We start from the raw sequence: 55,961 nt of genomic DNA, 5'->3' as shown, positions 1-55,961 counted from the left end.
GGGCGCGGATGTGACCGTTCTGGATCGCTCTCTCACGCGTCTGAAATATCTCGATGACGTCTTTGGTGGCACCTTCAAGAACCAATACTCCACTGCAGGTGCGACGGCTGAATTGGCGGCTGAGGCTGACATGATCATCGGCGCGGTTCTGATCCCGGGCGCGGCTGCACCTAAGCTGATCTCGCGCGAACAGTTGAAAACACTGAAGCCTGGTGCTGTTCTGGTTGACGTGGCGATTGACCAAGGCGGTTGCTTTGAAACATCCAAAGCCACCACCCATGAAGACCCCATCTATGAGGTCGACAACGTGATGCATTACTGCGTGGCCAACATGCCAGGCGCCGTTGCACGCACATCCACAATTGCCCTTGGCAACGCGACCCTTCCTTTCATGCTGGCACTGGCCAACAAAGGCTGGAAGCAAGCTTGTAAAGACGATGGTCACCTGCTGAACGGTCTGAACGTACACGCCGGTAAACTGACATACGCAGCCGTTGGCGAAGCCCTCGGCATGGACAGCATCACACCAGAAGCTGCTCTCGAAATCTGATCTCTCTCCTGAAGATCAACACCTAGGCCGGGGGAAACTCCGGCCTTTTTTTGCGCAAAATATCGACGGAAAGCAGCCCCTGCCCCGTATCACTAAAAACAGTGATAAGGCACCTACATGAAGAACCGATTTTCAGTATTTTTCCCATGGCTTCTTTGGGTCATTTTGGCGATCCCCGCGTTGTCAATGCTTTCAGAGGCGATCTCAGGAACTTCGTCAGATCGCTTTGAAAACCTGTTGCATCCCACGGGTGAATTTGCGGCACGCTTTATGATCATCTCATTGCTGGCCACCCCATTATGCATGCTCTTGCGCGGTTGGCGCGGCCCGGCATGGCTGAAACGGAACCGACGTTATTTTGGTGTGGCGGCTTTCGGGTATGCGGCATTACACCTAGGGTTTTACGTCATCGATAAAGCTGCCCTTGCACCCATGTTGGCGGACCTAGCAACGCCACCCTTCTGGTTTGGCTGGCTTGCTTTCGCAATTTTTGTTCCCTTGGCGGTGACATCATCGGATTACTTTGTGCGTCGCCTTGGTCCTAACTGGAAAGAACTTCAGCGTTGGAACTGGGTCGCTGCGGTCTTGATCGTTTTTCACTGGCTAACAATGGACAACGGAAAAAGCCTCGGCCCAGTGCTTGTGCATTTTACGCCCCTCGCGCTTCTAACAGGGTATCGCCTTTGGTACTGGTACTTACGTCCACGTCCTCAAACCACACCATAAAAACAGAACGGGCCCGTCATTGCTGACGAGCCCAAACCTGTATGCGGAGGGTTACCGGAGTAATTTACCTGCGCCCCCCGTCTGCACGATATACTTACTTCTTAACAAGAGAATCACGGATCTCAAGCAAAACATCGATCTCAGACGGACCAGCGGGGGTTTCCGCCGCAATTTCTTCTTCTTTTTTCGCCGCAGCGTCTTTTACCTTGTTCAGGTAACGCACCATCATGAAGACAACCCACGCGATGATCAGGAAGTTGATAACCGCCATCACAAAGGCGCCCCATGCAAAAGCAGCTGCACCCGCTTCGCGTGCCGCTTCAAGTGATGCATAAACCGTGCCGTCACCACCTAGGATGATAAATTTGTTGGTGAAATCCACACCACCCGTAAACAGACCAATGATCGGATTGATCAGATCAGCAACCAGTGATTTCACAATTGCGGTGAAGGCCGCACCGATGATCAGACCAACCGCCATGTCCATGACGTTGCCTTTTGCGATAAAGTCTTTGAATTCCTGTAGCATTTCTTGTTCCCTTACTATCAAGCCCCAGTGAGTGTTCGCTTGCGCAGATGTATAGTGCACCTGCCGCACAGAGCCAAACCTGTTCACGGGGGAAATCGTACCTACATTTCCCCAGACAATCCAGGCAGGATTTCTGCCCCTAAAAACAGATAAAGGAAATACGATGTCTGATCTTTCACAATTCCCAATTACCAAACGCTGGCCTGCTGAAAACCCTGATGCGATCCAGCTCTACTCATACCCGACACCCAATGGCGTAAAGATCTCAATTGCGCTGGAAGAAATGGGCCTGGCATATGAACCACATCTGGTTACACTGTCTGACAGTGATGTAAAAAGTGACGAATTCCTGTCCCTGAATCCGAACAACAAAATCCCCGCAATCATCGATCCCAACGGGCCGGACGGCAAGCCAATCGGCTTATTTGAAAGCGGCGCTATTCTGATTTACTTGGCTGAGAAAACCGGCAAGCTGATGCCCGAAGGTCCCGCAAAATACGAAGTTTTGAAATGGCTTATGTTCCAGATGGGTGGCCTTGGCCCCATGTTGGGTCAGCTTGGTTATTTCTACAAATTCGCTGGCGCCGAAATCGAAGACCCCCGTCCCCGTGAACGTTATATCGGTGAAGCTAAGCGTCTGCTGGCCGTATTGGACAAGCAGATGGAAGGCCGTGACTGGATCGCCGGGGATTATTCTATCGCAGACATAGCAATTGTACCTTGGCTGCGGGCCTTGGATTTCTATGGCGCAAAAGAAGTGTTGGAATTTGACAAGCACACCAACATCCAGGCCTGGCTAAATCGCTTTCTTGAACGACCCGCCGTACAAACAGGTTTGAGAAGTCCAAATACAAACTAACTTTTAGACAGGTTTATTAACCACTTATGCAGATTTACGCCGGGTCACAGTGTTTTCGCGCAATTGTGACTCGGCTGAATTGGTTTGGGTGTATATAGCGGAAATGTGGTTTTCAAATTAGTGATTTGTTAACTAATTAACCTCTTTCCCAGTGTTTTGTTTTTCTCGAAATAACCCTGAGAAGACAGAAATGCCCATTACTGAATTAATCGTCAACGGCACGTTCAGCGCAGGTTCTTCCGGCTGGTCTGGCACTGATATAGAAATCAATCCTCACTCCTCCTATATTCCAGGTTCGTCCACGGATCTCGCGGCGGAAATCGATGGGAACCGTTTTCAGACAACTGTACTGCAGCAAAGCTTTACGGTCCCTCACGCCGATGCCACCCAGCTGACATTCGACGCAGCCCTGCGAACTGCAGAGAACAATGTTGGCGGTGATGGATTTCGGGTTGAGATCCTAGACAGCAACGGCATCGTAATTGCGACCCAAGATTTTTTTCCCACCACACATACGCTAAACGCACAAACAATGTCCGTCAGTTTTCCTGCTGGTGGCACATATACTCTGCGCTTCACTGAACTTGGCGACAACGACAGCCTTGGGGCGATCGTTGATAATGTTTCGCTTCTGGTCTGTTTTGTGAATGGCACGCAAATTGTCACACAAAGCGGCGAAAAACCTGTGGAAGAACTGGAAGAGAGCGATATGATTCTGACGCGCGACAGCGGGTTTCAGCCTTTGCGCTGGATAGGATCACGCCGTGTAACAATCTTTGAGCAAAAAAAGGACCCGAAACTGCGTCCTGTCGTTTTTCAGGCTGGCAGCCTTGGCATCAATGCGCCCCATACAGATTTGCGTGTATCCCGTCAGCATCGGATGCTGATCTCGGACTGGCGTTCACAATTGATGTTCAACGAAGGTGAAATCCTGACCGCTGCCGTGCATTTGGTCAATGGGAACAATATTTTTCATCAACCCGCCGGTGACGAAGTCATTTATTATCATTTCATGCTGGATCAACACGAAGTGGTCATGGCCAATGGATCTTGGGCAGAAAGCTTTCTGCCGACTGAAACGTCTCTGCGTGGCCTGTCAAAACCGGCCCGGGAAGAAATGAATACGCTTTTCCCGGACCTTCTGACAAATGCAGCATCAGGCCCCACCGCCGCACGAACGGTGGCAGAAGGCCGCCTTGCACGTGTTCTGGGCTGATCAGCCAGGCAGTTGGCCCGTAAGGACATATTGCAGGATCTGCGCCACCTGTCGCGGCTCTTCGCAAACGGCCAGCGCTGCCGCATCAACTTCTTTCAGGGCATGTTGGTGATCTGCACCGTGCAGTACAATCAGGCTTTTCCCCAAGGCCGCAGCATAACCCGCATCAAATGCCGCATTCCATTGTTTGTATTTCTCGCCAAAGCGCACAACCACAACATCCGCATCTTCAATACCTTTACGGGTGCGGATCGCGTTCACTTTTGCACCCAGGTTATCGTGCCAGAATTTCTTGTCTTCCGCCCCCAAGATCGTAACGCCGCAATCATCTGATGCATCGTGATCTGTCACAGGTGCTGCGAACTGCACATCCAGCCCCGCGGCGCCTTTGATAATTTCCTCACGCCAGTCGGTGTGAATTTCGCCGGAAAGATAAACCTTCAGTGTCATATAATGTCTCCTGTGTCTTTTCCTGCAGAATAGGGCATTCACCACGCTGCGCCACAAAAAAGGCCCGCCAAAAGGCAGGCCCTTATTCATTTGTCATCACAGATTAACCGCGAAGTGTGCCGCCGGTGGCTTTACCTACCTTGGCCACGATCTTTTCAGATACGGCTTCGATATCTTTTTCCGTCAGGGTTTTATCCCCTGGTTGCAGACGCACAGTGATCGCAATGGATTTCTTGTCCTCACCCAAAGACCCGCCAATGAATTCATCAAAGACACGCACGTTTTCGATCAGTGCTTTGTCAGCACCACCTGCGGCATTTACGATATTCAGAGCTTCTACATCGGTATCCACCACAAATGCGAAATCACGTTCAACCGCCTGTAGATCAGAGATCTTTAGTGCATCGCGAGTTGCTGTTTTCTTCTTCGCATACGGGGCCGCTTCCAACAGCACTGTAAACGCAACTGCAGGGCCTTTGACGCCCATTTTCGCAAGTGTCTTGGGGTGGATTTCACCGAAAGTCGCGAGAACTTTTTTCGGACCAAGACAGATTTTACCGTGACGGCCAGGATGCCACCAGCTTTGCGCGTCACGCATGATCTGCGCCTTCGCAGGTGCACCGATGGCCGCCAGCACCGCCTCAGCATCAGCCTTGGCGTCATAAACATCCACCGCACGGCGTTCGCCATGCACATCTTTAGGGCCAGTGTGGCCGATCAGAATGCCCGCGGCCTGAATATGCTGTTCCTCAGGTTCGCCACCGTGAAAAGCAGGACCAACTTCAAACAACGCCATATCCGCAAAGCCACGCGCCTGGTTGCGGGCGGCGGCTTGCAAGAGCCCTGGCAGCAGATCCGGACGCATGTGACTCATTTCAGATGAGATCGGATTGTCGAGCTTCGTGGCATTTGCCCCGCCCTCAAACAATTCCGCAGATGCCTGATCGATAAAGCTGTAAGTCACACATTCATTGTACCCCAGCGTCGCGATTGTGCGTCGCGCCATGCCTTCACGTTTCTGCATCGGCGTCAGAATTGGCTTTGGCACACCCACTGTTTCACGCAGCAAAGGCTTGCCTTCCAATTTGGTCAAAGACGCAACACGGGCCACTTCTTCCACCAGATCAGCAGCCCCCTGCACATCCGGGCGCCAGCCCGGTACATGGGCCATGTCGCCTTCCATAACAAACCCCAGATCGGTCAATGTCTGGCGTTGTGTGTCCGGCGCAATTTCCATACCCACAAGGCTTTGCACACGATCTGTGTCCAGCTTATAGGCACGCGACACATCGGGCACTTCACCCGCTGTGATCACGTCAGAAGCTTCGCCACCGCACAGATCAATGATCATCTGTGTGGCCAATTCCATTGCCGGTGCGTTGAAGTTCGGGTCGATCCCGCGTTCGTTCCGGTAACGTGCGTCAGAATTAATCTTCAGCGCACGCCCGGTTTTCGCGATCTGGATCGTATCCCAGAATGCGGCCTCAAGGATTACATTTGTGGTATCCTCAGTGCACCCAGTGTGCAGCCCGCCCATGATGCCCGCGATGCTTTCAACGCCAGAATCATCGGAAATCACCACCATACCTTCGCGCATCGTGTATTCTTTTTCATCCAGCGCGACCAAGGTCTCGCCACCTTTTGCGCGATGAATACGCAGGTCACCCTGCACCTTGTCTGCATCAAACACATGCAGCGGACGGTTCTGATCATAGGTGAAGAAGTTCGTCACATCCACAAGGGCCGAAATCGGGCGCAGGCCGATGGCTTTCAACTGTTGTTGCAGCCACGCCGGGGATGGGCCGTTTTTCACGCCTTTGATCAAACGCCCCATGAACACAGGGCATCCATCAGCAGTATCTGCATCAATCTTAATATCGAACGGCGCTTTGAACGTTCCTTCAATCTTTGCTTCAGGCGCGGGCTTCAGCACACCAAGGCCACGGGCTGCCAGATCTCGCGCAATGCCACGCACGCCCAACGCATCCGGACGGTTCGGCGTGATTGCGATGTCGATCATCACATCAACCTTGGCCGGATCATTTTCCGCCAGCCAATCCACAAAACGATCACCAACCTCGCCTGAGGGCAGTTCAATAATGCCATCATGTTCGTCAGACAGTTCCATTTCACGTTCAGAGGCCATCATGCCGTGGCTTTCAATGCCGCGGATCTTGCCGATCTGAATGGTGGTGTCGATGCCGGGCACGTAAACACCCGGTTTCGCGACAACAACGGTGATGCCCGCGCGTGCGTTTGGCGCACCACAGATAATCTGCTTCATGCCTTCATCAGTCTTCACCTGACACACATTCAGACGATCCGCATCCGGATGCTTTTCTGCGGTTTCCACATAGCCCAAGGTAAAATCCGCCAGACGGTCCACAGGGTTTGCCACCTCTTCCACCTCAAGACCCAGATCGGTCAGAGCGTAAAGGATTTCATCAACAGAAGCCTCGGTATCGAGGTGCGTTTTCAGCCAGGACAGAGTGAATTTCACGGGTCTCGTCTTTCATTATCTCGCGGTCGCAATGTGCTTATAACATTGCCCGCCTGCGGAAAAGGGGGGATCGCGGTGTCAGAGACGCTCGCGCAGGTCTTCGACAACTTCGAACACTTCAAACACCAATAGCATTTCGGGGTCAAAGCCGCCGGACTTGCTGAAATGTTTCTGCTGCATCATGCGCCAGTCATCCAGCGGCAGATCGCTTTCCTGACGTGCCTGTTCTTCGGTCACGTCGCAAAAACGAATATTGTTCACAGTCATGGTGCGCGTGATCAGGGTTGGCGTGCCATCCCAGAGGGTTGCGATGTCGCAACGGCCGGGCTTGGGCAGCGCTTCGGGTTCGGTGGCAAATTCGCGTAAAGCTTCGCAATTCGCGGTTTTCTTGCCCGCGCGCACCAGTTTCAGCAGCTTTTCGCACTGCGCTTGGTTCCCGCCAAAACGGTAAGAGCCCGCACCTGGATAGGTCTTTTGAAGGTCTTCGAAGTCGTCGTTGTCGGTTACGGATTTATCTTCTTGCGTCATAACTCGATCCCTAACTTTTCAGCTGCAACTTGTTTCGTATATGCGATAGCCAAATCTTTAATCATGCCCAATGTCATTCCTCCGACTTGAGCAATTCCAACTTTTGTTCTTTCCCACACCGCCTCATTACGGATGACATCAAGGTAATCATGCCCCCCAGCAGTCAGCCGATAAGTCGAGTTTCCAACCCCAACAACCAATCCCGCGTCAGATAAGAGTAACACATGGTATTGCTTCCGCCGTTCGTCTTCAGGCATACCCAACCATTCGGGAACTAAGATCAGCCAGTCCTTTTGTTCTTCAAACTCGAAAAGCAAATCACGCAAAAAGTCATCGTCGCGCTTCATCCGCTCACGCCACCATGCAGGTTTGGTTGCACCATTGGGTTAAACCCATAGTGACGCAGCCAGCGCAGATCTGAATCAAAGAAAGCGCGCAGATCGGGAATGCCGTATTTCAGCATGGCAAGGCGGTCGATCCCCATACCAAAGGCAAAGCCCTGGTATTCCTCAGGATCCACACCACCGGCTTTCAGAACTTTCGGATGCATCATGCCGGACCCCAGAACTTCCATCCAGCCGTCACCTTCGCCAATGCGCAGCTGCCCATCGACCCAGGAACACTGAATGTCGACCTCGGCAGAAGGCTCGGTAAACGGGAAATGTGACGCACGGAAACGGGTTTTGATGCCCTCAATCCCAAAGAAGGCCGCAAAGAATTCTTCCAGCACCCATTTCAGGTTCGCCATGGAAATGTCTTTGCCAATCGCCATGCCCTCAATCTGGTGGAACATCGGCGTGTGGGTCTGGTCGTAATCAGAACGGTACACACGGCCCGGCGCAATCACGCGGATCGGGGCACCGGTTTTTTCCATCGCACGGATCTGCACAGGCGACGTATGCGTGCGCAACACATGTGGCGCGCGTTCGTCATCTTCATCGCGGTGCATATAAAACGTGTCAAATTCCTGACGCGCCGGGTGATGCGGCGGGATGTTCAGGGCGTCAAAGTTATACCAGTCGTTTTCGATCTGCGGGCCTTCCGCCACAGAGAAACCAAGATCGGCAAAGATCGCAGAGATTTCTTCGGTCACCTGGCTGATCGGGTGAACTGTACCTTTGCCACGGGTGCGGCCCGGCAGGGTCACATCAAGCCATTCTTCCGCCAGACGCGCATCAAGGGCAGCATCGGCCAAGGCGTCTTTCTTTGCAGCAAGGGCAGAATTGATCTCATCTTTCAGCGCGTTCAGCTTTGGGCCGGCCACCTGGCGTTCGTCCGGGGTCATCTTGCCCAACTCACGCATTTTCAGGCTGACTTCGCCCTTTTTGCCCACCGCCTGCAGGCGCAGTTCTTCCAGGCCAGCCTCATCAGAGGCGGCGGAAATAGCGGTCAGGTATTTGTCTCTCAGATCATCCATCGGGCGGCTCCTGCAATTCGTTGCAGTCCTGCTATCATATGAAGGATGAAATGCAAGGGAACGCGACGGATTATCATATTGCATCCGCCCCCCCGACCAGGCCAGATACGCAAAAAGAAGGAAGCCCGCGATGCCCACCGACAAAGCCCCGACCAAAACCCCGGCTATTCTGCAAGGTGGGTTTCGCATTCTGTTTCTGCTTGCCGCTCTCTGGGCCGCTTATGTGATGATGGCCTGGATCGGGTTCTGGGCCGCGGGCACCGAATTGCCATCCGGTGCCATGCTGCCCCAGGACTGGCATGTGCATTCCCTGCTCTATGGGTTTGCACCCGCTGTTCTGGGCGGGTTCCTATTAACCGCGATCCCGAACTGGACCGGAACAAAGATGATCACCGGCACACCCTTGGCGCTGATCGCCACACTCTGGGCGTTGGGACGGGTTGCGATCTGGCTGTCAGGCAGCCTGCCCCTGATCATTGTCATCCTGCTGGATGTGTCTTTCCTGCTGGCGCTATTAATCATTTCGGCGCGCATTTTAATAAAGTCTGGCAATAAAAAGAACATGCCCGTATTGGCGATCATCCTGTTGTTCCTGATGGGGCAGGTGTTTTTTGATGTGATTTCACTGGCAGGCGGCTATGCCTCTGTCACTCCCGGCGCAAAACTTTCCATGAGCGCGATCATCCTACTGATCAGCCTGATTGGTGGGCGCATTGTTCCCGCATTCACCCGCAACTGGTTGGTCAAAAAAGGCGCGGATGATCTGCCCGTGATGTTCAGCAGATTTGACAAAGTCGTAGTGGGCCTGTCTGGCGTGACATTGCTCAGCTGGGTCATGACACAAGCCAACTTGATCACCGGACTTCTGATGTTAATCACGGGTGCATTGCATCTTATCCGCCAAGGTCGCTGGCAGGGTCAGCAAACCGGATCCGCGCTGATTGTGATGATGCTGCACCTTGCCTATCTGTTTATTCCGCTTGGCTTTATTCTGCTTGGCCTGTCCATGACGTTCCCTATGTCTGTCCCCGCAATGGCGGGTCAACATGCTTGGCTAAGTGGTGCTATGGGCGGCATGATGCTGGCTGTCATGACACGCGCCAGCCTTGGTCATTCAGGTCGGGAATTGCGCACAACTTGGCGCGAGATCTTCATCTACAGTATGATCCTGATCGCATCTTCAATTCGTGTCATTGCGGCTTTTCCGTCTCCCGATTTTCTGCTGCATATCGCCGCCACAGCTTGGATTCTGGCCTTCACCGGGTTTGCCATACTATATTCCCCTGTGCTGTTCACAAAATCCAAGAGTTAAGGCAAAGCGGGTTCAGGCCAAATCCAAGACCAGTGCCTCCGAACCACGGATCACCTGTAGGGCGGTTGCACCATACTCTTGCGGTTTTTCACTAAGTTCAGGGAAAATTTCAAGCAATTCATTAAGCGTGTCGTGCTCCAAAAGATCCAGTGCCTGCCTTCCCGGGAAAAAGCTTTCGGTCCGGACACCTTCAGACGTTATGATCTGATGTTGATCAAACATGATATGCACATATGTCACGCAAGCGCGGGGTGTCTGGTGGATTGTTTTGCCATTCACAAGCGCGATGGCTGGAACCAATACTTCTTCTCGCCCGAAATACAGTTGCGCCTGCCAACCTGTCAGCCGGACTCTGTGCTGAGGAGAAATTGAAAGATCGCGTCTGGCGCCCAATGTTCCTTTGCAAATAGTAACAGGCGCTAGGTTATGGAACCCTTTCACACGCCTTTTTGCGGCCCAGGCAACCAATTGAACACCATTGTCAGCGGTGATCACCGGATCTCCGACGGAGATATCCTCAACGTTGCGCAACCCTGCCGGGGTTTCAATCTGTGTTCCCGCTGAGAAACAAACCTGGCCGCGGGTATGGGGCGCCTGGGTGGCATTTCCATTCTCATCGATCTGAACAGAGGTACTGCCGACGTTGGTCGCAAGCGTCGTAGACGTCGTGCCGCTGGCATGGCCGTTCGTCGCAGTGATCGTGCCGCCACTCCCCAGCGTGTAAAAATTCAGAACATCGTTCGGGGACGCCGAAGTATCTGTCAGCGCAATACCTTCAAAGTTCCGGTTCCCGTTGCTGGTTGGTGCGGTTATCCGAAAGTTCAGAGCATTGCCGTCAAAAACATAAACCGTTCTGCCACCGCCCGCCGGGAAGGTTTCGACAGCAGGATCAGTAAGCGAAAACTGAAGCCCTTGTCCCCCACCCTGCTGATACAGTGAAAGGCGAAAATCAGCCGGATTTTCCCCGGGATTCAGGGTGACTTCGACGAACTCCTGCGTCGAAGAACTATTCGCATAATTGTTCGAATAATGCAGCTCACTGATATAGGCCACGCACTTAATCCTGCACTCATTACTTTGCTCTCAACCTGCGCGGCGCATTTTTTGCGCTCTGTCAGCAGATTGCTAAGCAATGAATCAACTTACAGGTGATAAGTCAAACGAAAAGCCCCGCGAAAAATCGCAGGGCTTTGAATTTTTGAACTATTTTCGCGCTTACGCAGCGAGAGCAGCCTGTACTTTTTCAACGATTGTGCCGAAAGCTTCTGGTTCGTTGACCGCGAGGTCAGCCAGAACTTTACGGTCAACTTCGATGCCAGCCAGTGTCATGCCGTTGATGAAACGGGAATATGTCAGGCTTTCGTCGTGTGAACGCACAGCAGCGTTGATACGCTGGATCCACAGCGCGCGGAAGTTCCGTTTCCGGTTCTTACGGTCGCGTGTTGCGTATTGGTTCGCTTTATCAACAGCTTGGGTTGCGGTACGGAACAAACGGCTCCGTGCACCATAGTAACCTTTGGCTGCTTTGACGATTTTCTTGTGACGGGCGTGAGTGACGGTGCCACCTTTAACTCGGGACATATCAGATTCTCCTTAGCGAGCGTATGGCATCATGGACTTGATGATTTTCTCATCAGGTGCCGACAACGTTGTGGTGCCGCGTGCGTTACGCAGGAATTTGTTGGTGCGTTTGATCATGCCGTGCTGTTTACCAGCCTGGGCAGCGACAACGCGACCTTTTGCCGTCACTTTGAACCGCTTTTTGCAGCTCGATTTTGTCTTCATCTTTGGCATTTCCGTCTCCTCTTAGGGCGGTGGTTAAGCGCGACTCGGCATGCCATCCAAGGCCGGTCACACAGTAGAAAGGGCCGTATAGGTGCAAATCAGGGATTCCGCAAGCCTGAAAAACAGGGAAATTCCCCAGATTTTGCGCCACCGTAATCTTATGGCTGCGCACTGTAAATCAGGCTTTGTTCACAAGGCGCAACCCGCAGAATATTTGTGGTGCCCGGAATGTTAAACGGCACGCCTGCGGTGACAACAATCTGGTCTTGCGTGGTGGCGATACCACTGTCCACAGCCGCCTGCGCCGCAGACAGAACCGCCATTTTAAACCGGTCCACTCCAGCGGTCATCATACAGTTCGTTCCCCAAGAAAGACACAACCGGCGCGCCGTTTTTTCCAAAGGCGTCAGGGCAATGATTGGAACACTCGGACGCTCACGTGCCACCAAGAGGGCCGTCGTGCCCGATTGGGTAAAGCAGCAAATTGCTTTAATCTCAGTTGTTTCAGCAATCTCACGCGCCGCCACAACGATCCCATCCGCGACGGACGTGCGTTCGACTTTGCGTGACGCATCAATCACCTTGCGATAGGTCGGGTCATTCTCAACCTCAATCGCCACATTGTTCATAGTGGTCACGGCCTCGACCGGGTAACTGCCCGCGGCAGATTCCGCTGACAGCATGATCGCATCCGTGCCTTCATAAATCGCGGTTGCCACGTCGGACACTTCTGCACGGGTCGGCACAGGGCTTTCGATCATGCTTTCCAGCATTTGGGTCGCTACGATCACCGGTTTCGCCGCCGCACGACAGGCCCGGATCAGACGTTTCTGGATCGGCGGCACCGCATGCACCGGCAGTTCAACCCCCAAATCGCCACGGGCCACCATGATTCCATCAGACACCGCCAAGATGTCATCAAAGGCTGTCACAGCCGCAGGTTTCTCGATCTTGGACAGAACCGCCGCCCGGCCTTTGGCCAAATCACGTGCTTCCTGCACGTCTTCGGGACGTTGCACAAAAGACAACGCCAGCCAGTCCACACCAAGTTCGCAGACATATTCCAGATCAGATCTGTCTTTGTCTGAAAGTGCGGCCAGCGGCAGAACCACATCCGGCACATTTACGCCCTTCCGATTAGAGATCTCTCCCCCAACGGCAACGGTACAATTCGCAAAATCATCCCCACAATCATCAACGGTCAGACGGATCTTGCCGTCATTCACCAGAAGGGAAGAACCGGGCGTTAGCGCCTGGAAAATCTCAGGATGTGGCAGGCGCACGCGGGTGGCATCGCCATCCGCCTCATCCAGATCAAAACGGAACTTCGCACCTTCTTCCAGCTCATAGAAATCCTCAGCGAACACACCACAACGCAGCTTCGGCCCCTGAAGATCCGCCAGGATAGCAATCGGACGGCCACAGTCTTTTTCCACCTGACGGATTATCGCGTGGCGTTCTCCGATTTCATCCTGGGTGCCGTGACTCATGTTCAGGCGAAACACATCTGCGCCCGCTTCAAACAGCGCGCGGATCATTTCATAATCATTTGACGCAGGCCCAAGGGTCGCCACGATTTTCACATTGCGCATCCGTTTCATAACCTGCTCCTTAAACATGGGCGTTCACCGCCTTTTGATATCGCTAACGGCGTTATAAAACCAAACACGCCCTGGCTGCAACTGGCGCATCCGCGACAGATTGCTTAGAAGGTGCCTAACCCAAAGCAATGACTGATTCATGACAAACCACTCTGCCATCACCCCCGCAGCCTTCACCACCATCGGCGCAGACCGTCCGTCGCGCTGGGTGATCACCTGCGATCACGCAACAAACAAAGTGCCTGCCGACATCAATGGCGGTGATCTTGGCCTGCCTGCGAAAGATATGAACCGCCACATCGCCTATGATGTGGGTGCGGATGGGGTCAGCACGCGTCTGGCAGAACTGTTGGATGCCCCTTACGTGCGCAGCGAATTTTCCCGTCTGGTGATCGACCCGAACCGGGGCGACAATGACCCAACGCTTGTGATGAAACTTTACGATGGGTCCATCATCCCGGCAAACCGCCATGTGGATGCGGATGAGGTTCAGCGCCGCCGCGAAACCCTACACAAACCCTATCATGACGCCGTGTCCGAGGTGATTGCACGCCGGGAACAACCGCTGATCTGCGCCATCCACAGCTTCACCCCGCAACTGAAAGGCGGCGATATGCGCCCCTGGCATGTGGGTGTTCTGTTCGCAGAAGATGACCGCCTGGCCCGACCTTTCCTGGATCTGATCTATCAGCAAGATGACATCTGCACCGGCGAAAACGAACCCTACGGCGGCCACCTGCCCGGTGATGCGCTGGATCGTCACGCCATGCAGCCCGGTCACCCGAATATTCTGATTGAGGTCCGCAACGATCTGATCGAAACTGAAACACAGCAAAAGGCCTGGGCAACCCGCCTGGCCCCCATCCTGCAACAGGCGCTGATCAACAGCGGCCTTTAAGGAGCCATGACCATGGACGACCAAACCCGCCTTGAAATCGAAGCCGCAGCCTTTCGCCGTCTGCAAAAACACCTGATGGAAGACCGCCTGGATGTGCAGAATATCGACATGATGAACCTCGCCGGTTTCTGCCGCAACTGTCTCGCGCGCTGGTACCAGGAAGCCGCTGTTGAGCGCGGTATTGAGATGGACAAAGAAGAAGGTCGCGTGGCGTTCTACGGCATGTCCACAGCAGAGTGGAAAGAAAAATACCAGTCTAACGCAAGCCCAGCGAAACAGGCCGAGTTTGAGGTCGCATTTGCGGAAAACGTGCTGAAAGAAAAAAGCTGATCAAGATTGCGGGGGCCACGGGCCCCCGTTTTCTTATGCGCTGATACCTTTGCGGATTAACGCCTCAATCTCTCCGGCTTCCAGCCCCAGACCTTCCAGAACCGCCCGGCTGTCCGCCCCGGCTTCCGGTGCCGCGTTGTTCACCACAGGCGTTGCCTCCCCCGCGATAAACCCGGCGCCCGGCAGGCGCAGATCATTGCCGACGTCCTGCAACACTGCCCGCCCAGTTAGCTGCGCTTCTTGCAGGGTTTCCTCAATATAGCGCACGCGCGCGGCAGGCACATGCGCGGCGTTTAACAGATCTTCCCACTCTGCGGCAGTCTTTTCCTTCAGGCGCGCTTCAAGCCAGGCTTCATCCTCAGCCACACGTTCACCCAAAGCCGCACGGGGCGTTGCTGCGATCGCCTCTGCCCGCGCTTCATCTCCCAGGGCCGCCATCAGATCCGCAGCCTGCGCATTGGTATAAGCCCCGACCATCAACGTGCCTTCCGCCGTTTCGTAAGCCCCGTAACAGGCGTATTCCTTGTCCCGATTGCCATTCGGGCGCGGGGCCTGGCCCGTGGCCTGACATCCGACCACATTCGCGGACATCAGCATCAGGGCCGCATCCAGCATAGACACATCAATCACCGCGCCCTGCCCGATACGTTCCCGCGCAAACAGCGCCGATGAAATCGCCATGGCCGCCTGCAAGCCTGTGCCGTAATCCACCACCGGCGGGCCGATACGCACAGGGCCGCTGTCTTGCGTGCCATTGCTGGCCATCATGCCTGAAAACGCCTGAATAACATTGTCATAGGCCGGATCATTTGCCTTCGGCCCGGTGCGACCAAAGCCGGACAACATACAGTAAATCAGCTTGGGGTTATGCTGCGCCAGTTGTTCCGGCAAAAGCCCCAGATCTTCCAGACAATGACTCGTGTAATTCTGCACAACGACATCGGCACTGGCGACAAGTTTTGCAAACACCGCCTGGCCCTCCGGCGCTTTCAGGTCCAACAGCAGGGATTTTTTCCCGCCCGCATGGGCCTGATATCCCAACCCGTAACCGCGCGCATTGCCCCCGGCATCCGCCCCTTCAGCCCGTGTCATATCCGGCTTGTCTGGCGCCTCGATCTTGATAACCTCTGCCCCCATCGCCCCTAGTTGATGGGCGCAGAACGGCCCGGCATAGACATGGGTCAAATCCAGAACCCGAACACCTTCCAGAAACCGCATAGCACATCCTCCCCGCGCTGCATTTCACAGCGAGGCTCGGCGCATTTTCACGGGTGATCTGTCCTGTTTACGGCAAAGTTCGCGACACCCGTACCCTTCTTGCAAGGTAGCCACATGCCGCACTGATCCGCCTGATAGTCTGACAACACTATGGCGAAACAGAACCATCCTGCCTTTCACGCTGCATCTGCGTCAACTCGCGCATTGACATAGGTGTCGCCATCCAGAACGACAAAATACTTTTCTCTCCGCTTGTCACAGGCAGACCGGCATGAAGACTCATAGGGTGAATACCCGTACTTCCCCCAGGCATATTCTGCCAGACGACCAGACGACCGGCTTTTGGATGAACGCTGGTGCCCAGTCGCGGGAACTCTGTCATCCCCCCCTCAAAGTCATCGTTCAGATAGAGAATACCAGTGTAAATTCGCACAAGAGGCCGGGCTCTCTTGCTCTCGATGCCATCCCGAAAAGAGCACGCATCAATGTGCTGTTTATATTCCCCCCCGGTCTTGTAGTGAAGCAACGCTGGTTCTTCACAGAGTTCCTCAGGGAGATTTAACAGCGCAGTCACACGCTCACGCAGTTTATCGACAAATGCGTTCTCCCCGACAGCGAACCGCTTTTCTTTCGACGAACGATACTCCGTCTTCACTTTCTCATCAGTAAGCCCAATTTTCGCTTCTGCAAAAGCCCTCGGGTCAAGGCCATTCAGAAAGACCTGCAACTTTTCTGGCCTTACAAAATCATCAACATAGCCAAGCAGAGGGTTCAGGGACAAAATTTTTATGCGTTCCAACAGATCCGCTTGTTCCGGGACTGCAGTCACAGATTGCTCTGACATAGATGGACCTCATAACTCTGATAAAATGCCCCTTAACCAGACCGGCAATACGCAGATTGTCAAGGGCAACACATGTATTGAATATGAAGAAACCCTTCTGCTTTGCACAGCAGCTTGTTTCAACCAGGCCAAGCGTCCCCTGAGGGCTGCGGGGTGTCACAGGCGCAATATATCCGCTTGCGCAACACGGGTGGGCGGGAGCAGCCCGAAGGGGACGCTCCCACCGGTCTTATCAGATCGCGGACTTGCGCATCTCATCAATATAGATCTCGCGCAGACGTGGGGCCACAGAACCTGGCGTGCCATCGCCCAGCGCCACGCCGTCGATCTCAATCACAGGCATAACAAAGGCTGACGCTGACGTCGTAAACGCCTCATCCGCGTCTTTCGCTTCCTCAATGGTGAACAGACGTTCTTCCACTTCCATCTGCGCTTCACGCGCAAAGCGCAGAACTGCCTCGCGCGTAATCCCATGCAGAATGTCATTGGACAGCGGGCGTGTGATGATCTTGCCGCCTTTGACGATATAGGCGTTGTTCGATGTGCCTTCGGTCACATGACCATCTTCAATCAGCCAGGCATCATCACAGCCTGCCGCTTTCGCCATCATCTTCGCCATGGACGGGTACAGCAGTTGCACGGTTTTGATGTCACGACGGCCCCAGCGGATATCATCCACGGAAATGATCTTCGCGCCCTTTTTCGCCACAGGGTTATCCGCAAGACCCGGCTTGTTCTGGGTGAACAGAACCAGCGTCGGTTTCGTTTCTGCACCCGGGAAAACAAAATCACGGTCGCCATCAGCCCCACGGGACACCTGAAGATACACCAGACCTTCATCAATCCCATTGCGCGAGACCAGCTCACGATGGATCTCAAGCAGTTCTTCCGGCGTGCAGGGGGCAGCCATATCCAGCTCGCCCAAAGACCGCCACAGACGCTCCACATGCCCGTCATAGGCAATCAGTTTTCCGTCAAGAACGCTGGTCACCTCATAGACCGCATCCGCAAACAGAAAACCGCGATCAAAGATGGAAACCTGCGCTTCTTCTTCCGGCAGATACTGCCCGTTAACATAGACTGTGCGGCTCATGTGATTACCCCCAAAGTGCGACCTCGGGTGCGTGGACCCCGGCCTCGTCAAATTTCAATGCGTGATCTCGGTCTTCCGCCAACAGAAGCGGCCCGTCAAGATCTGTCACCATCGCACCCTGCGCAACAATCTGCGCCGGCGCCATGGCCAGGGATGATCCGACCATACAGCCGACCATCACTTTATAGCCATCCGCAAGGGCAGCTTCGCGCAGTTTCAGGGCCTCGGTCAGGCCACCGGTTTTATCCAGCTTGATGTTGATCACATCGTATTTGCCTTTCAGCCCGGCCAGACTGCCACGGTCATGACAGCTTTCATCCGCACAGACCGGCAGCGGGCGCTCAATCTCAGCCAGCATATCATCCTGACCGGCTGGCATTGGCTGTTCAACCAATTGCACGCCAAGACGCACAAGATGTGGGGCGAGTTCTGAGTACACCTCAGCAGACCAGCCTTCATTCGCATCGACAATGATGTTGGATTTCGGCGCACCCGCACGCACGGCTTCAAGCCGTTTCATGTCGTCTTCCGTGCCAAGTTTAATCTTCAACAATGGGCGATGTGCATGTTTCGCCGCGGAAGCACGCATTTGATCCGGTTCCGCCAAAGACAGCGTATAAGCTGTGATCTCAGGCGTTGGGACCGCAAGACCGGCCAGTTCCCAAGCGCGTTTGCCCGCACGTTTGCATTCCAAATCCCAAAGCGCACAGTCCACCGCATTCCGCGCGGCCCCTGCAGGCAGAAGATCATAGAGATCCTGGCGCGTGAAACTGTCGGGCAAACCGTTGATTTCCGCCGTCACAGAGTCCAGCGTTTCATCATAACGCGCATAGGGCACACATTCGCCCCAGCCTTTGTGGGAGCCATCATCAAGATGACAGGTCAGAACCCGCGCCTCTGTGCGCGAGCCCCGTGAGATTGTGAACACTTCCGCCAAGCGGAAGGTATCGGCTGTGACAAATCTTTTCATGCGACTGTCTTACAGTGCATTCAAAGCGTCGACCAGACGTGCCGCACCCTGACGGAACGGATCCACCGCAGGCAGGCCCATTTTGCTTTCAACGTCTGCCAGATAGGCCACCGCATCGTCTTCGGACAGGTGCTGTGTGTTCACGGAGATACCGACAACCTGACAGTTCGGGTTGGACATTTTCGCCATAGGCAGCGCGATTTCACGCAGCGCTTCCAGCGTTGGCACATCACGGCCCGGCAGACCACGCATGTGATCGCGGGTTGGTTCGTGACACAGGATCAGCGCATCGGGCTGACCACCGTGGATCAGTGCCATGGTCACACCGGAATATGAGATGTGGAACAGGCTGCCCTGGCCCTCAATGTGGTCCCAGTGATCCTCGTCATTGTCAGGCGTCACATATTCCACAGACCCCGCCATGAAGTCGGCAATCACCGCATCCAAAGGCACACCATCACCGGTGATCAGAATGCCGGTCTGACCGGTCGCGCGGAAGGAAGAATTCTGGCCACGGGCCTTCATTTCCTTATCCACAGCCAGGGCTGTATACATTTTTCCCACAGAACAGTCTGTGCCAACCGCCAGGCAACGCTTGCCTTTGCGCTTCACACCATTTGCGATCGGATATTCCACCTCAGGCACGCGCACGTCATGCAGTTCCTGACCACAAGCCTTGGCCACAGCCACCAGATCTTCTTCGTCGCGCAGCAGGTTGTGCAGGCCGGACGCCAGGTCAAAACCTTCTTCCAGCGCCTGAACCAAAACCTTCTTCCAGGCTTTGGAAATCACGCCGCCCCGGTTGGCAACGCCGATCACCAGGGTTTTCGCGCCAGCCGCTTTGGCTTCTTCCAGGGTCATGTCGGTCAGGCCAACATCGGCACCGCAGCCTTCCAGACGGAACTGGCCAACGGCATTATCCGGGCGCCAGTCTTTGATGCCCTGGGCCACTTTCGCAGCAAGCTGATCCGGTGCGTCACCGAGGAAAAGGAGATAAGGCGTTTTGATCATGAGAGCCCCCAAAGAGTGTATGTGACCGGTTCCCCGGTTGTGTAGCTGATGCAGTATCCTCCCGCCTCACGCGAATTTCTTCGCAAGATGTGCTGCTTTTTCAGGATCAACGGTGGAATTTCCGGCATTTTCCGTAAATCACTCGAAGATTCTTTCACAAAATCGAAGCTCAGGTTCGGATTTTACGAATCTTCCCGCAATAACGACGCATTCTTGCGTGGCCCTGCTCAGGATATGCTACTCGATCCCATAAACAGGATATCGGGGGGGCCACATTGCAGAACAGTGACGGCCAGAAACTCTTCGCAGGTGGTGCTTTGTCAGGCCACCTGGCTTTTCCAAAAAGAATTATATTACACATCGGGTGATGTAAATTTCGACAATCTTACATCGACAAAAACACTGTTTTGTACGAACTGCAATACAGTGCATTTGTCTGTAGAAACTTCCGCCAATTGATCAGCTAGAGGCTAAGGCATCTTTTTCGACGTCTGATAATAGTTAACCAGTCGCAAAAACATAATCCCCCAAATCGGGAAGAGCATACAGGTAATAGTTGAAAGAGTAAGCATAGTATCCACCATTCCCGCGCTCATGTATTCAAGCTCTGCTTTTCCTCTAATCCAGAGTGATTTGGAAATACAATACGCCAGCGTAAAGTGAACAATGGAGAACCCCCAAAAGGCTAAGTCGAACCCTTCATAATCGTACTGCGCGGGATCTTTCCCGTGTTCTTGTGCCTGTTGTATTTTGAACAAGATGATGAGGGGCCAAACCATGTTCGCGAACGGAACGAACCAAGATATTGGCAGAGAACAGAATTTTCGTCTTGAGGCAGGTTCGTTTTGAGTGGCGCTATAGATGCGAAATGACCAGATCGCTATAACGACACCCAGCACCATCATGGTGGAACAAAAGGCCATCCAGCAATAGAAGCGGCTCATGACATCACCCCAAGGGCGATAGAAAGGTATTTCGCCAGACAAAACTGAATTCAGAGCTATTTCCTGGCGCGCTCCGTGAAATGAAGACAGGCCCCAAACTGATCCCCGAACCCATCCCTCAAAGCGCAACCCCAAGAGGATGAAAACGGTTCCAATAACACACAACACTTTGATACTAAAACGTAAACTCACTACATATTCCTAATTACACTACCGATTACCCCTGCACTTTCAGCTCAATCTATCTCAGGATGGCCGGCTATACTAGGGTGGCTCCCTATCAATTAGGATGTTCCGATGAAAATTACCCGTTAAACATACACAGTAATCACCACCAGCACTAAGCGCGGCGCGCTGGCCCAACACACCTGCACAAACGGAAACGGCCTGATTGGAGCTTAAAAGATATACAATCACCCGGGAATCAACCCCTGCGCGGGTTAATCTGCTGCCTGCTCTTCGGCCTCTTCCGCCGCTTCCGCCCAGGCCTCCGCCTGCATCACGCCGCCATGGGCCGCGCCAATCACGCCCATCGCCTGCATATCGACCGTGTCCTCCGGCGCGTCTTCCTGAATGCGACGGGTCACGCCCCAGACAACAACGGCGCCACAGGTCACCGCCAGCAGTACCTGCAAGCCGCGCCCATCCAAAAGCGAAATCATGTTCGGCCCGATCAGCGTACCGCCCAAAAGCCCCAGATTCAGCAAAAACACCATCGTCCCGCTGGCGGGCACAATCTGTGCAGATCTCAGCTGGTCATTGGCGTGCGCCACCAGGATGCCATAGGCGGGCAACGTCGCCGCCGCCACCAGGGCAAATCCCCAGGTCACGACAGAGGGGCGCATATCCACCGCCAACCAGACTGCCCCGACGATCCCCGCCAATGCCAACCCAATCACAACAAGCCGCCGATCCATCCGGTCCGACAGCCAGCCCATCGGGTATTGCAACACGGCCCCCGCAATCAGCGCCACCACCAGCGCGCCCCCCGCCTGGGCATTGGTGAACCCCTGGCGCAGGGCGTATAGCGGCAGGGAAATATACCAGGCCGCCACGGCAAAGCTCATCAATACAATCCCGATCACCGCCATGGGCGAGACCTTCATCAGTTTTGGCACGGGCATACGTTCCGGCGCTTCATATTCCGGTGCGCGGATGTTGCTTAACAAAAGCGGTACGATCGACAGGGAAATCAGGATCGACACGAGCGCGAACAACAGGTTCCCCGACGGGTCCGGCAGACCCACCATCGCCGTGCCCACCGCGGGACCCGCCAGTTGGATCACCAGATAAACCGACAACACCTGCCCGCGAATTTTATTGTCGGATTTGGCATTCAACCAACTTTCGCTAATCACATAAAGCCCCGGATAACAGAACCCGCCCAGAAACCGCATGGCGGACCAACTGAAAGGATCGCCGGTCAAAAGGTGAATAATCGCAGCAATAGACACGAGTGAGGCCAGCGCCGAGAACGCCCGGATATGCCCGACCTTCTCAATCAAGCGCGGTGCCACAATCGTGCCAATCAGCGCGCCCAGCGGATAAGCCCCCTGCATGAGCGAGATCGTCAGATCACTAAACCCAAGCCCCGCACCCCGGATCGTCAGCAAAGTCGCCAGCAACCCATTGGCCACCATCAACATCATCATGGCCGCAAACAGGGCCCAGTTTTCAAGCAGTGCGCGTTTCATGAATGTCCCGGATATCGTGAAGTTTTATCCGGTTCTCGCAGGGACTAACTGACAGGTCGCCTCTGTTTCCGACATGGGGCGTGGCGGTTTTAGATGCAGATTTCACCGTAAGTACTATGAACAACATCCACTCCAGCCCAAAGTTATATCACGGGTGGGATCGGTTGAGGCCGTCCATCATAAGAATCTGCTTTGGGCTGGCCCATAACTGGAGACAGAGGCTGCCCGATACAGCCAAAGATCGGAGGCGCCCAAACAAAATCACGATACGAACAAGGTGGCTGAAGGCGCTTATACTCATTGCGTTTGGTCACCTCATAGCGCGAACAGCTACTTAGGAGAATGACTAGAGAAATTCCCAGAAATGTGAATCTCATGATCATCTTTATTCCTTTTTCTCCTAAGGCGACCAGATTCTTCTGACAGCAACCCAATATTAAACAACGTACCACTCTCTGATGCCCTGTAAAGTGCTGCACCTGCAAAATCCACTTGATGCTACGCACGCAATATTCTACCGATAGCGCAACGCAATGCGAAACATCATTACCAGGAGAAACGCCATGTCCTTCCGCCTGCAACCCGCCGCCCCTGCCCGTCCAAACCGTTGTCAGCTTTTCGGGCCTGGCTCTAACACCAAACTGTTCGCCAAAATGGCCGCCAGTGCAGCGGATGTGATCAACCTTGATCTGGAAGACAGCGTTGCGCCCTCCGACAAAGACTCTGCGCGGGCAAATGTGATCGAGGCGATCAACACGATTGATTGGGGCAATAAAACCCTAACCGTGCGCATCAACGGCCTTGATACCCCTTGGTGGTATCGCGATGTTGTCGATATTTTGGAACAAGCGGGCGATCGTCTGGATCAGATCATGATCCCAAAAGTTGGCTGTGCAGCAGATGTTTACGCCGTTGACGCGCTGGTCACCGCGATTGAAGCCGCGAAAGGCCGCAGCAAACGCATCAGCTTTGAAGTCATCATCGAATCCGCCGCAGGCATCGCGCATGTGGAAGAAATCGCCGCATCTTCCCCGCGTATGGAAGCCATGAGCCTGGGTGCCGCAGATTTCGCAGCCAGCATGGGCATGCAAACCACGGGCATCGGTGGCACGCAGGAAAATTACTATATGCTGCGGGGCGGCGAAAAGCATTGGTCCGATCCTTGGCACTGGGCCCAAGCCACGATTGTCGCCGCCTGTCGTACACATGGCGTGCTGCCCGTGGATGGTCCCTTTGGCGATTTCTCAGATGATGAGGGTTACATCGCCCAAGCAAAACGGTCTGCCACTTTGGGCATGGTTGGCAAATGGGCGATCCACCCGAAACAAATCGCGCTGGCAAACGAAGTCTTCACCCCAAGTGAAGAAGCCGTGACCGAAGCACGTGAAATCCTCGCGGCAATGGAACAGGCCAAAGCCAACGGCGAAGGCGCAACCGTCTATAAAGGCCGCCTTGTAGACATCGCGTCCATCAAACAGGCCGAGGTGATTGTCGCCCAATCCGAGCTGATCGCGAATAGCTAAGATTTCAAATGATAGGTTAATGCATATTGTATCAGGCCGGACACATGTTCTGGCCTGATGTCATTTACGGTCGAAAACAACACCGCGCGATTGCCATCAAAACGATACTGCGCCTCATGCCACGACCGAAAAGCCGGGATCACCTGGCTTTGGCAATGCGCGAATAAGGCAAAGTCACCCGACTTGTGAAGGCCCAGACGCAATGTCGTTGCAGCCTTGCGATCAGGCGTCAGATAGGCCGGTTGTCCCCAACGTAAAGTTTCTTCCAACCGGCCAATCTCGGGCAGATTATGCGCCACATCAAAAATGATGCGACGCAACTGCAAAAGCCCCTCAACGACCCGATCAGGGAACATATCAAAGGCCTCTTTCACTTCTACTGATTGGAAATCAGGCAAGTGGCACACAGATATCTGTCAGCAGATCTTCCGGCGCAACTTCCATCGGGGAATTCAGGTAGATCTCATAACATGGTGCATCTGCAGGATCGCGACCTGATGTCGCCAACCATTCACCAAACAGATATTTATAAGCCGTTTCAAGCCCCGCATAAGGGCCTTTGAAACGCAGACGGGCAATATCTCCCCCATCGACAAACAACACATCCATACCTTCTGGCACATCGGCACCCGGCGTCAGGATGAAAGCAGCATGGGATCGCAATTCAGCCTCGGCCACAACGCTGGGGTCATCGTGATACATGGCCAAAACACCCCGCACATTTGGCCAGTATCCCCGGCTTTCGGCAATTGCGAAGATCTTTTCAAATGCATGGCCAATTTCCATATAGGGCCCGCGATGTTCCAGCGCCGCCAGACGCATGTCCTCAGTCTTATCAATTTCAACAGTATACACGGTTTCATGTCCTTTCAGATCCGGACGGGGTCGCCCAACTGGCACCCCGCGTTTGCGAAACTGAAGAGGCGTAAATCCGAAGGTTTTACGAAACACCCGCGAAAAGCTTTGACTGTTCTGATAGCCAACCTCGAGGGCGATTTTCGCCACAGGCCAGTCTTTTTTCAAAAGCCAGCACGCCGCGCGATACATGCGTAAACGCAGCACTGCATCATGACAGGTTTCACCGGTCATTGCATGAAAGACCCGGTGCCAATGAAAGCGGCTCATGGCGGCGACATCCGCGAGCTTGTCCAGTGACAGATCCCCGCCCGGATTATCGTGAATGTAATCCAGCACCCGCAGAATGCGTTTTTCATAGGCGTTCGGCGTCATTAGCTGATTCATTGTCTGCTCCTCAGTTTCGAAACCGTCGTGCCACGATCTTACACGACAAATCTTGCTGAGTTACAGATCTATTCTGCTTATTCCCAGCCCGCCTTACAGGCCCCGCCGGACATGCATGCACGCACCTGGCGCACATTTGAACGTGTCGCCGGATAACTACCGCCCGGGCAATCCCCGGTGGTGAAATCATACCCATCATCGGTTTTGCGCAGGAAATAGATCATGTCTTCACTGTCCTGTTCCGCAGTGCGTGTTCCGATATCATCACAGACATCAATATTTGGCCAAAGGCGACAGCTCTGACGAAATTCAATCTCTTCGTTAAACGCAGTTCTGAACCCGCGTCGCCCGGCAACTTGGCCTTCGAATTGTGCAATGTACGATTTATATTCGAAATCATGCTGACCTTCGGCCTCGCGGCCCAGTTCCCATGGTTGTTCCTGAACCGTGGCGCGCCCAAGTACAATAACATAGGTGTCATCCGCTGCATCTGCCGCCTGAAAATTGCTGGCAACATCCGCAGGCATACAGCTAAGTGCAAAAAGGGGGGCCGCGGAAACAGTCACAACACCCGCAAAGACAGCAGCAAACAAAAAACCGATACGCATAACAAAATCCTTCTGTGGTCTTGTTTTAATGTCGGCCTGCCGGGTGATTCCAACAAGGGGGAGAAGGCATCACGCTTTCCCCGGGCCAGCCAGAAACCTATACTTTCAAGACCTTCCTTGCCCAAAGCCCCCATTCACCGGCAGAATAACACCGCACGTTTGGCATGATCCTGCGACCTCAGTTGCAAATTTCCTTCCCCGGCGTCATATAGGTGTTTGAACCCGCATTGCGCGGGAAATCCGGATGTTTAACAGGGGCACCCATGGCCAACTATCTTGAATTCGAAAAACCTCTGGCAGAAATCGAAGCCAAAGCGAGTGAACTGCGCGCTATGGCGCGGGCCAGTGAAGATAAGGTTGATATCGAAGACGAAGCAGCGGCGCTGGATCAAAAGGCGACCGACATGCTCAAATCGCTTTACGCGGATCTGAGCGCCTGGCGCAAATGTCAGGTCGCACGTCACCCCGATCGCCCACATTGCATTGATTATGTCGACGCGCTGTTCACCGAATTCACACCCCTTGCCGGTGACCGGAACTTTGCCGATGACCACGCCGTCATCGGTGGTTTGGCCCGGTTTGACGGTCAGCCTGTGATGATCATTGGCCATGAAAAAGGCAATGACACCAAATCCCGCATTGAACGTAACTTTGGCATGGCCCGCCCGGAAGGGTATCGCAAAGCGATCCGCCTGATGGAAATGGCTGACAAATTTGGCATCCCAGTAATCGCACTTGTCGATACGCAGGGCGCATACCCCGGCAAAGGCGCAGAGGAACGCGGTCAATCTGAGGCCATCGCACGTTCCACCGAGAAATGCCTGCAAATCAAAGTGCCTCTGATCTCTGTGATCATTGGCGAAGGCGGATCCGGCGGCGCTGTGGCTTTTGCAACCGGCGATAAGATCCTGATGCTGGAACATTCCGTTTATTCCGTGATCTCACCGGAAGGCTGTGCATCGATCCTGTGGAAAGATGCGGGCAAAATGCGGGATGCGGCCGAGGCCCTACGCCTGACCGCCCAAGATTTGGAAAAACTGGGCGTGGCTGATGTTGTCATCCCGGAACCCCTTGGCGGTGCGCAACGTGACCGCACAGGCACAATGGAATCTGTTGGCCGTGCGATTGCCGAACAGCTGAAAACCCTAGGCAAGAAAAAGCCTGCCACGCTGATCAAAGATCGTCGCAAGAAATACATAGATCTTGGCGACAAGGGCCTTGCGGCCTGATCTAAAAATCAGACACGACACATTCCCCCGGCCCTTGGTCGGGGGTTTCTGTTTCCGCCCGAAATGCCTGTTATTACGGCCTGCCATTGCCTTTCTGTGTCTCAGCACCTAGCTTATCCAATGTGATCTGACAAAACCGGAGTTCCCATGTTCAGAACCCTCAGTGCGGCGTTACTTGCAAGCGTTATGATCCTGCCCACGGCTGCGCAATCTGAAGGGCTTGCGGGCTCTTATTTGGCGGCACGTCAGGCCAGCTTTTATTCCGACTATCAGCAAGCCGCTGATTGGTATATCCGCGCCATAACACAAGATCCGGAAAATCCCATCCTGCATGAAAACGCCCTAACCGCATGGATCGGGCTGGGAGATTTTGAACAGGCTATTGAGATTGCTGAAATTATGCGTGGCGCGGGTTTTGACACCCAGCAGACCAGCATCATTACAGTGGCGGATCTTGGTGCGCGCCAGGAATTCCAGAACCTGATCGATATCTATGAAGGCCCGGTGAACATCGGTCCGCTTGTGGATGGTCTGGTCGTGGCCTGGGCACAGGTTGGGGCCGGTCAGATGACTGTCGCCCTTGAAGGGTTTGATGCGGTTGCAGCTGATGAATCCACCCGGGCATTTGGCCTGTATCACAAGGCCTTAGCCTTGGCGCTGGTCGGTGATTACGAAGGCGCAGATGCCATCTTTTCCGGCAAGGCCGAAGGCGCGCTACCGGCCACGATCAACGGCATCCTTTCGCACGCAGAAATCCTGAGCCAACTGGAAAGAAATGACGACGCGCTTGAACTGCTAAACAGCATTTTCAGAGACTCTTCTGACCCAATCATCATCAGCATGACAGAAAAACTGGAAGCAGGCGAAGCCCTTCCGCTTTCTGTGGCAACCAGTGCATCTGAGGGCCTAGCTGAAGTGTTCTTTTCTGTCGCCGGGGTGCTGGAAAACGAGGCATCTGCAGGCTATGCACTGCTGTTCTCCAGAGTATCCGAACATCTGAACCCGGCTTCGGTTCCGGCGATGTTGCTGTCCGCATCCTTGCTGGAAGAGCTGGAACAATATGATCTCGCGAATGAGGCCTATGATCGCGTGCCACGCAGTCACCCATCATTCCACGAAGCCGAAATCGGACGTGCTGACGCCTTGCGCAAAGCCGGAAACGAAGACGCCGCGATTGAAGCATTGAAACAGCTCTCCGAAACCCGGTTTGATCTGCCCGTGGTGCACACCGCCTTGGGCGATGCGCTGCGCGCGATGGAACGTTTCGAAGAAGCATCCGAAGCCTATGACCGTGCAATCGCCTTGTTCACAGAACCCACGCCTGGACATTGGGGCGCCTATTATACCCGTGGCATCACTTTGGAACGCCAGGACCGCTGGGAAGATGCCGAAGCCGATTTTCGCTATGCGCTGGAACTGGCCCCTGATCAGCCATATGTGCTGAATTACCTTGGATATTCGCTGGTTGAAAAGCGTCAAAACCTTGATGAAGCGCTAGAAATGATTGAGAAAGCCGTCGAAAGACGCCCTGACGATGGCTTTGTCACAGATTCGCTTGGCTGGGTTCTGTACCGCCTCGGCCGCTATGACGAAGCCGTTGTGCATATGGAACGTGCGGCGGAACTTGAACCGGTTGATCCGGTTGTTTCTGACCACCTGGGCGATGTGCTATGGGCGGTCGGACGCAAACGCGAAGCAGAATTCCAGTGGCGACGCGCCCTATCTTTTGTCGACCCTGATGATGTAAACGGCGAAGCAGACCCAGACCGTATGCGCCGGAAAATTGAAGTGGGGCTGGATTTGGTTCTGGAAGAAGAAGGCAGCGAACCCCTTGCCTTGGCCGGTGAAAACAGCAGTGATCTCTGAACGCTTTGACGCGGGATTTGCCCCCGCAAAAATCAATCTAGCACTGCACATCACCGGACAGCGTGCGGATGGGTATCATCTGTTAGACAGCTTAGTGGCGTTTGCCACGGTGGGCGACCAGCTGCATGCGCAATCTTCCTCTGAATTTAGCCTGTCCATCAGTGGCACCGAGGCTGCCGGTGTACCTGAAGACGACAGCAACCTGATCCTGCGCGCAGCACGCCTGTGTGATGGTCCATCCATGCGGTTTCACCTGGAAAAACATCTGCCCACCGCATCTGGTATTGGCGGTGGTTCCTCTGATGCCGCCGCCGCTGTGCGCCTGATGAATGCCCAATTTGATCGCGCGCAGATGCTTGCACTGGGCGCGGATATCCCGATGTGTCTGACCCCGGTTACCGCCCATGTTCAGGGGATCGGGGAAAATATCACCGCAGTGCCTGATATGCCGGATATGCATGCTGTTCTAGTCAATCCACGCATTTCTGTGTCTACACCCGCCATATTCAAAGCACTGACTTCAAAAGACAATTCACCGATGTCGGAGATCCCCACGCATCCGGATGACTTTTTGCCTTGGCTTGCTGATCAGCGGAATGATCTGCAGAAACCTGCAGAGAAGCTGTTTCCTGAAATCACCCATGCCCTATCAGAGATGCAAAACACCCGCCCTGATCTAACCCGCATGTCCGGCTCAGGTGCCACCTGTTTTGCACTTTATACAACCGCAAACCAAGCCCGGGCAGCGGCACAAGATCTTCTACAGGCACACCCTGATTGGTGGGTGAAATCCTGTATTTTGGGATCGATAGAAACCCAAAATACAGGTCAGAACGGATAGACCTATCAGCGCAGGCGGGACACCACGTAATCTGCAATATCTGACAACATATCACGCAGTGCATGCGCGGGCAGAACAGACAAGGCATCTTTCGCTGTATCGGCCCATTTCAAAGCTTCGGCACGGGTGTCTTCCATCGCGTTGTGCTTTTTCAAAAGCTCCAGCGCATGTTCAAGATCACCGTCGCGCTGATCACCTTTTTCGATCGTGCGTTTCCAAAAGTCTCGCTCAGCAGCGTCTGCTTTTGCAACCGCCTTGATCACCGGCAAAGTCAGCTTACGTTCCCGGAAATCATCGCCGATATTCTTACCGGTTGCATCAGAGCCCCAGTAATCAAGCAAATCATCCACGATCTGGAAACTGATCCCCAGCGCATCACCAAAATCAAACAAGGCCTTGGTGGTTGCGTCATCTGCACCCGCAATCACACCGCCAACCTCTGTCGCGGCAGAGAACAATGCCGCGGTTTTACCACGTACAACCTGCAGATAGATGTCTTCCGATGTGGACAGATCCTGGGCTGCGGTCAGTTGCAGAACTTCGCCCTCGGCAATTGTCGCAGACGCATTTGCCAAAATATCCAAAACCCGAAGGGATCCAGTTTCAACCATCAGTTGGAAGCTGCGGGAAAACAGGTAATCACCAACCAGAACACTTGATTTATTGTCCCACAGCAGGTTCGCGGTCGGACGCCCACGGCGCTGACCACTTTCATCCACCACATCATCATGCAACAGGGTTGCGGTGTGAATGAATTCAACCGTCGCGGCCAGTTTCACATGGTGATCGCCGCCATATCCACACAGATGTGCCGCCGCAAGCGTCAGCATCGGGCGCAGACGCTTGCCACCGGCTTCGACCAGATGTGCCGTCACTTCCGGGATACGGGGGGCATGTTCAGACGCCATCCGTTTGCGGATCAGCACATTCACCGCATCCATATCATCGGCCAGAAAGCGGGCCAGGCGGTCATGCGGTTTTACGGAGGCATCCATGGGCATCAATTCTCTGTTATTTGCGGCGGAACCCTCGACATTTTCGGGTGGGTGCCGTTATCACTTCAGTATGAAAGAACTCCTGCGTACCACTGACCCGACCATTATCGCATTCGCTCAGGCGCTCCTTCAGGGGGAGGGTATAGACTGCTTTGAAATGGACGTAAATATCAGCGTTCTCGAAGGGTCTATTGGCATATTGCCGCGCCGCCTGATGGTCCGCACGGATGATCATGCCCGGGCAGAAACTATCCTGAAAGACAATGATGTCGACTTTGGAATTACAACAGCATTTTCCTGACGGTCTGACCGATGACGGTTTTTTGTCCGGCCGGTTGCAGATTCTGCAACCGCGAAAAGGATATCGCGCAGGTGCAGACCCGGTTTTGCTGGCAGCGGCCTGTCCCGCAAAGCCTGGCGACCACATATTGGAAGCAGGGTGTGGCGCGGGTGTTGCGTCACTGTGTCTGGGGTATCGCGTGAAGAACCTGACACTTACCGGTGTAGAGTTACAGGAAAAATACGCGCGGCTGGCGCAGGAAAACGCGGGGCGGAATGATCTGGATCTTACGATTTACAACGCAGATATTTCCACAATCCCTGCGGAACTGAAGGCAAAGGTCTTTGATCAGATTATCATGAACCCGCCTTTTTTCGACCGCAGCCGTGGATCGTCCGCGCCGGACGCCGGAAAGGATATCGCCCTTGCCGGGGAAACGCCGACAGAAACTTGGATTGATCTTGCCGCGCGCCGCCTGAAACCAAAAGGCTATCTGACACTGATACAGGATATCCGGCGACTGCCAGATGTTCTTGCCGCAACACTGTCGCGCCTGGGCAGCGTGGAAGTTTTGCCCATCTCAGCACGCCAGGGGCGCAAAGCACATCTGTTTCTAATGCGCGCACGCAAAGAAGGCCGGGCAGATTTTATGCTGCATTCCCCTTTGGTCACACATCTGGGCGATCAGCATTTACAGGATGCTGAAAGCTACACCGATCAGATTCGTTCGATATTGCGCGATGGATCTATGCTTAAATTTCCCTAAATTAACATCTGGGTAATAATGTTACCAAATATATCGGCGGAATATCGTTTATCGATGCACATTTTCTGCGTTGCGACGTGACACGACTCAGATTCTATGCTGCACTGAAGCTATAACTTGGTAACGGAGGATCGCCATGAGTAAGAGTTCGCATATCCAGGAACTCCACCGTAAACACCAATCTCTTTCTGAAAAAGTTGACCAGGAACAACGACATCCTGCAGCTGACCCGATTGACATCGCGGCTATGAAGAAAGAAAAACTGCGCCTCAAGGAAGAAATCTCACGTCTATCCACAGCGTGACGGTATCTGCCGGGCGGGACTGACCACGACACTCACTCGCCCCGCAGAACAGGCGTATATAAACGAAAGGGCAGCCGAAAGGCCGCCCTCTTTTTCTGCTTACTGCTTTTCTTAGACGAAAAATTGCCCGCCATTGGCAGAGATGGTTGAACCATTAATGAATTCTGCATCATCGGACACAAGGAACGTCACGCAGCGCGCGATTTCTTCCGGGGTGCCAAGGCGGCCTGCTGGGATCTGGCTGATGATTGAATCGCGCACTTTCTCAGGCACGGCCATCACCATTTCAGTGCCGATATAGCCTGGGCAAATCGCGTTGGCGGTGATACCAAAACGTGCGCCTTCCTGCGCCAGAGATTTGGTAATGCCCAGATCGCCTGCCTTGGATGCTGCGTAGTTCACCTGAGCGAACTGGCCCTTTTGACCGTTAATTGAAGAAATCGTCACGATACGACCAAACTTGCGTTCGCGCATGCCTGGCCAAATCGGGTGGGTCATGTTGAAAACACCGGACAGGTTGGTGTCGATCACTTGCTGCCACTGATCACGGGTCATTTTATGGAAAGGCGCATCGCGGGTGATGCCAGCGTTGTTGACCAAAACATCAACCGGGCCCAGTTCCGCTTCGACTGCAGCAATGCCTTCTGCGCAAGCGTCGTAATCTGCGACAGACCATTTGAACGTCTTGATGCCCGTTTCTTCAGTGAACTTTGCTGCGGCTTCGTCATTGCCCGCATAATTCGCCGCAACGGTGTAACCCGCATTTTTCAATGCCTGTGAAATGGCTGCGCCGATGCCGCGTGTACCGCCGGTTACCAATGCTGTGCGTGACATGCCTGCTCTCCCTTACAAAAATCCAGTCAGCAACTCTGTAAAACATTTACTCATGCATACGCAACAATATTTCAAAGCAAATTGCCGCATTGCAGAAATAAAAACGCCGACAGGGTTCCTGTCGGCGTGATAACATACAAATTTAAAGGTATAATGACGCCCTAGCGTTCCACGCAAAGCGCCACGCCCATACCCCCACCAATGCAGAGAGTCGCCAGGCCTTTTTTCGCGTCGCGACGCTGCATTTCAAAGAGAAGCGTGTTCAAAACACGGCAACCAGATGCACCAATCGGGTGACCGATAGCGATCGCGCCACCGTTCACATTTACGATTTCTGGATCCCAGCCCATGTCTTTGTTCACGGCACAAGCCTGGGCCGCGAAGGCTTCGTTGGCTTCAACCAGTTCCAGATCTTTTGCAGTCCAGCCCGCTTTTTCCAGCGCAATCTTTGACGCATGCACCGGACCCATGCCCATGATGGACGGATCAAGACCGGCAGTCGCGTATGATGCGATTCGCGCCATTGGGGTGATGCCGCGTTTCTGGGCGTTCTCTTCAGACATCAGCAGAACCGCCGCCGCACCATCATTGATACCGGATGCATTTGCCGCTGTGACAGACCCACCATCGCGTACAAATGCCGGGCGCAGTTTTTGCATGGCTTCCATGGTTGCGCCGTGACGGATGTATTCATCCTGATCAACGATGATCTCACCCTTGCGGGTTTTGATGGTGAAAGGGATGATTTCATCCGCAAACTTACCAGCCTTTTGTGCCGCTTCCGCCTTATTTTGCGAAGCCACTGCAAAGGCATCTTGCATTTCACGGCTGATATCCCACTGGTTTGCCACGTTTTCCGCGGTTTGACCCATGTGATAGCCGTTGAACGCATCCCACAGACCATCGCGGATCATGCTGTCGATGTATTTCACGTCGCCCATTTTATGGCCTGCACGCAGATGCGCCACATGGGGGGAAAGTGTCATGTTTTCTTGGCCACCGGCAGCCACTATTTCAGCGTCGCCCAGCATGATGTGCTGTGCGCCCAGCGCCACGGTCCGCAGACCGGACCCGCAAACTTGGTTGATTCCCCAGGCAGAGCTTTCCTTTGGTAGGCCCGCATTGATATGCGCCTGACGGGCTGGATTCTGCCCCTGACCAGCCTGAAGCACTTGGCCCAGAATGGTTTCAGATACGTCACCTTTTTCAATACCGGCACGTTCCACAATTGCTTCCAACACTGCAGCGCCAAGATCATGGGCTGGCGTGTTTGCAAAGGCACCGCTGAAGCTGCCAACAGCAGTACGAGCTGCGGATGCGATAACTACATTTGTCATGTTTTGACTCCTCCGTTTCAGACGCCACCCTGTGCAAAGACCATGAAAACAGGGTTTCCCCGGCGTGATTGCGGCGAGGTTAGGAGGAATAAAAACACAAAGCAATGCAGTTGCAGAGAAAAACTCTCTGCAACGCAGCAATTCCATACTCAATCCGGATGTTTATCAGCCACTGGACCTTTGTTCCCCGGCGTTCCGCCAAACAGGGCTTTCCATGGATGGGCTGCCAAAATAATACCCCTGCAGGCAATCCACGCCGATATCCTGCAAAATTGCGATATCATCCTGGCTTTCCACACATTCCGCCACTGTGAACATATCAAAATGACGTGCAATTGAGACAAGCGCCCGCGTCAGCACCTGATTGTCGCTGCTCTGGGCAATTCCGGTGATGAATTGTCCGTCGATTTTAATCACGTCAAAGAAGAAGTCCTTGAAGAACCGAAAAGCTGTATAGCCCGCACCAAAGTCATCTAGGGCAAATGCGATTCCCTGGCTTTGCAGATCTGCCATGAAGCTGGTGACAAGTTCGGGCATCTGCATGGCCGAAGATTCAGTGATTTCTAGGATCAAGCGTTCGCCCACGCTATCATCCGACGCAAGGCCCGCATTCAGGGCGCGGATCCAAGGCGAATATCCAATAGAACGCGCCGACATATTAACAGACAGTCGTAATCCCGGATTATCCGCCAATGCCCGCAAGCCCAGTTCAATTGCCCGGCAATCAATCAGACGCCCCAATTCATTGTCTTCAATTTCCGAGATGAATTCTTTCGCAGGAATAACACGACCGGCATCATCCAATACGCGCACCAAGCCTTCGTAAAAGGCCACCTGCCCAAGTTGATCCGTCCGAACGACCGGTTGATATGCCAGGGCAACATTGCGCTGCGCCAAGGATTTTTGAACCATCTGAAGGATATTTCGCCTGCGATGTTCAAGGACCTGAGAAAACGGGCCGCCATGCATGCCGCCATCTCCGGTATCAAAATTCAGCTCATCACTTAACATCGCCAGATCCGGCTCCATACTACCGCTACGAAAGGCAACCTGCGCGAAAACCCTTAAGGGCATATGAACATTCGCCTTTACATCAAAAATGATTTAAATTTTGTGGGCTGCATAAACCTATGGGAGACAGGGAAAAATGACAGATCGTTGCGGATGGGTTGGAATTGAATCAATTTATCTGGCTTATCATGACGAAGAATGGGGCGTTCCTGAATATGACTCGCGGGCCCTGTGGGAAAAGCTGATTCTGGATGGGTTTCAAGCGGGGCTGAGTTGGATCACGATCCTGAAAAAGCGTGATAATTTCCGCGAAGCCTTTGAAGGTTTTCATCCCGAAGTGATCGCCACCTGGGGTGAGGCAGACATTGAACGCCTGCTGCAGAACCCCGGAATCATCCGCCACCGTGGCAAGATTGCGGCGACGATTACCAATGCGCAGGCCTATCTAAAGATCCAAGAAACCCAGCCCTTCGCAGATTTTCTTTGGGGGTATTTCGACCACAAGGTCGAACAGAACAGCTGGAGCAGCCAAGCCGAAGTGCCAACAAAAGACGAACGCTCTGAACAGATCTCAAAAGACCTGAAAAAACGTGGATTTAAATTCTGCGGGCCAACGATTGTCTACGCTTTCATGGAGGCGTCGGGCTTTATGAACAACCATCTCATCACCTGCCACCGCCACAAAGAAGTGGCCGCCATGGCACGCGAAAATCAGGTGTAACGCGCGCCCTGACGGTCTAGTTCTTTGCGCACAAGTGTGAGGTCAATATCAGCCACACCCTTACCGGTTTTCACGGAAACCGCTGCAGCAATACCTGCCGCCTGGCCCGCAACCGCGCAGCAGGCCATGTTGCGCGTGGCGGCGTGGCTGGTGGTGTCGCCGCCGGTGATCCGGCCCGAGACAAGCAGGTTTTTCACCTTCTTTGGCAGAAGGTTACGGTAGGGGATCTGGAAATATCGACCCGTAGTGGGCAAAATCAAAATGCCGTATCCATCAATGAATTCCGGGAAAATGCCGACACTGTCTTCAAAGCGGCCCTGTTCGCGCACATCTTGCCCGGTCATGTTGTAAACCGTGTCGACTTTGCGCGTGTCACGGATACCAATCGACATACCAAAGTTGCGCAGGCGGATGCCTTCGCAGCCCGGCGTATAGCTGCGCAGGGCCTCAATCGCCAGCATGGCCTGTCGGCGACCTTCGATCTCATAGGTGGTCATACTATCGGGGTCGGTGCCATCACAATTCGCCATATGAATCAGGTTCATATAGGTCAGTTCACCCGTGTCATGACAGGCGCCCCAGGTGCCCGCGATGGTGTTCAGGTTGGGCGGGATCATCCCGTCTTTGATCGCTTGCGCAAAAGGTTTGTGCAGGAAAGGCGAGAACATCTCGTCCTCTTTGCCAGTGGTTTCGATATTCCATTCACCGCCACCGCCCCAATCCTGATAGGTCTGCGGATCGGCCTTAACGCCATCCATAAATTTCTGCTTATCAACGCCTGCCACGTGGAACATCACAGAGGCCGCCATCATCTTTTCCACCGGTGTGGTGAACACGGGTGCACCGGCACGTTGGGCGACATCTGCATCACCCGTGGCATCAATCACGCGTTTCGCCAGAATCGCCTCGCGCCCGGCTTTGGATTCGGTGATCGCGCCGATGATTGTATTGCCGTCCATAAGGGGTGCCACAAACTGACGGTGCAGCATGGGACGGATGTTGGGTTCATTCAGAACCATCTGATCCGCGACCAGTTTGAAACCTTCGGAATCAATCTCATAGGACAAGGATTGGCTTTCTGGCACAGCCGCGCCCATCTCTTTCGCGCGGTTTTCAAACTCGCGCGCAATTCCGTCAGACTCGACGGTTTCCTCGTGGCGGTACCAATGCATGCCTTCCACGCCAACAACCGTTAGGTTGCCACCGAAACAGCCAAACCGTTCGACCAGCGTGACCTCAACCCCGGCCCGCGCCGCCGCAAGGGCCGCCGGCAATCCACCCGGGCCCGAGCCAATCACCAACACATCGGTTTCATGGATCACATCAATTTCGCGGGCGGGTTCGGTGATTTTTCGTGTCATGGCAGGCCTCTTAGGTGGTCACACCATATGATGACCCAGGCTTGGGGAATGCAAACCAGGATGCGACTTTTGTGCCAAATTACGACACTTACGGTGTGTAATCCTCAAAGCCGGGTGTGCCTGCGGCATCAGGGTTTCGTGCCACATGGCGGCGTTTCAATAATTCGGTCGACCCACCCTTGCCGTCATGACGCCAACCTGGTGGCTTCACGGCGTAATTCCAACGGTCTTTCCACGTCAGCCCCGGTTGCCGCCAATCGCGCCAGATCGCGACCCATTCGTGAAAAGCCACGCGGATGGGGTTGAAGGTGCCGATATTATGGATCAGCCCATAGTCGACTTTCTCGTCCTCAACCTCGGGCACAAAAGTGCCAAACATCTTATCCCAGATGATAAACACTCCCGCATAATTTGCGTCCAGGTATCGCGGATTGCGCCCATGGTGCACGCGGTGGTGGCTTGGGGTGTTCATCACAGCCTCAAACCAGCGGGGCATTTTGTCGATGGCTTCCGTGTGGATCCAGAATTGATAGATCAGGTTCACGCCCCCCACAAACAACACCATCGCCGGATGAAACCCCAACAGAATCAGCGGCGCGCGCACCACCATCATCAGGGTGAACGTGCCCGTCCAGGTTTGGCGCAGGGCGGTGGTCAGATTGTAATGCTGGCTGGAGTGGTGGTTCACATGTGAGGCCCAAACCCAACGCACGCGATGGCCAAAGCGGTGCACCCAGTAATAGCGCAGATCATCCAGCACAAAGCAGATCACGACAACGGCAATGGACGCGCCAAGGTTGATCGGGGTCAGCCACCAAAGGAAGGTAAAGAAATTCCACGCAATGAAGCCCAGCAAAATACCCGATACAACCGATCCAACCCCCATGAACAGGGACGTCATCGCGTCGCGTGTTTCATAGCGCCCGCCGCGTTTCTTGAAGGTGATCCAAGCGATTTCGATCAGGATCAGCAGGATGAAAAACGGTACCGCGTAATCGGTGACTTTGGGGTATATCAACACGTCAGTCATTGCGCGTCTCCTGCTGATGGGCGTTGATGCGGGCCTGCCAAATTGTGCATTCTTCCGGGGTCAGGGTGAGCCGCGCTTTTGGGTCGTCATATTCTGGAAACGCCAGTGTTAGACCCTGTTTTGCCGCACTCACCTGCGCCGTACCCAGATGGTGGATCACGCTATCAATGCCAAAACTGCGCAAAAGCCAAAGCCCGCTGCCCACCTCCACCAACGCCGCACGCCCATCAGCGGCAACAATGATATCACGCGGTTTCGCACCGGGCCTGTGGCGCAACCAATGCAGGCGCGCGTCCCCTTCGGTGTTGAAATGCAAATCCTGCGAGCAGCCTGCAAACCGCATAGCCCCCCAAGCAATGATCAAACCGACCACAACCATCGGCGCAAGTATATGTAGTGGCATTCATCTTCTCCCTGCCCGCTATTGGGACAAAGGCAGGGGAGTTCTGTCAACGGGGAAGTGGCGTCAATCAGGCTGCGCCATCAGCTGATCCCATAGCGGGGCTACCAGATCGCAACTGGATTGAATGCCTTCCAAGCACCCTTTTCCAAGGTGTAGCATGGCATTTTCCAAGCGTTCATCTAATATACTCTCTTGCAAAAGCAAGGTTGAAAGGTCGGCGCAACTTTCTTTTTTAAGACGCTGGAAGCAATCGTTTTCATATAAACGCAGGGCTTCTGCCAGATCACGCTCAACTTCCAGGCCGTATTCATAATACCGCGCAAGCATCCTGCATTTCTGATCATCTGCGCATCTGGCTTGTGCCAGTTCATAGAGTCCACGCATTCTGGTTCGATGTTCTTCAGTTGCCCCATATGTATCACGCGGATCATTCGGGTTTTCCAAGTCAAGCAATGCATAATGTTCGCAAGCAGAGGCTAAACCGTGATCACACCCCCGCTTATACCAATGTAAAGCTAGGTTCAGGTCCTGTTTAACATAACGCCCGTTTGCATAGTAATCGCCCAGAATACGGCAGCTCGAGCTTTCCCAATGATTGCAACCGCGCGTTAGAAATATAACGACCTGTTCTGGCGTGATTTGTAACGGGTAAAATACAGGTTGGGCTGCATACATGCAGGCTTGATATGGCGTGCTTTGCAGGGGGATAGATTTCTCACAGGCACGGCCAAAATAATATGTGGCTTTCACCGGGTCCAATTCCGGGCGAATATACTCGCCGCCCAAATCGAAGCCCGTGCCTTGATGGTAATACCCAAGTATTGCGCAACCCTCCGGGTCTTCAAGCACGCAAGCCTGCTCATACAGGGTAAGTATTCTCTCTAAGTCGGCGGGCTGTCTCTGTAGATATTGGGCATATCGTGTACACCCTAGGCCTTCATCGGCGTCACATGCACTTCTGAAGATACCGACTGCTTGGGCTTCATTCTGGGTTACACCATGCCCTGCTTGGTACATCGTACCGATTTGAACGCAGCCCTTCAGAACTCCGCCATCACAGGCTTGTTGATATAGCCGTCGGGCTTCGTAAAGGTTTTCGGATCGACCGGCCCCAAATTGATATGCCCATCCCAGTGGAACGCAGGCTTCAGGATTTCCACGACGACAGGCGAATGCGTGGAAATCGGCGAGGCTGCGGAAATGCCCTCGCATGACATCTTCCGTCGCTGGTTGCGCCGTGGCGGGGGCGGATGTGACGCCTGTGAAGAATATCAGGCAGATAATTTGAAAAAAACGCATAAAAAATCCCCGGTGAAAATCAATGCTACTGTCATATCAATTCAATCGGGGATTGCCATTCTTACTTTGAGCTCGCGTTACTCCGCCACGCTTCGATCTTCAGCACCACTCATGGCGGATAGAATCGCAATCGCGCTGTCGCTGTCCCATTCCGCGTCACCAATCAGGCGGGCGATTTCCTGGCCTTCGGGGTTTAGAACAATCGTCAGGGGTAGGGATAATGCGCCAAAATCAGCGGCGAGCAAGCGATCCGGGTCCAGCAGAACGGGCAGATTCTTGATCTCAGCCTGTGTCCAGAACCGATCAATCGCGGCCTGGGGGTTGTGGGATGTGGCGACGGGGACGACCTCAAATTGATCGCCGCCCAGACGCGCTTGCAGGCGATCCAGGGACGGCATTTCAACCCGGCACGGCGTACACCAAGTCGCCCAAAAGTTCAGCAAAACATATTTGCCCTGATAATCCGCAAGCGTATGTTCGCCGCCCTGCTGATCCACAAATACAGACGCAGATTCGCGACGGGGTTCCGGGTGCAGGATCAATTTGCGCAGGCTGCCTTCCCGCATTTCGCGCAATTCCTCAATGGATGGCACAGTATGCGTGGCATCTTGCGCCATCGCTGACGTTGCAGTGAGGGCAACTGCGGTGTAAACGGCGAGGGACTTTAGAAAATTCATGTGTGCTCCGGGCAAATGGCCAGATGAGTGCGGCAGATGAGAGGCAAGACAATGGCAGATAAATCAAACACCATGTGGGGCGGTCGGTTTGCCGCGGGTCCGGATGCGATCATGGAAGCCATCAATGCCTCTATTGGTTTCGATAAACGGATGGCGCGTCAAGATATTGAAGGCTCCCGTGCCCATGCCGCGATGTTGGCCGCAACAGGCATCATCACAGATAGCGATGCAAAGACGATCCGTGAAGGTCTGCTCACGGTTTTGTCAGAAATTGAGGGCGGAACGTTTGAATTTTCCACGGCCCTTGAAGATATTCACATGAATGTCGAAAGCCGCCTGAAAGATCTAATCGGCGAACCTGCCGGTCGTCTGCACACAGCACGTTCGCGCAATGATCAGGTTGCGACCGATTTCAAACTTTGGGTGCGTGATCAGATGGATGCCGCGATTGAGGGGATTGAGGCCCTGATGCGTGCTTTCCTTGTTCAAGCCGAAGCGGGTGCTGGCTGGGTTATGCCTGGTTTCACGCACCTGCAAACCGCGCAACCCGTGACTTGGGGCCACCATATGATGGCCTATGTGGAAATGCTGGGGCGTGATCTGTCGCGCTTTAAGGATGCGCGCGTGCGGATGAACGAAAGCCCCCTTGGCGGTGCCGCGCTGGCTGGCACATCCTTCCCGATTGATCGTCACATGACGGCAGAAGCGCTGGGCTTTGATCGCCCGACCGCCAACTCACTTGATTCCACAGCGGATCGTGATTTCGCACTGGAATTCCTGTCCGCCAGTTCTATCTGCGCCATGCATCTGTCGCGCTTTGCCGAAGAATTGGTGATCTGGTCCTCTGCGCAATTCCGCTTTGTGGTGCTGTCTGATCGGTTCTCAACCGGTTCCTCCATCATGCCGCAAAAGAAAAACCCGGACGCAGCTGAGTTGATCCGCGCGAAAATCGGCCGTATCCTGGGCGCGACCGTGTCCCTGTTCACCGTGATGAAGGGCCTACCCCTGACCTATTCCAAGGACATGCAGGAAGACAAAGAACAGGTGTTTGACGCATCCGACAGCCTGATGTTGTCCCTGGCCGCGATGGAGGGCATGGTCTCTGACCTCACCGCCAACATCCCCGTGCTAGAGGCCGCCGCCGGTTCCGGTTTTTCGACCGCGACGGACCTTGCGGATTGGCTGGTGCGTGAACTCAACATGCCGTTCCGCGATGCCCACCATGTCACCGGTACGCTTGTGGCCCTGGCCGAAAGCAAGGGTTGTGATCTGCCTGATTTGACGCTGGCAGACATGCAAAACGTATCCGCGGGTATCACCCAGGGTGTATTTGACGTGCTTGGTGTGCATAATTCGGTAAACTCGCGTCAGTCCTATGGCGGCACGGCACCCGACCAAGTGCGCGCCCGTATTGCTGACTGGAAAGAGGCCTTGAAATGAAGCGTATTCTCCTAGCCCTCATCACCACCGCAGGCCTCACCGCCTGCGGCGCCGACGGCGAACCCATCCGCCCCACCGCAGGCGTTGGTGTTTCTGTCGGCACTGGTGGGGTGAGCGTCGGCGGGTCTGTTGGGGCGAAAAGTGGTCCTGTGACGGTTGGGGTTGGGTTGTAATCTTGCCGTCAGATACAGGAAGCTTGCACCCCGAAGTCGAACAGTTTGCAGGTATCTTGCAGGAGATGGGTGACATTTTGTCAGAACTTGGAAATGAGTTCTGGGCCGCAAAGATATATAAAATTGGGAAAATCGCGCAAAATTCTGACGCTGCATGTGCAAAACAGTTTTTGGGCTGTTTAGGTGGGATGGGAAGTTTGAACGACTATATATGGTGTGCGGGGAGTGATCGACTGTTTAAGCTTCTGGACCGGGGTTATGCTTCCGCAAAGTCGCTTCAACGCTAGCTGAGGTTTAAGCTAGGCATGAAAAAACTTCACGCAAAATGACTGAAATAGATTACTTTCAGAACCTTAAAATTTTTCTTGCGTTCAAAGTGGCTGGCTTCTGTCATCAAACCGGCAGCTTCTCTATCAGGTTCAGCCTGTATAGTCAGGCTCTGTCGATAGGTCCATAATCACCACTTTTACTTCCCTTTCCCCGCACCCCAGGCTAACAGCGTTCCCAACGAATACGGGAGCGCATGATGGATTATTTTCTTTATAAAGACGGCGAACTGCATGCCGAGGATGTCTCTGTGCGTGAAATCGCGCGTCAGGTTGGCACGCCCTGTTACATCTATTCCGCCCGCACGCTTGCGCGCCATTACCGCCTGTTCGATGAAGCGCTTGAGGGCATGGATCATCTGGTTTGTTATGCCGTCAAAGCCTGTTCCAACCTCGCGGTACTGAAACTGCTGGGCGATCTGGGCGCTGGCATGGATGTGGTGTCTGGTGGCGAATATATGCGTGCGAAAGCGGCCGGTGTTCCGGGCGAGCGCATCGTGTTTTCCGGCATCGGCAAAACCCGGGATGAGATGGAGTTGGTTCTGAAAGGTGGCATCCGTCAGTTCAACCTCGAATCCGAACCGGAAATGCGTCTGTTGAGCCAGGTCGCGCTGGAGCTGGGCGTTGTGGCCCCCGTCACTGTCCGCGTGAACCCGGATGTGGATGCGAAAACCCATGCCAAAATCGCGACAGGTAAATCCGAGAATAAATTCGGCATTCCCATCAGTCGCGCGCGTGAAGTCTACGCCGAAATCGCCAAACTGCCCGGTCTGAAAGTTGTCGGCATTGATGTGCATATCGGATCGCAACTGACCGATCTTGCGCCCTATAAAGCTGCCTATCAAAAGGTCGCGGAACTCACGGAAGACCTGCGCGCTCAGGGTCACGAGATCACGCGTCTTGATCTTGGCGGCGGTCTTGGCATCCCTTATGAGCAAAACAACGACCGTCCCCCATTGCCAGTGGAATACGGCGCGATGGTCAAGGAAACGCTGAGCCATCTCAATTGCGAGATCGAGATCGAACCAGGCCGTCTCATCGCGGGCAACGCGGGCATTCTCGTGTCTGAAACCATCTATGTGAAGGAAGGCGAAGACCGCAAATTCCTGATTGTCGATGCGGCGATGAACGATCTTGTGCGCCCCGCAATGTACGAAGCTCACCACGACATTGTGCCGGTCATGGAACCTGCGCCCGGGGTTGAACCGGATCGCTATGACATCGTTGGTCCGATTTGCGAAAGTGGCGATACATTTGCCAAAGGACGTGATCTGGCGACTATGGATACGGGCGATCTGGTGGCCTTCCGATCCGCCGGGGCATATGGCGCGGTGATGGCGTCTGAATATAATTCGCGCCCCCTGATCCCCGAGGTCCTGGTGCAGGGCGATCAATTTGCGGTCATTCGCGCGCGTCCGACCTATGAAGAGATGTTGAATCGCGATACCATCCCCGAGTGGCTGTAATTCCGGCGGCCTGCAAGCATCGCCGGAGCATCTGAAAGGGCCCGGTGTGAACGTCAGAAAGCAGGACAAATCCTGGGAAACATCTAGGCTAAAACGTCAGATCCACCTGACGCGATTGGGAATGCTGGCTGAACGGATCTGCCATAGTTTCTGGCCGCTGTGGGTTGTGTTTGCGCTTGTATTTGCAGGGATTTTTTCTGGCCTTCTGTATGAGCTTCCTGACATCTGGCTGCGTGGAATTCTGGCACTGGCAGCGCTGATCGGGTTGTATTTCCTAGTCAGAGGCCTGCGATCTTTACGTGTTCCGACGCGCATGGAAACCCTTGCCCGACTTGACGCAACCCTAACCGGTGATCCCCTGGCAACCCTGACAGACACACAAGGTATGGGCGGTGATGATCCCGCCTCGCGCGCGATCTGGCAGGCCCATCAGGCGCGGATGCAGGATGAGGCGGCAAAAGCCCGCGCACCGAAACTGAACCCGCGTCTTGCCCCGCGCGATCCCTATGCTTTGCGATATACGGCCTTGCTTGCTGTAATGATTGCCGGCCTGTCCGGTTCATTGGCGCAACTGTCTGCCGTACCTACGGTGCTGGCGGGCGGTGACCCTGGGCGGAATATTTCCGGCGCGCAATGGGAGGGATGGGTGGAACCCCCTGCCTATACCGGCCTGCCCGTTCTGTATTTGAATGATCTGACCGGGCAGAACGTTTCCGCCCCGCAAGGCAGCCGGATCAGTCTACGGTTTTATGGTGAACCCGGCGTGCTTGCACTGCAACAATCCGTGACAGATATCGCCAGGGCAGACAAAGGCAATCTAGAAGACCCCCTTGTGAATATGACGCCGGAATTTCTGCTGGAACACAGTGGGACTGTGGCAATTACAGGAACAGACGACGCACATTGGACAATGATCGCCCTGCCTGATGCGGCCCCTCAGGTGGAACTGTCTGGCGATCCAGAAACCGAGGCATCCGGCCTGATGTCCCAAGAGTTTACAGCGCGCGATGATTACGGCGTGGTGTCGGGGCAGGTTGAATATACACTGGACGAAACGCTTTTGTCGCGCCGCTATGGGCTTGCGACTGAGCCTGATCCGCGCGCGCCCCTGATCCTTGATCTTCCCATGACAATTGCCGGGGATCGCGGGGACTTCACCGAAACGCTGATGGAAAACCTGTCAGAACATCCCTGGTCCGGCCTGCCTGTAAAAATGGTATTGACGGTTACAGATGCGCGCGGCCAGATCGGCCAATCCGCCCCTGAATATCTGCCCATGCCTGGGCGACGTTTCTTTGATCCGCTGGCCCGCGCGATCATTGAAATGCGCCGTGATATTCTATGGGCGCGTGCAAATGCGCAGCGTTCTGCCCAGATGATCCGCGCCTTCACCCATCGCCCTGACGGATTTTTCGATGACAGTTCGTCTTATCTGATGTTGCGCACTGTCCTGCGTCGTTTGGAAGCCGCCCCCCTGACGACCGAAACACAAGAGGAACTGGCCGGGGCGCTTTGGGATATTGCGCTGTTGATCGAAGATGGATCTTTGTCAGACGCATTGGAACGGATGCGCCGCGCCCAGGAACGCCTGACCCAGGCGATGCGCGACGGGGCGTCTGACCAGGAAATTCAGCAACTGATGGATGAATTGCGCGACGCAACACGCGACTATATGCGCCAGCTTGCACAAAATCCCGAAGACACAACCGATGAACCCAATTCCGGCGAAAGCCAGTCGCTGAGCCAGGCTGACATTCAAGAGATGATGGACCGCATTCAGGAACTGATGGAACAAGGTCGCATGGCTGAGGCCCAGGAGCTGCTAAACGAGCTGTCACAAATGATGGAAAACATGCGTGTGACCCAGGGCGGCGGGGATGGCGATATGCAAAGCCCTGGCGAACAAGCTATGGAAGACCTTGGGGAAACACTTGAAGAACAGCAGGGCCTGTCTGATCAGGCATTCCGGGATCTTCAGGAACAGTTTAATCCCAACGCGCAATCCGGCCAGAGCAACCAGAATGAAGGTCGTGACGGGGCCTCGGGACGTGGGCAACAACACAGTGAACAGGGTGGCGAAAGCCAAGGCGAAGGTCAGACCGATGGTGGCACCGGCCAGGGACAAACACGCCGAGATCAAACTGGCGGTGCGGGCAGTGATGGCGAACAAAGCCTGGCGGAACGCCAGCAGGCCCTGCGCGATGAACTGGACCAACAACGGGCCAATCTTCCCGGGGCAGGCAGTGAAGAAGGCGACGCCGCACGTGAAGCCCTGGATCGCGCTGGAGAAGCCATGGACCGTGCAGAAGATAAACTGCGTAACGGGGATCTTGCCGGGGCGCTTGAAGATCAGGCAGATGCGATGGAACAAATGCGTGAAGGCATGCGCCAGCTGGGCAATGCTCTGGCGCAAAACCAGGCCCCCCAGAACAACGACGCTCAAGAACAGGACACTGGCCAGGCCACACGCCAGGACCCACTGGGGCGTAATATCAACCCCGGATCAGGGGCCGTTGGAACAGGTGAAGACATGCTGCAAAGTGATGATCTGCGCCAGCGCGCCCGGGATCTATTGGATGAATTGCATGACCGGTCGTCTGACCCCACACGCCCGGAAATTGAACGCAACTATCTGGAACGCCTGTTAGACCGGTTCTGATCCAAGAGCCTTTGGTAAGTTGTTCTGGAAATACGCTGAACGTCAGGTGCCTGATGTATCGGTCAAACCACTAAGGCTGTCCGCAGCATTGCCCATAAACCCATCAATCCAGATGCGCAGGCCATCAACCCAATCAACATAAGCCGTTAGGTAAGGCGCTCCAGCGGGCCAGAATTCGATGATTTTCGGCGCACTGGAATAGATCACTGTAGCAATGATCAACAAAAGGATCATCATCAGAAAACCCCGGCGAAAACCACCACGGGCTGGCTGAGTATTTTCAACGGTTGCTTCTGCTGTGTCGCTCGGTGTGTCTTCCGCGGCGGCACGCAGGGTAGAGTTGATCATGTCAATATCAGGCAAAAGATCCGCACGATGCGCGTTATCGGCAGAATCAGTCACGACATCAGCCGTTACATTTTTAACAGTGCCCTGTTCAGCAGAGACCTGTGCCATGTCACCGTTGCGAGGCGTGTCTTCTGTTGCTTTCGAAAGACTTTCTGCAAGACCGGGACCATCACGTTCTGCAGCACGGGCAGTTTCTTCAATGACCGCTTCTTCCCGCAAGATATCAACAACAGCTTCGTCCAGCTGCTGCTGGGGCCGGGGGATTTCTACGAAACGAGTCTCAGGGCGGGTGGTTTCCGCAGGTTGTGCAACTGTTTCAGCAACATTTGCATCCACAGGGGCAGCAGCAGGCGCAGGTGTTTCTTTCTGCTGAAACCAAGTGGTTCCGCAAGCAGAGCATTGCACATCACGGCCGTTGTCAGGAATAACCTGCGCATCTACTTCGTAATTTGCGTCACACTCCGGACATATCAGTCTCATGTGGGGCTGCCCCGATATTAATTTCGTCAGTGATGCCTGATCTGCAAAAGGAATTATCAGGCGGGATTTATTGGTACTAACAAGAGAACACGCATTTTTAAAGCTATTGTGTCGCGAACCGATTGAAACATTCTGTTCTGTGAGGCAAAACTGTCACCAAACAGCCTGGGAAACAATACATAAATGAAATACTCAGGAGGAATGCCATGATTGAGTTGCAGAAGGCGGCATACAACTATGGCGACGGCGAGATGCTGTCCGAAATTTCGCTAAAACTTGCACCTGGTTCGTTTCACTTTCTGACGGGACCGTCAGGGGCTGGCAAATCTACCTTTATGAAGCTTTGCTATATGGAACTGATCGCAACTGCCGGCCAGGTCCGGCTTTTTGGCGATGATGTGCGTCAGATGTCCCGAGATGAAATTGCCCGTACCCGACGACGAATCGGTGTTGTGCATCAGGATTGCCGGTTTCTGGATCACCTGTCTTTGCGTCAAAATGTGGCGCTGCCCCTGATCGTTTCCGGGCGTGACCCGGGGGATGAAACGGAAAATCTCCAGGAACTGTTGCAATGGGTTGGTCTTGGTCATCGCGCCGACGCCCTGCCACAGGAATTGTCAGGTGGGGAACGTCAGCGTGCCGCTCTGGCCCGGGCGGTGATCATGTCTCCGGATGTGGTTCTGGCGGATGAACCCACGGGCAACGTTGATTCGGAAATGTCCCAGCGTATTCTGCAGCTTTTGATCGAGCTGAACAAAATGGGAAAGACCATTATGATCGCCACTCATGATCTGGCCCTGATCCGTATGGCTAAATCACAGGTCAACACCCGGGTGCTGCGTATCGCAAACCGCCGGGTTCAGTCTGCGGGGGTGGATCTCTGATGAAGGGTTTTTCATTTCTGACGCTGATCGCTGACCTGAAAGAAAGCAGCGCATCCGGGATTGTGCCCGCCACCGGACACACGGCCTGGCTGACCTTGTTTGCATCAGGTGCCATGGCGTTTCTGGCGGTGTTCGCCCTTGCATTGTCAATGGCCACCGGGCGCGTCGCAGACCGTTGGGCCGATGAACTGGCGCGTACCGCAACAGTGCGCATCGCCGCGCCTGCAGGACAGGTGGATGCCCAAACCGAAGCGGCCCTAGATGTGCTGCGCACAACACCCGGCATCAGTGAGGCACGCGCCCTGACCGATGAAGAACAAAACGCCCTGTTGGCCCCATGGTTTGGCAGTGATTTGTCGCTGGTTCATCTGCCTGTGCCCCGGCTGATCGAAATCGTCGAAGCCACGCCTGGATATGATGTATCCGGCCTGCGCCTGCGCCTTGCGGGCGAAGCCCCTGGCGCGATCCTTGATGATCACAGCCGATGGCGCGCCCCGCTTGTGTCGGCCGCCAACCGGCTGCGCAGCCTTGGTATGCTGGTTCTGATCCTGATTGCTTTTACCACGGCGGCCATTGTAACGCTTGCCGCGGGATCGGCCCTGGCGGCAAACCGACAGGTGATCAATGTGCTGCGTCTGGTTGGCGCGCAGGACAACTATATCGCGCGGGCTTTTGTACGTCGTTTCACCCTGCGCGCGATGGCTGGTGCGGCGATGGGCACGTTGATCGGCTGTCTCGCCGTCATTCTGATGCCTGATCCAGGCGAAGTCGCGCAAACAAATTTCCTAACCGGCCTGTCCTTTGTCGGGCTACAATGGTTGTGGCCCCTGATCATTCCTCTGCTGGCAGGTATGGTGGCATTCTGGGCAACACACACGGCAGCATTCAGATCTCTGAAGGAGCAAACATAATGTGGCATGTCATTCAGTGGGTGCGATCCCTGCTTTTCATCATTCAGATGTATATCATGTTGCCAATCATCGGTTTTGGTCTGGCGCCTTTTGTTTTTCTGAAACCAAAATGGGCCTTTGATGTTATTCGTTTGTATTGCGACTGGGTGCGTTGGACCGCGTCCTGGATGGTTGGGTTGAAAACTGAAATTCGCGGTGAAATTCCTGATGGTGCCGTGATCGTTGCCTCAAAACACCAAAGCTTTCTGGACATCCTAATGCTGTCCTCTGCCTTGCCCCGTATTAAGTTTATTTTCAAAGATGAGCTACGGTATGTGCCGGTGATTTCTCTCTACGCGCGGTTCAGCAATTCCATTCCTGTCAAACGCGGGAAACGCGGCGCGGCGATCAAAAAGATGGTTGCTGATGTAAAAACCGGTCAGCAGGAAGCAGGCCAGCTGATCATTTTCCCACAGGGCACCCGTGTCGCAGCTGGCGCGAAGGAACCTTATAAAGTTGGGACATATGTTTTGTACGAACAGACAGGCCAAGCTGTGGTGCCTGCGGCCACCAATGTGGGTGTTTTCTGGAAACGTCACGGAATCATGCGTTATCCCGGCACGGCGGTTCTGGAATTTCTTGATCCGATTGAACCGGGCTTGTCGCAACAAGATTTCATGCAGGCCATGGAAACCGCAGTTGAAACCCATTCTGACCGCCTGATGCGCGAAGCCGGACTGCAGGAGTTCGAGGAATGAACTTCATCGAAGATATAGCATCCCTCGAAGCGCTTTACGGAACAGCCGGTGGCGCATCCATCCTGAAGGTTACACCGGCTTTGACACCAGCCTACCGGCACTGGATTGAACGCAGCCGCTTTTGCGTTTTGTCAACAACTGGACCCGCTGGTACAGATGGATCGCCGCGCGGTGATATTGATCCTGTGGTGAAAATTCAGGACGACAAAACCCTGCTTTTGCCTGACTGGCGCGGAAACCAACGCCTTGATACACTGCGTAATATTGTCGAAGACGGTCGAATTTCTCTGATGTTTATGGTGGCAGGATCCACCACTGTGATGCGGGTGAACGGCACGGCACGACTGACGGCAGATGATGATATATGCGGGCAGTTTGAACAGAAAACCCGCAATCCGAAAACCGTAATCGTTATCACAATTTCAGAAGTTTATCCCCAATGCGCCCGGGCTGTCATGCGGGCGGGCCTTTGGGAAACCGGTGATATGTCAAAAGGCTTGCCCAGCGTTGGCGATATGCTGAAAGAAATCACAGCAGGCGGGTTTGACGGTGCCGCTTATGATGCGGAATGGCCGGAACGCGCAAAGAAATCGATGTGGTGAACATCACAGGCAATTTGTAAAACAGGGCGCCCAAGAAATCAGACGCCCTGCGATATCCGTTAATAGCTGTGGGCTGCAAAGATCTTTGTCAGATCCCCGCCCCATTCACCGTGGTATTGTTCCAGCAGCTCATCCGCCGGGGTCTTGCCGGTTTCCAGGCTGTCCTTCAGCGCATTCAGGAAATGGGTTTCATCCGGCACCATCCCGCCAGCGCCGGACCGTGCGCGCGCTTTTAGGCCCGCTTCGGAAATCGACACAACTTCGCGCGCCAGCTCATGCATATTGATGCCATCAACCTTGGCCTGAAGCCCATCAACTGAGGCCGCAACACGCAATGCCTCGCGTTGTTCGGCGGACCAACCTTTGACCAGATCCCAGGCCGCATCGAGTGCGGATTGGTCATACATCATCCCAACCCAAAACGCCGGCAGCGCACAAAGGCGACGCCACGGGCCACCATCAGCCCCACGCATTTCCATGTATTTCTTGATCCGCGCCTCTGGGAAAGCGGTGGTCAAGTGATCAGCCCAGTCAGACAAGGTTGGGGTTTCACCCGGCAAGGCTGGCAGTTTTCCAACCATGAAATCGCGGAAGGACATGCCAAGCGCGTCGATATATTTCCCGTCGCGATAGACAAAATACATCGGCACATCAAGGGCATAGTCGACCCACTTCTCAAACCCCATGCCGTCTTCAAACACCCAAGGCAGCATGCCTGTGCGCGCGTCATCAAGGTCACGCCAGATGCGTGAACGCCAGGATTTATGACCGTTTGGCTTGCCTTCAAAGAAGGGCGAATTGGCAAAAAGCGCGGTCGCAACCGGCTGTAACGCCAATGCCACGCGCAATTTCTGCACCATGTCCGCTTCGGATGCGAAATCTAGGTTCACCTGCACCGTACAGGTGCGGCGCATCATGGAACGGCCCATGGTGCCAACTTTCCCCATATAAGCATCCATCAGCTTATATCGGCCCTTCGGCATCAGGGGCACTTCATCATGGGTCCAGATCGGGGCGGCACCCAGGCCAATAAACCCGACACCGATTTCATCCGCGATATCTTTGACTTCGCGCAGGTGAACATTCACTTCGTCACAGGTTTCGTGGATGGTTTCCAGCGGGGCACCGGACAATTCAAGCGCGCCGCCTGGTTCCAAAGAAACATTTGCGCCGTCTTTTTCCAGACCGATCAGGTGGCCGCTTTCCCGCACTTCAGACCAGCCATGGCGATCCCGCAATCCTTCCAGAACGGCAACAATGGACCGCTTGCCTTCAAACGGCAGCGCCTTCAGCGTGTCTTTGCAATAGCCGAATTTTTCGTGCTCCGTGCCAATGCGCCAATCGTCTTTCGGCTTACACCCGGACGACAAATATTCTGCAAGCTGATCACGATGTTCGATCGGGCCTCCGCCGGACTGAGGGATAGACATGGGCATTTCCTTTCCTGCGGGCGCGTAGGTTCTGGCGCGGATCTTAGGCACTTAATCGGTAACGTCGAAATTACCAGTGTTCAATCGCGTTTTTGCCATATCAGGAAGTGATCACAGATGGTTGAAGACGACGCTTTGATGACTTTTTCGTAGTCCACACCGGGAAAACCCGACAAAAGATCAAAAATTGACTGCCCTTCTGCGGCAGATCCCAAGACTTCGTGACGGTTTCCATCAGACAGGGTGAAGTACCAGAACAGATCTTCAGCGAAGGGGCCCTGATCATTGGTTTCAATTTCGATTTTCACCACATCATCCAACGAAAACCGTGTGCCCCCCCCGGCTGTGAACCAGCTGAATTCACGTTCCACCACTTCGACAACGCCAGCGCCCCCCGTGCGCCGGACAATTCGGGCCAATTTGATCTGGAACCACAGGAAATAGGCGCAGGCCAGCGCACCAATGCCGCCCATAATCATCAAGATTAGATTACCAGTACCGATCAGCCGAACGCAGAACAACAAAACCAAAGCCAGAAAAGCCGGGGCAGCCCATTGTTTCAGCAATGTCTGCACTTCGGGGCGGATAAAGCTCATCCCCAGTCGCCCAACTGCGTTTGCCAGAGGGTTAACGCCGCAATTGCAGCGGTTTCTGCCCGCAAAACACGGGGACCAAGGGAAATCGCATGGGCGTTGGGATGAGCCCGTAATGCGTCACGTTCTTCTTCTGAAAACCCACCTTCGGGACCAATCAAGACCGCCCAGGGAGCGTCATTGTCGACGGGAAGTTCTTTCAAAGATGTGGGTTCGCCAACCTTGCTTTCATCACAAAACAAGATCTGACGATCCGCAGGCCAATTGGCCAAAACGTCGGACAGTTTCTCCATCGGTTCAATGCCCGGCACATAAGTCCCACCACATTGTTCCGCAGCCTCAACCGCTTGCAAATCCATCTTATCCCAACGGATGCGGTCAAAATGGGTATATTCGGTCATCACCGGGACAATTTCGCGCACGCCCATTTCCGTGGCTTTTTCCACGATAAAGGCCGTGCGATCCTTTTTCACCGGCGCAAACATCAACCAAAGATCCGGCGGCAACAGCAGTGGCTTCACCTGATCCTGACAAACAAGAATGCCGTTCTTCTTATTCGCCACCACGATATCGGCCAAATATTCACCATCGCGGCTGTTGATCAGTGACACCCGCCCGCCCGCCTCCAGCCGCATGACGGCAAAAAGATAATTTGATTGCTCTCGCGTCAGCGCAATGGATTGCCCCGGGGCCAGATCATGGTCTACATAAAGTCTGATTTTTGAACCTGTCATAAGGCGAAACATATGTCCGCAAATCCGGAAATGCCAGAGGGCACAGACACAGATGGTCAGGTTGCTGATGCTTATCGCGGCAACTGGGTTGATCACCGCGCCCCGGCCTGGACGCGCCCCTATCTGCGTCTGTCGCGTGCGGACCGCCCAATTGGCACCTGGCTGTTGCTTTTGCCCTGCTGGTGGGGGCTGACGCTGGCCGGTGCTGTGGATGGGTTCACACTGTTTGATCTCTGGATCGCTGTGGGTTGCACTATTGGCGCCTTTCTGATGCGCGGGGCGGGTTGCACCTGGAATGACATCACGGATCGCAATTTTGACGGTCAGGTGGAACGTACAAAATCCCGCCCCCTGCCATCAGGGCAGGTCACCGTCAAACAGGCCGTCATTTGGATGTTTATTCAGATGGGGATCAGCGCACTGGTTCTGATCACCTTCAACCTGAACACCATTCTTCTGGCCCTGTCCTCCCTGATCTTTGTCGCAATTTACCCTTTTGCAAAACGATTTACCTGGTGGCCACAGGCATTCTTGGGGCTGGCCTTTAATTTCGGCGCGCTTGTTGCCTGGACGGCCCATCGTGGCGTGCTGGAGACACCCGCCGTTTTACTGTATATTGCTGGCATCTCATGGACATTGTTCTATGACACGATTTACGCCCATCAAGACAAAGAAGATGACGCGATGATCGGGGTGAAATCCACTGCGCGTCTGTTTGGCGATAACACCGCCGCCTGGCTGCGCCGGTTTTTGATGATCTCTGTTTCGGTGATGACGCTTGCGGTATTTTCGAGCGTGCTGATCCGGGGCAATTTTCTGGCGTTGGTTGTTGCTATGGGCGGCCCGTGGGCCTTTGGCCTGCATCTAACTACCCAAATCCGTCGCCTGAAAATTGATGACCCAGATGCCTGCCTTCGCCTTTTTCGCGAAAACCGGAACACCGGACTTATTCCTGCGCTGTTTTTCGCCGTTTCCGCCATGCTTTGATTGAACCTGAAGGCCTGCGGGCGTAAGCAGAGACTAAGCAGGAGTAAAACCGGATGCAGCTTAAGTCCTTCGTAGCCATTTTTTCCGTTTTGACCGGTGCAGCGGCAATTTCTTTGCTGGTCGCCAATGTGTCCGTGGACAGAATTGAGCGCAACTCAGAAGATGGGGTGCGCCGCGCCTTGCTGTTAAAAGGCGAAGACTGGGCCCAGGTCGAAGCCGAAGGTCTGCATCTGCGCCTGACAGGCATTGCGCCACGTGAATCTGCCCGCTTTCATGCCCTGACAATCGCCGGCGAAGTTGTTGATTCCTACCGCATCCGTGATGATATGCAGGTTGCTGCCAGCGCCGCTTTTATTCCACCTGAATTTTCTGTGGAAATCCTGCGCAACGATGATCAGGTGTCTCTGATCGGTCTCATTCCGACATCAACAGACCGCAGCGAAATCGCCAGCACCATCGCAGAACTGACCGGCGATACCGATGTGTCGGACATGTTGGAAGCTGCGGATTACGACGCGCCCACCGGCTGGAATATCGCGCTGGCCTATGCCATTGATGCGTTGACAGAATTGCCCCACAGCAAGATTTCCGTACACCCCGGACGGGTGATTATCGAGGCAAACAGCGCCAGCAGCGATGATCGCACACGCCTGAAACAACAACTGTCCCGTTCGATCCCCACGGATCTGGAAGTGCAACTGGATATCTCCGCCCCGCGCGAAGTTGTCTCGCCTTTTACACTGCGGTTCCTGCGTGAAGAAGACCAAGGGCGTTTTGATGCCTGCTTTGCAGATACAGATCGCAGCCGCCGACACATTCTGACCGCCGCTGAAACCGCAGGCCTGAACGGCCCGGCAGATTGTACGATTGCCCTGGGCAACCCTTCCCCCAAATGGGGCGAAGCTGTTGGTCTTGCCCTAAATGCCCTTGCAGAAATCGGTGATGGATCCGTGACGTTCTCTGATGCGGATATCACGCTGATTGCGGCGGAAGGCAGCGATTCCTCCGTGTTTGAACGCGCTACCGAAGAACTTCAGGCAGAACTGCCCGATGTTTTTACTTTGCACACGGTTTTCCCTGTCAGCGAAGAACAGGCTGAACGCCTGCCGCCTGAGTTCACAGTCACCCTAAGCCCCGAGGGCCAGGTTCAGCTGCGCGGTCGCATGACCGACGAACGCACAAAAACCGCTGTTGAAAGCTACGCCGCCGCGCGTTTTGGCGAAGAACAGATTTACGCCGCCACCCGGCTTGATTCAGAGATGCCCGAAGGCTGGCCCATCCGGGTTCTTTCCGCCATCGAAGCCCTGTCTTTCCTTGAAAACGGATCGGTTGTGGTTGAGGAAAACCATGTCTCTGTGCGTGGGAAAACCGGCAATCCGAACGCCAACG

The 55,961-nt window shown here is 54.3% G+C and carries 59 protein-coding genes (2 of these 59 only partly in view); 26 read left to right on the top strand and 33 right to left on the bottom strand.

Annotated elements, in window-relative coordinates:
- Positions 1–550, top strand: partial view of an alanine dehydrogenase gene (ald, locus tag ACPGUT_RS00590; protein WP_423988259.1) — the final stretch only. It extends 569 nt beyond the left edge of the window; 550 of the gene's 1,119 nt are visible here — the last part of the coding sequence; the start codon falls outside the window, past its left edge; its stop codon occupies positions 548–550.
- 117 nt (positions 551–667) lie between these two features.
- A complete protein-coding gene (locus tag ACPGUT_RS00585) occupies positions 668–1,276 on the top strand; it encodes a sulfite oxidase heme-binding subunit YedZ (protein ID WP_423988257.1) in 609 nt (202 codons plus the stop codon).
- Positions 1,277–1,370: 94 nt separating this feature from the next.
- Here ACPGUT_RS00585 and mscL read toward each other — a convergent pair whose 3' ends face one another.
- On the bottom strand, positions 1,371–1,805 hold the full coding sequence (gene mscL, locus ACPGUT_RS00580) for a large conductance mechanosensitive channel protein MscL (RefSeq protein ID WP_423988255.1): 435 nt from the start codon (positions 1,803–1,805) through the stop codon (positions 1,371–1,373).
- A gap of 163 nt (positions 1,806–1,968) precedes the next feature.
- On the opposite strand from mscL, the gene ACPGUT_RS00575 reads away from it, so the two are divergent.
- Complete coding sequence (locus ACPGUT_RS00575; RefSeq protein WP_423988253.1) at positions 1,969–2,664, top strand: glutathione binding-like protein; 696 nt, start codon at positions 1,969–1,971, stop codon at positions 2,662–2,664.
- Between the two features lie 190 nt (positions 2,665–2,854).
- On the top strand, positions 2,855–3,880 hold the full coding sequence (locus tag ACPGUT_RS00570; RefSeq protein ID WP_423988251.1) for a Hint domain-containing protein: 1,026 nt from the start codon (positions 2,855–2,857) through the stop codon (positions 3,878–3,880).
- On the opposite strand, the gene ACPGUT_RS00565 is transcribed toward ACPGUT_RS00570, so the two are convergent.
- The 5 genes from ACPGUT_RS00565 to pheS all read right to left on the bottom strand — a co-directional run bounded on the left by ACPGUT_RS00565 (position 3,881) and on the right by pheS (position 8,775).
- Entirely contained in the window at positions 3,881–4,330 is a 450-nt protein-coding gene (locus ACPGUT_RS00565; protein ID WP_423988250.1) for a YtoQ family protein, read from the bottom strand. It lies immediately after the preceding gene.
- A 103-nt stretch (positions 4,331–4,433) separates the two neighbouring features.
- Positions 4,434–6,830, bottom strand: a complete 2,397-nt coding sequence (gene pheT / locus ACPGUT_RS00560) for a phenylalanine--tRNA ligase subunit beta (RefSeq protein WP_423988248.1) — start codon at positions 6,828–6,830, stop codon at positions 4,434–4,436.
- 78 nt (positions 6,831–6,908) lie between these two features.
- Positions 6,909–7,358, bottom strand: coding sequence for an ASCH domain-containing protein (locus ACPGUT_RS00555; RefSeq protein ID WP_423988247.1), 450 nt, complete (start codon positions 7,356–7,358; stop codon positions 6,909–6,911).
- A complete protein-coding gene (locus ACPGUT_RS00550; protein WP_423988245.1) occupies positions 7,355–7,705 on the bottom strand; it encodes a DUF2513 domain-containing protein in 351 nt (116 codons plus the stop codon). Before ACPGUT_RS00550 ends, ACPGUT_RS00555 begins: the two co-directional genes overlap by 4 nt.
- Positions 7,702–8,775 carry a phenylalanine--tRNA ligase subunit alpha gene (gene pheS, locus ACPGUT_RS00545; RefSeq protein WP_423988243.1) on the bottom strand — a complete coding sequence of 358 codons (1,074 nt, stop codon included), beginning with the start codon at positions 8,773–8,775 and terminating at the stop codon, positions 7,702–7,704. Before pheS ends, ACPGUT_RS00550 begins: the two co-directional genes overlap by 4 nt.
- Positions 8,776–8,905: 130 nt before the next feature.
- Between pheS and ACPGUT_RS00540 the strand changes: the two genes are divergently transcribed.
- Entirely contained in the window at positions 8,906–10,087 is a 1,182-nt protein-coding gene (locus ACPGUT_RS00540; RefSeq protein ID WP_423988241.1) for an NnrS family protein, read from the top strand.
- A 12-nt stretch (positions 10,088–10,099) separates the two neighbouring features.
- Here the strand turns inward: ACPGUT_RS00540 and ACPGUT_RS00535 are convergent, their stop codons facing one another.
- From ACPGUT_RS00535 to pyk, 4 genes are all read right to left on the bottom strand, one after another.
- A complete protein-coding gene (locus ACPGUT_RS00535) occupies positions 10,100–11,140 on the bottom strand; it encodes a Hint domain-containing protein (protein WP_423988239.1) in 1,041 nt (346 codons plus the stop codon).
- A gap of 162 nt (positions 11,141–11,302) precedes the next feature.
- A complete protein-coding gene (gene rplT / locus ACPGUT_RS00530) occupies positions 11,303–11,668 on the bottom strand; it encodes a 50S ribosomal protein L20 (protein WP_423988237.1) in 366 nt (121 codons plus the stop codon).
- A 12-nt stretch (positions 11,669–11,680) separates the two neighbouring features.
- Positions 11,681–11,881: a 50S ribosomal protein L35 gene (gene rpmI / locus ACPGUT_RS00525; protein WP_107496800.1), complete on the bottom strand. Its 201-nt coding sequence runs from the start codon at positions 11,879–11,881 to the stop codon at positions 11,681–11,683.
- A gap of 149 nt (positions 11,882–12,030) precedes the next feature.
- On the bottom strand, positions 12,031–13,473 hold the full coding sequence (gene pyk, locus ACPGUT_RS00520) for a pyruvate kinase (protein WP_423988235.1): 1,443 nt from the start codon (positions 13,471–13,473) through the stop codon (positions 12,031–12,033).
- A gap of 139 nt (positions 13,474–13,612) precedes the next feature.
- Here pyk and ACPGUT_RS00515 point away from each other — a divergent pair, with 139 nt between their 5' ends.
- Entirely contained in the window at positions 13,613–14,371 is a 759-nt protein-coding gene (locus ACPGUT_RS00515) for an N-formylglutamate amidohydrolase (protein WP_423988233.1), read from the top strand.
- Between the two features lie 12 nt (positions 14,372–14,383).
- Complete coding sequence (locus ACPGUT_RS00510; RefSeq protein ID WP_423988231.1) at positions 14,384–14,701, top strand: DUF1244 domain-containing protein; 318 nt, start codon at positions 14,384–14,386, stop codon at positions 14,699–14,701.
- Positions 14,702–14,734: 33 nt separating this feature from the next.
- Here the strand turns inward: ACPGUT_RS00510 and ACPGUT_RS00505 are convergent, their stop codons facing one another.
- The 7 genes from ACPGUT_RS00505 to ACPGUT_RS00475 form a co-directional block, all read right to left on the bottom strand.
- Positions 14,735–15,919: a CaiB/BaiF CoA transferase family protein gene (locus tag ACPGUT_RS00505; RefSeq protein ID WP_423988229.1), complete on the bottom strand. Its 1,185-nt coding sequence runs from the start codon at positions 15,917–15,919 to the stop codon at positions 14,735–14,737.
- A 148-nt stretch (positions 15,920–16,067) separates the two neighbouring features.
- Complete coding sequence (locus ACPGUT_RS00500) at positions 16,068–16,763, bottom strand: prolyl hydroxylase family protein (RefSeq protein ID WP_423988227.1); 696 nt, start codon at positions 16,761–16,763, stop codon at positions 16,068–16,070.
- Between the two features lie 232 nt (positions 16,764–16,995).
- Positions 16,996–17,856 carry a D-amino-acid transaminase gene (locus ACPGUT_RS00495; RefSeq protein WP_423988226.1) on the bottom strand — a complete coding sequence of 287 codons (861 nt, stop codon included), beginning with the start codon at positions 17,854–17,856 and terminating at the stop codon, positions 16,996–16,998.
- A gap of 4 nt (positions 17,857–17,860) precedes the next feature.
- Entirely contained in the window at positions 17,861–18,826 is a 966-nt protein-coding gene (gene dgcA / locus ACPGUT_RS00490; RefSeq protein WP_423988224.1) for an N-acetyl-D-Glu racemase DgcA, read from the bottom strand.
- 9 nt (positions 18,827–18,835) lie between these two features.
- Positions 18,836–19,837: an N-acetyltransferase DgcN gene (dgcN, locus tag ACPGUT_RS00485; protein WP_423988222.1), complete on the bottom strand. Its 1,002-nt coding sequence runs from the start codon at positions 19,835–19,837 to the stop codon at positions 18,836–18,838.
- Between the two features lie 470 nt (positions 19,838–20,307).
- On the bottom strand, positions 20,308–20,973 hold the full coding sequence (locus tag ACPGUT_RS00480) for a DUF4328 domain-containing protein (protein ID WP_423988220.1): 666 nt from the start codon (positions 20,971–20,973) through the stop codon (positions 20,308–20,310).
- Positions 20,974–21,221: 248 nt separating this feature from the next.
- A complete protein-coding gene (locus ACPGUT_RS00475; RefSeq protein ID WP_423988218.1) occupies positions 21,222–22,475 on the bottom strand; it encodes an MFS transporter in 1,254 nt (417 codons plus the stop codon).
- Between the two features lie 563 nt (positions 22,476–23,038).
- Here ACPGUT_RS00475 and ACPGUT_RS00470 point away from each other — a divergent pair.
- The gene (locus ACPGUT_RS00470; RefSeq protein WP_423988216.1) at positions 23,039–23,998 is read left to right on the top strand and encodes an L-malyl-CoA/beta-methylmalyl-CoA lyase; all 960 of its coding nucleotides are present in this window, start codon (positions 23,039–23,041) and stop codon (positions 23,996–23,998) included.
- Here ACPGUT_RS00470 and ACPGUT_RS00465 read toward each other — a convergent pair.
- From ACPGUT_RS00465 to ACPGUT_RS00455, 3 genes are all read right to left on the bottom strand, one after another.
- Complete coding sequence (locus tag ACPGUT_RS00465; RefSeq protein ID WP_423988214.1) at positions 23,995–24,354, bottom strand: DUF1801 domain-containing protein; 360 nt, start codon at positions 24,352–24,354, stop codon at positions 23,995–23,997. The genes ACPGUT_RS00470 and ACPGUT_RS00465 overlap by 4 nt on opposite strands.
- A 34-nt stretch (positions 24,355–24,388) precedes the next feature.
- Entirely contained in the window at positions 24,389–25,240 is an 852-nt protein-coding gene (locus tag ACPGUT_RS00460) for an AraC family transcriptional regulator (protein ID WP_423988212.1), read from the bottom strand.
- Positions 25,241–25,317: 77 nt separating this feature from the next.
- A complete protein-coding gene (locus tag ACPGUT_RS00455) occupies positions 25,318–25,848 on the bottom strand; it encodes a hypothetical protein (protein ID WP_423988210.1) in 531 nt (176 codons plus the stop codon).
- A 263-nt stretch (positions 25,849–26,111) separates the two neighbouring features.
- Between ACPGUT_RS00455 and ACPGUT_RS00450 the strand changes: the two genes are divergently transcribed.
- From ACPGUT_RS00450 to ACPGUT_RS00440, 3 genes are all read left to right on the top strand, one after another.
- Positions 26,112–27,077, top strand: a complete 966-nt coding sequence (locus ACPGUT_RS00450) for an acetyl-CoA carboxylase carboxyltransferase subunit alpha (protein WP_423988208.1) — start codon at positions 26,112–26,114, stop codon at positions 27,075–27,077.
- 147 nt (positions 27,078–27,224) lie between these two features.
- Positions 27,225–28,943, top strand: coding sequence for a tetratricopeptide repeat protein (locus tag ACPGUT_RS00445; RefSeq protein WP_423988206.1), 1,719 nt, complete (start codon positions 27,225–27,227; stop codon positions 28,941–28,943).
- Positions 28,933–29,784 carry a 4-(cytidine 5'-diphospho)-2-C-methyl-D-erythritol kinase gene (locus ACPGUT_RS00440; RefSeq protein ID WP_423988204.1) on the top strand — a complete coding sequence of 284 codons (852 nt, stop codon included), beginning with the start codon at positions 28,933–28,935 and terminating at the stop codon, positions 29,782–29,784. The genes ACPGUT_RS00445 and ACPGUT_RS00440 overlap by 11 nt, the downstream gene beginning before the upstream one ends.
- A 5-nt stretch (positions 29,785–29,789) precedes the next feature.
- Here ACPGUT_RS00440 and ACPGUT_RS00435 read toward each other — a convergent pair whose 3' ends face one another.
- Positions 29,790–30,785, bottom strand: coding sequence for a polyprenyl synthetase family protein (locus tag ACPGUT_RS00435; RefSeq protein WP_423988202.1), 996 nt, complete (start codon positions 30,783–30,785; stop codon positions 29,790–29,792).
- Positions 30,786–30,849: 64 nt separating this feature from the next.
- On the opposite strand from ACPGUT_RS00435, the gene ACPGUT_RS00430 reads away from it, so the two are divergent.
- The 3 genes from ACPGUT_RS00430 to ACPGUT_RS00420 all read left to right on the top strand — a co-directional run bounded on the left by ACPGUT_RS00430 (position 30,850) and on the right by ACPGUT_RS00420 (position 32,129).
- Positions 30,850–31,080, top strand: a complete 231-nt coding sequence (locus tag ACPGUT_RS00430) for a DUF2007 domain-containing protein (protein ID WP_423988385.1) — start codon at positions 30,850–30,852, stop codon at positions 31,078–31,080.
- Positions 31,043–31,825, top strand: a complete 783-nt coding sequence (locus tag ACPGUT_RS00425; RefSeq protein ID WP_423988200.1) for a tRNA1(Val) (adenine(37)-N6)-methyltransferase — start codon at positions 31,043–31,045, stop codon at positions 31,823–31,825. Before ACPGUT_RS00430 ends, ACPGUT_RS00425 begins: the two co-directional genes overlap by 38 nt.
- Positions 31,826–31,961: 136 nt before the next feature.
- On the top strand, positions 31,962–32,129 hold the full coding sequence (locus ACPGUT_RS00420) for a YdcH family protein (protein WP_423988198.1): 168 nt from the start codon (positions 31,962–31,964) through the stop codon (positions 32,127–32,129).
- A 111-nt stretch (positions 32,130–32,240) separates the two neighbouring features.
- Here the strand turns inward: ACPGUT_RS00420 and phbB are convergent, their stop codons facing one another.
- From phbB to ACPGUT_RS00405, 3 genes are all read right to left on the bottom strand, one after another.
- Complete coding sequence (gene phbB / locus ACPGUT_RS00415; RefSeq protein ID WP_423988197.1) at positions 32,241–32,963, bottom strand: acetoacetyl-CoA reductase; 723 nt, start codon at positions 32,961–32,963, stop codon at positions 32,241–32,243.
- Positions 32,964–33,124: 161 nt separating this feature from the next.
- Positions 33,125–34,300 carry an acetyl-CoA C-acetyltransferase gene (locus ACPGUT_RS00410; protein ID WP_423988195.1) on the bottom strand — a complete coding sequence of 392 codons (1,176 nt, stop codon included), beginning with the start codon at positions 34,298–34,300 and terminating at the stop codon, positions 33,125–33,127.
- 165 nt (positions 34,301–34,465) lie between these two features.
- Positions 34,466–35,374, bottom strand: coding sequence for an EAL domain-containing protein (locus tag ACPGUT_RS00405; protein ID WP_423988194.1), 909 nt, complete (start codon positions 35,372–35,374; stop codon positions 34,466–34,468).
- A gap of 73 nt (positions 35,375–35,447) precedes the next feature.
- Here ACPGUT_RS00405 and ACPGUT_RS00400 point away from each other — a divergent pair, with 73 nt between their 5' ends.
- Positions 35,448–36,032, top strand: coding sequence for a DNA-3-methyladenine glycosylase I (locus tag ACPGUT_RS00400; protein ID WP_423988193.1), 585 nt, complete (start codon positions 35,448–35,450; stop codon positions 36,030–36,032).
- Here ACPGUT_RS00400 and ACPGUT_RS00395 read toward each other — a convergent pair.
- The 5 genes from ACPGUT_RS00395 to ACPGUT_RS00375 form a co-directional block, all read right to left on the bottom strand.
- Positions 36,023–37,393, bottom strand: a complete 1,371-nt coding sequence (locus ACPGUT_RS00395) for an FAD-dependent oxidoreductase (RefSeq protein ID WP_423988191.1) — start codon at positions 37,391–37,393, stop codon at positions 36,023–36,025. The genes ACPGUT_RS00400 and ACPGUT_RS00395 overlap by 10 nt on opposite strands.
- 88 nt (positions 37,394–37,481) lie before the next feature.
- Positions 37,482–38,423 carry a sterol desaturase family protein gene (locus ACPGUT_RS00390; protein WP_423988190.1) on the bottom strand — a complete coding sequence of 314 codons (942 nt, stop codon included), beginning with the start codon at positions 38,421–38,423 and terminating at the stop codon, positions 37,482–37,484.
- Positions 38,416–38,826, bottom strand: a complete 411-nt coding sequence (locus ACPGUT_RS00385) for a hypothetical protein (RefSeq protein ID WP_423988189.1) — start codon at positions 38,824–38,826, stop codon at positions 38,416–38,418. The genes ACPGUT_RS00390 and ACPGUT_RS00385 overlap by 8 nt, the downstream gene beginning before the upstream one ends.
- Positions 38,827–38,889: 63 nt before the next feature.
- Complete coding sequence (locus tag ACPGUT_RS00380) at positions 38,890–40,125, bottom strand: tetratricopeptide repeat protein (RefSeq protein WP_423988187.1); 1,236 nt, start codon at positions 40,123–40,125, stop codon at positions 38,890–38,892.
- A gap of 77 nt (positions 40,126–40,202) precedes the next feature.
- A complete protein-coding gene (locus ACPGUT_RS00375; RefSeq protein WP_423988186.1) occupies positions 40,203–40,802 on the bottom strand; it encodes a TlpA disulfide reductase family protein in 600 nt (199 codons plus the stop codon).
- Between the two features lie 51 nt (positions 40,803–40,853).
- Between ACPGUT_RS00375 and argH the strand changes: the two genes are divergently transcribed.
- From argH to ACPGUT_RS00350, 5 genes are all read left to right on the top strand, one after another.
- A complete protein-coding gene (gene argH, locus ACPGUT_RS00370; RefSeq protein WP_423988184.1) occupies positions 40,854–42,242 on the top strand; it encodes an argininosuccinate lyase in 1,389 nt (462 codons plus the stop codon).
- On the top strand, positions 42,239–42,415 hold the full coding sequence (locus ACPGUT_RS00365; protein ID WP_423988182.1) for a hypothetical protein: 177 nt from the start codon (positions 42,239–42,241) through the stop codon (positions 42,413–42,415). Before argH ends, ACPGUT_RS00365 begins: the two co-directional genes overlap by 4 nt.
- Positions 42,416–42,480: 65 nt before the next feature.
- Positions 42,481–42,702: a DUF6966 domain-containing protein gene (locus tag ACPGUT_RS00360; RefSeq protein WP_423988384.1), complete on the top strand. Its 222-nt coding sequence runs from the start codon at positions 42,481–42,483 to the stop codon at positions 42,700–42,702.
- A gap of 239 nt (positions 42,703–42,941) precedes the next feature.
- Complete coding sequence (gene lysA / locus ACPGUT_RS00355) at positions 42,942–44,207, top strand: diaminopimelate decarboxylase (protein WP_423988180.1); 1,266 nt, start codon at positions 42,942–42,944, stop codon at positions 44,205–44,207.
- A 46-nt stretch (positions 44,208–44,253) separates the two neighbouring features.
- Positions 44,254–46,866, top strand: coding sequence for a TIGR02302 family protein (locus ACPGUT_RS00350; protein WP_423988178.1), 2,613 nt, complete (start codon positions 44,254–44,256; stop codon positions 46,864–46,866).
- A 42-nt stretch (positions 46,867–46,908) separates the two neighbouring features.
- Here ACPGUT_RS00350 and ACPGUT_RS00345 read toward each other — a convergent pair whose 3' ends face one another.
- Positions 46,909–47,694, bottom strand: coding sequence for a zinc-ribbon domain-containing protein (locus tag ACPGUT_RS00345; RefSeq protein WP_423988176.1), 786 nt, complete (start codon positions 47,692–47,694; stop codon positions 46,909–46,911).
- A 206-nt stretch (positions 47,695–47,900) separates the two neighbouring features.
- On the opposite strand from ACPGUT_RS00345, the gene ACPGUT_RS00340 reads away from it, so the two are divergent.
- Genes ACPGUT_RS00340 through ACPGUT_RS00325 form a run of 4 tightly spaced genes read left to right on the top strand, consistent with a single transcriptional unit; the run spans position 47,901 to position 50,828 of the window.
- Positions 47,901–48,578, top strand: a complete 678-nt coding sequence (locus ACPGUT_RS00340) for a cell division ATP-binding protein FtsE (RefSeq protein WP_423988174.1) — start codon at positions 47,901–47,903, stop codon at positions 48,576–48,578.
- Entirely contained in the window at positions 48,578–49,489 is a 912-nt protein-coding gene (locus ACPGUT_RS00335; protein ID WP_423988172.1) for a cell division protein FtsX, read from the top strand. The genes ACPGUT_RS00340 and ACPGUT_RS00335 overlap by 1 nt, the downstream gene beginning before the upstream one ends.
- On the top strand, positions 49,489–50,226 hold the full coding sequence (locus ACPGUT_RS00330) for a lysophospholipid acyltransferase family protein (protein WP_423988170.1): 738 nt from the start codon (positions 49,489–49,491) through the stop codon (positions 50,224–50,226). Before ACPGUT_RS00335 ends, ACPGUT_RS00330 begins: the two co-directional genes overlap by 1 nt.
- Positions 50,223–50,828: a pyridoxamine 5'-phosphate oxidase family protein gene (locus ACPGUT_RS00325; RefSeq protein WP_423988168.1), complete on the top strand. Its 606-nt coding sequence runs from the start codon at positions 50,223–50,225 to the stop codon at positions 50,826–50,828. The genes ACPGUT_RS00330 and ACPGUT_RS00325 overlap by 4 nt, the downstream gene beginning before the upstream one ends.
- Before the next feature lie 59 nt (positions 50,829–50,887).
- Here ACPGUT_RS00325 and ACPGUT_RS00320 read toward each other — a convergent pair whose 3' ends face one another.
- The 3 genes from ACPGUT_RS00320 to ACPGUT_RS00310 all read right to left on the bottom strand — a co-directional run bounded on the left by ACPGUT_RS00320 (position 50,888) and on the right by ACPGUT_RS00310 (position 53,585).
- Complete coding sequence (locus tag ACPGUT_RS00320) at positions 50,888–52,258, bottom strand: glutamate--cysteine ligase (RefSeq protein WP_423988166.1); 1,371 nt, start codon at positions 52,256–52,258, stop codon at positions 50,888–50,890.
- 80 nt (positions 52,259–52,338) lie between these two features.
- Complete coding sequence (locus ACPGUT_RS00315; protein ID WP_423988164.1) at positions 52,339–52,854, bottom strand: hypothetical protein; 516 nt, start codon at positions 52,852–52,854, stop codon at positions 52,339–52,341.
- Complete coding sequence (locus ACPGUT_RS00310) at positions 52,851–53,585, bottom strand: 16S rRNA (uracil(1498)-N(3))-methyltransferase (protein WP_423988162.1); 735 nt, start codon at positions 53,583–53,585, stop codon at positions 52,851–52,853. Before ACPGUT_RS00310 ends, ACPGUT_RS00315 begins: the two co-directional genes overlap by 4 nt.
- Positions 53,586–53,597: 12 nt before the next feature.
- Between ACPGUT_RS00310 and ubiA the strand changes: the two genes are divergently transcribed.
- Positions 53,598–54,572: a 4-hydroxybenzoate octaprenyltransferase gene (gene ubiA, locus ACPGUT_RS00305; protein WP_423988160.1), complete on the top strand. Its 975-nt coding sequence runs from the start codon at positions 53,598–53,600 to the stop codon at positions 54,570–54,572.
- A 53-nt stretch (positions 54,573–54,625) separates the two neighbouring features.
- Positions 54,626–55,961: the 5' portion of an OmpA family protein gene (locus tag ACPGUT_RS00300; protein WP_423988159.1), read on the top strand. 548 nt of this gene lie beyond the right edge of the window; 1,336 of the gene's 1,884 nt are visible here — the first part of the coding sequence; its start codon is at positions 54,626–54,628; the stop codon falls past the right edge of the window.

The sequence above is a fragment of the Halocynthiibacter sp. genome, assembly GCF_049608145.1.
Taxonomy (GTDB): Bacteria; Pseudomonadota; Alphaproteobacteria; order Rhodobacterales; family Rhodobacteraceae; genus Halocynthiibacter.
The sequence above is the reverse complement of the archived record's forward strand: the minus strand, read 5'-3'. Positions and strand labels throughout refer to the sequence as shown.

Coding starts and splice junctions, on each gene's coding strand:
- ACPGUT_RS00585 (WP_423988257.1), top strand. CDS start 668: ATGAAGAACCGATTTTCAGTATTTTTCCCATGGCTTCTTTGGGTCATT.
- mscL (WP_423988255.1), bottom strand. CDS start 1,805: ATGCTACAGGAATTCAAAGACTTTATCGCAAAAGGCAACGTCATGGAC.
- ACPGUT_RS00575 (WP_423988253.1), top strand. CDS start 1,969: ATGTCTGATCTTTCACAATTCCCAATTACCAAACGCTGGCCTGCTGAA.
- ACPGUT_RS00570 (WP_423988251.1), top strand. CDS start 2,855: ATGCCCATTACTGAATTAATCGTCAACGGCACGTTCAGCGCAGGTTCT.
- ACPGUT_RS00565 (WP_423988250.1), bottom strand. CDS start 4,330: ATGACACTGAAGGTTTATCTTTCCGGCGAAATTCACACCGACTGGCGT.
- ACPGUT_RS00555 (WP_423988247.1), bottom strand. CDS start 7,358: ATGACGCAAGAAGATAAATCCGTAACCGACAACGACGACTTCGAAGAC.
- ACPGUT_RS00550 (WP_423988245.1), bottom strand. CDS start 7,705: ATGAAGCGCGACGATGACTTTTTGCGTGATTTGCTTTTCGAGTTTGAA.
- pheS (WP_423988243.1), bottom strand. CDS start 8,775: ATGGATGATCTGAGAGACAAATACCTGACCGCTATTTCCGCCGCCTCT.
- ACPGUT_RS00540 (WP_423988241.1), top strand. CDS start 8,906: ATGCCCACCGACAAAGCCCCGACCAAAACCCCGGCTATTCTGCAAGGT.
- rplT (WP_423988237.1), bottom strand. CDS start 11,668: ATGTCCCGAGTTAAAGGTGGCACCGTCACTCACGCCCGTCACAAGAAA.
- rpmI (WP_107496800.1), bottom strand. CDS start 11,881: ATGCCAAAGATGAAGACAAAATCGAGCTGCAAAAAGCGGTTCAAAGTG.
- pyk (WP_423988235.1), bottom strand. CDS start 13,473: ATGAAACGGATGCGCAATGTGAAAATCGTGGCGACCCTTGGGCCTGCG.
- ACPGUT_RS00515 (WP_423988233.1), top strand. CDS start 13,613: ATGACAAACCACTCTGCCATCACCCCCGCAGCCTTCACCACCATCGGC.
- ACPGUT_RS00510 (WP_423988231.1), top strand. CDS start 14,384: ATGGACGACCAAACCCGCCTTGAAATCGAAGCCGCAGCCTTTCGCCGT.
- ACPGUT_RS00505 (WP_423988229.1), bottom strand. CDS start 15,919: ATGCGGTTTCTGGAAGGTGTTCGGGTTCTGGATTTGACCCATGTCTAT.
- ACPGUT_RS00500 (WP_423988227.1), bottom strand. CDS start 16,763: ATGTCAGAGCAATCTGTGACTGCAGTCCCGGAACAAGCGGATCTGTTG.
- ACPGUT_RS00495 (WP_423988226.1), bottom strand. CDS start 17,856: ATGAGCCGCACAGTCTATGTTAACGGGCAGTATCTGCCGGAAGAAGAA.
- dgcA (WP_423988224.1), bottom strand. CDS start 18,826: ATGAAAAGATTTGTCACAGCCGATACCTTCCGCTTGGCGGAAGTGTTC.
- dgcN (WP_423988222.1), bottom strand. CDS start 19,837: ATGATCAAAACGCCTTATCTCCTTTTCCTCGGTGACGCACCGGATCAG.
- ACPGUT_RS00475 (WP_423988218.1), bottom strand. CDS start 22,475: ATGAAACGCGCACTGCTTGAAAACTGGGCCCTGTTTGCGGCCATGATG.
- ACPGUT_RS00470 (WP_423988216.1), top strand. CDS start 23,039: ATGTCCTTCCGCCTGCAACCCGCCGCCCCTGCCCGTCCAAACCGTTGT.
- ACPGUT_RS00465 (WP_423988214.1), bottom strand. CDS start 24,354: ATGTTCCCTGATCGGGTCGTTGAGGGGCTTTTGCAGTTGCGTCGCATC.
- ACPGUT_RS00460 (WP_423988212.1), bottom strand. CDS start 25,240: ATGAATCAGCTAATGACGCCGAACGCCTATGAAAAACGCATTCTGCGG.
- ACPGUT_RS00455 (WP_423988210.1), bottom strand. CDS start 25,848: ATGCGTATCGGTTTTTTGTTTGCTGCTGTCTTTGCGGGTGTTGTGACT.
- ACPGUT_RS00450 (WP_423988208.1), top strand. CDS start 26,112: ATGGCCAACTATCTTGAATTCGAAAAACCTCTGGCAGAAATCGAAGCC.
- ACPGUT_RS00445 (WP_423988206.1), top strand. CDS start 27,225: ATGTTCAGAACCCTCAGTGCGGCGTTACTTGCAAGCGTTATGATCCTG.
- ACPGUT_RS00435 (WP_423988202.1), bottom strand. CDS start 30,785: ATGCCCATGGATGCCTCCGTAAAACCGCATGACCGCCTGGCCCGCTTT.
- ACPGUT_RS00430 (WP_423988385.1), top strand. CDS start 30,850: ATGAAAGAACTCCTGCGTACCACTGACCCGACCATTATCGCATTCGCT.
- ACPGUT_RS00425 (WP_423988200.1), top strand. CDS start 31,043: ATGATGTCGACTTTGGAATTACAACAGCATTTTCCTGACGGTCTGACC.
- ACPGUT_RS00420 (WP_423988198.1), top strand. CDS start 31,962: ATGAGTAAGAGTTCGCATATCCAGGAACTCCACCGTAAACACCAATCT.
- phbB (WP_423988197.1), bottom strand. CDS start 32,963: ATGTCACGCACAGCATTGGTAACCGGCGGTACACGCGGCATCGGCGCA.
- ACPGUT_RS00410 (WP_423988195.1), bottom strand. CDS start 34,300: ATGACAAATGTAGTTATCGCATCCGCAGCTCGTACTGCTGTTGGCAGC.
- ACPGUT_RS00405 (WP_423988194.1), bottom strand. CDS start 35,374: ATGCCCTTAAGGGTTTTCGCGCAGGTTGCCTTTCGTAGCGGTAGTATG.
- ACPGUT_RS00400 (WP_423988193.1), top strand. CDS start 35,448: ATGACAGATCGTTGCGGATGGGTTGGAATTGAATCAATTTATCTGGCT.
- ACPGUT_RS00395 (WP_423988191.1), bottom strand. CDS start 37,393: ATGACACGAAAAATCACCGAACCCGCCCGCGAAATTGATGTGATCCAT.
- ACPGUT_RS00390 (WP_423988190.1), bottom strand. CDS start 38,423: ATGACTGACGTGTTGATATACCCCAAAGTCACCGATTACGCGGTACCG.
- ACPGUT_RS00385 (WP_423988189.1), bottom strand. CDS start 38,826: ATGCCACTACATATACTTGCGCCGATGGTTGTGGTCGGTTTGATCATT.
- ACPGUT_RS00380 (WP_423988187.1), bottom strand. CDS start 40,125: ATGCGTTTTTTTCAAATTATCTGCCTGATATTCTTCACAGGCGTCACA.
- ACPGUT_RS00375 (WP_423988186.1), bottom strand. CDS start 40,802: ATGAATTTTCTAAAGTCCCTCGCCGTTTACACCGCAGTTGCCCTCACT.
- argH (WP_423988184.1), top strand. CDS start 40,854: ATGGCAGATAAATCAAACACCATGTGGGGCGGTCGGTTTGCCGCGGGT.
- ACPGUT_RS00365 (WP_423988182.1), top strand. CDS start 42,239: ATGAAGCGTATTCTCCTAGCCCTCATCACCACCGCAGGCCTCACCGCC.
- ACPGUT_RS00360 (WP_423988384.1), top strand. CDS start 42,481: ATGGGTGACATTTTGTCAGAACTTGGAAATGAGTTCTGGGCCGCAAAG.
- lysA (WP_423988180.1), top strand. CDS start 42,942: ATGGATTATTTTCTTTATAAAGACGGCGAACTGCATGCCGAGGATGTC.
- ACPGUT_RS00345 (WP_423988176.1), bottom strand. CDS start 47,694: ATGAGACTGATATGTCCGGAGTGTGACGCAAATTACGAAGTAGATGCG.
- ACPGUT_RS00340 (WP_423988174.1), top strand. CDS start 47,901: ATGATTGAGTTGCAGAAGGCGGCATACAACTATGGCGACGGCGAGATG.
- ACPGUT_RS00335 (WP_423988172.1), top strand. CDS start 48,578: ATGAAGGGTTTTTCATTTCTGACGCTGATCGCTGACCTGAAAGAAAGC.
- ACPGUT_RS00330 (WP_423988170.1), top strand. CDS start 49,489: ATGTGGCATGTCATTCAGTGGGTGCGATCCCTGCTTTTCATCATTCAG.
- ACPGUT_RS00325 (WP_423988168.1), top strand. CDS start 50,223: ATGAACTTCATCGAAGATATAGCATCCCTCGAAGCGCTTTACGGAACA.
- ACPGUT_RS00320 (WP_423988166.1), bottom strand. CDS start 52,258: ATGTCTATCCCTCAGTCCGGCGGAGGCCCGATCGAACATCGTGATCAG.
- ACPGUT_RS00315 (WP_423988164.1), bottom strand. CDS start 52,854: ATGAGCTTTATCCGCCCCGAAGTGCAGACATTGCTGAAACAATGGGCT.
- ACPGUT_RS00310 (WP_423988162.1), bottom strand. CDS start 53,585: ATGACAGGTTCAAAAATCAGACTTTATGTAGACCATGATCTGGCCCCG.
- ubiA (WP_423988160.1), top strand. CDS start 53,598: ATGTCCGCAAATCCGGAAATGCCAGAGGGCACAGACACAGATGGTCAG.